The 54,657-nt window shown below is 68.8% G+C and carries 57 protein-coding genes and 1 tRNA gene (2 of these 58 only partly in view); 29 read left to right on the top strand and 29 right to left on the bottom strand.

The window, feature by feature from the left end; all coding sequences use genetic code 11:
• From GGQ91_RS07055 to GGQ91_RS07045, 3 genes are all read left to right on the top strand, one after another.
• Positions 1-142 carry the 3' portion of a ribosome hibernation promotion factor gene (locus tag GGQ91_RS07055; protein ID WP_043380150.1) on the top strand. 455 nt of this gene lie to the left of the window's left edge, so the window shows 142 of its 597 coding nt (coding positions 456-597); the start codon falls outside the window, past its left edge; the stop codon is at positions 140-142.
• 143 nt (positions 143-285) lie between these two features.
• Positions 286-753 (top strand): PTS IIA-like nitrogen regulatory protein PtsN, encoded by a 468-nt coding sequence (gene ptsN, locus GGQ91_RS07050; RefSeq protein ID WP_043351295.1) that lies wholly within the window; start codon positions 286-288, stop codon positions 751-753.
• A 2-nt stretch (positions 754-755) separates the two neighbouring features.
• Positions 756-1,082 (top strand): hypothetical protein, encoded by a 327-nt coding sequence (locus GGQ91_RS07045; RefSeq protein ID WP_043351297.1) that lies wholly within the window; start codon positions 756-758, stop codon positions 1,080-1,082.
• A 103-nt stretch (positions 1,083-1,185) separates the two neighbouring features.
• On the opposite strand, the gene GGQ91_RS07040 is transcribed toward GGQ91_RS07045, so the two are convergent.
• The 3 genes from GGQ91_RS07040 to ftsE form a co-directional block, all read right to left on the bottom strand.
• Positions 1,186-1,962 carry a YdcF family protein gene (locus GGQ91_RS07040; RefSeq protein WP_043758193.1) on the bottom strand — a complete coding sequence of 259 codons (777 nt, stop codon included), beginning with the start codon at positions 1,960-1,962 and terminating at the stop codon, positions 1,186-1,188.
• A 152-nt stretch (positions 1,963-2,114) separates the two neighbouring features.
• Positions 2,115-3,083: a cell division protein FtsX gene (locus tag GGQ91_RS07035; protein ID WP_043351301.1), complete on the bottom strand. Its 969-nt coding sequence runs from the start codon at positions 3,081-3,083 to the stop codon at positions 2,115-2,117.
• Positions 3,080-3,772 carry a cell division ATP-binding protein FtsE gene (gene ftsE, locus GGQ91_RS07030; protein WP_043380143.1) on the bottom strand — a complete coding sequence of 231 codons (693 nt, stop codon included), beginning with the start codon at positions 3,770-3,772 and terminating at the stop codon, positions 3,080-3,082. Before ftsE ends, GGQ91_RS07035 begins: the two co-directional genes overlap by 4 nt.
• Before the next feature lie 182 nt (positions 3,773-3,954).
• On the opposite strand from ftsE, the gene GGQ91_RS07025 reads away from it, so the two are divergent.
• Together GGQ91_RS07025 and GGQ91_RS07020 are read left to right on the top strand one after the other, a co-directional pair.
• Entirely contained in the window at positions 3,955-4,722 is a 768-nt protein-coding gene (locus tag GGQ91_RS07025) for a zinc-ribbon domain-containing protein (protein ID WP_182591657.1), read from the top strand.
• Between the two features lie 153 nt (positions 4,723-4,875).
• Positions 4,876-5,826, top strand: coding sequence for a helix-turn-helix domain-containing protein (locus GGQ91_RS07020; protein WP_043380137.1), 951 nt, complete (start codon positions 4,876-4,878; stop codon positions 5,824-5,826).
• Positions 5,827-5,831: 5 nt separating this feature from the next.
• Here GGQ91_RS07020 and GGQ91_RS07015 read toward each other — a convergent pair whose 3' ends face one another.
• From GGQ91_RS07015 to GGQ91_RS07005, 3 genes are all read right to left on the bottom strand, one after another.
• Positions 5,832-7,004: a glycosyltransferase gene (locus GGQ91_RS07015; protein ID WP_182591656.1), complete on the bottom strand. Its 1,173-nt coding sequence runs from the start codon at positions 7,002-7,004 to the stop codon at positions 5,832-5,834.
• Between the two features lie 102 nt (positions 7,005-7,106).
• The gene (locus tag GGQ91_RS07010; protein ID WP_179696835.1) at positions 7,107-7,514 is read right to left on the bottom strand and encodes a thioredoxin family protein; all 408 of its coding nucleotides are present in this window, start codon (positions 7,512-7,514) and stop codon (positions 7,107-7,109) included.
• Positions 7,515-7,636: 122 nt separating this feature from the next.
• Positions 7,637-7,951 (bottom strand): hypothetical protein, encoded by a 315-nt coding sequence (locus GGQ91_RS07005; protein ID WP_043351311.1) that lies wholly within the window; start codon positions 7,949-7,951, stop codon positions 7,637-7,639.
• Positions 7,952-8,214: 263 nt separating this feature from the next.
• On the opposite strand from GGQ91_RS07005, the gene GGQ91_RS07000 reads away from it, so the two are divergent.
• Complete coding sequence (locus tag GGQ91_RS07000; RefSeq protein WP_043351313.1) at positions 8,215-8,889, top strand: TetR/AcrR family transcriptional regulator; 675 nt, start codon at positions 8,215-8,217, stop codon at positions 8,887-8,889.
• A gap of 57 nt (positions 8,890-8,946) precedes the next feature.
• On the top strand, positions 8,947-9,408 hold the full coding sequence (locus GGQ91_RS06995) for a DUF2852 domain-containing protein (RefSeq protein ID WP_043351315.1): 462 nt from the start codon (positions 8,947-8,949) through the stop codon (positions 9,406-9,408).
• An 85-nt stretch (positions 9,409-9,493) separates the two neighbouring features.
• Here the strand turns inward: GGQ91_RS06995 and GGQ91_RS06990 are convergent, their stop codons facing one another.
• A complete protein-coding gene (locus tag GGQ91_RS06990) occupies positions 9,494-11,185 on the bottom strand; it encodes a methyl-accepting chemotaxis protein (RefSeq protein WP_182591655.1) in 1,692 nt (563 codons plus the stop codon).
• A 514-nt stretch (positions 11,186-11,699) separates the two neighbouring features.
• Here GGQ91_RS06990 and upp point away from each other — a divergent pair.
• From upp to GGQ91_RS06970, 4 genes are all read left to right on the top strand, one after another.
• On the top strand, positions 11,700-12,335 hold the full coding sequence (gene upp, locus GGQ91_RS06985) for a uracil phosphoribosyltransferase (RefSeq protein ID WP_043351319.1): 636 nt from the start codon (positions 11,700-11,702) through the stop codon (positions 12,333-12,335).
• A gap of 177 nt (positions 12,336-12,512) precedes the next feature.
• Positions 12,513-13,754, top strand: a complete 1,242-nt coding sequence (locus GGQ91_RS06980) for an ABC transporter substrate-binding protein (protein ID WP_182591654.1) — start codon at positions 12,513-12,515, stop codon at positions 13,752-13,754.
• Positions 13,755-13,886: 132 nt separating this feature from the next.
• On the top strand, positions 13,887-14,900 hold the full coding sequence (locus tag GGQ91_RS06975) for an NAD(P)H-quinone oxidoreductase (protein ID WP_182591653.1): 1,014 nt from the start codon (positions 13,887-13,889) through the stop codon (positions 14,898-14,900).
• Between the two features lie 115 nt (positions 14,901-15,015).
• Positions 15,016-15,321 carry a hypothetical protein gene (locus GGQ91_RS06970; protein ID WP_182591652.1) on the top strand — a complete coding sequence of 102 codons (306 nt, stop codon included), beginning with the start codon at positions 15,016-15,018 and terminating at the stop codon, positions 15,319-15,321.
• Positions 15,322-15,366: 45 nt separating this feature from the next.
• Here the strand turns inward: GGQ91_RS06970 and GGQ91_RS06965 are convergent, their stop codons facing one another.
• The 10 genes from GGQ91_RS06965 to GGQ91_RS06920 form a co-directional block, all read right to left on the bottom strand.
• Positions 15,367-16,248 carry a 3-hydroxybutyryl-CoA dehydrogenase gene (locus tag GGQ91_RS06965; RefSeq protein ID WP_043758171.1) on the bottom strand — a complete coding sequence of 294 codons (882 nt, stop codon included), beginning with the start codon at positions 16,246-16,248 and terminating at the stop codon, positions 15,367-15,369.
• 183 nt (positions 16,249-16,431) lie between these two features.
• The gene (locus GGQ91_RS06960) at positions 16,432-17,385 is read right to left on the bottom strand and encodes an electron transfer flavoprotein subunit alpha/FixB family protein (protein ID WP_182591651.1); all 954 of its coding nucleotides are present in this window, start codon (positions 17,383-17,385) and stop codon (positions 16,432-16,434) included.
• Positions 17,386-17,452: 67 nt separating this feature from the next.
• Positions 17,453-18,202, bottom strand: coding sequence for an electron transfer flavoprotein subunit beta/FixA family protein (locus GGQ91_RS06955; RefSeq protein ID WP_043351331.1), 750 nt, complete (start codon positions 18,200-18,202; stop codon positions 17,453-17,455).
• 169 nt (positions 18,203-18,371) lie between these two features.
• Positions 18,372-18,944 carry a cob(I)yrinic acid a,c-diamide adenosyltransferase gene (locus tag GGQ91_RS06950; protein ID WP_043380117.1) on the bottom strand — a complete coding sequence of 191 codons (573 nt, stop codon included), beginning with the start codon at positions 18,942-18,944 and terminating at the stop codon, positions 18,372-18,374.
• Positions 18,945-18,957: 13 nt separating this feature from the next.
• Positions 18,958-19,587 carry an acyloxyacyl hydrolase gene (locus tag GGQ91_RS06945; RefSeq protein WP_043380114.1) on the bottom strand — a complete coding sequence of 210 codons (630 nt, stop codon included), beginning with the start codon at positions 19,585-19,587 and terminating at the stop codon, positions 18,958-18,960.
• Positions 19,588-19,726: 139 nt separating this feature from the next.
• On the bottom strand, positions 19,727-19,912 hold the full coding sequence (locus GGQ91_RS06940) for a twin transmembrane helix small protein (RefSeq protein WP_053609901.1): 186 nt from the start codon (positions 19,910-19,912) through the stop codon (positions 19,727-19,729).
• A gap of 66 nt (positions 19,913-19,978) precedes the next feature.
• Positions 19,979-22,612: a TIGR02302 family protein gene (locus GGQ91_RS06935; protein WP_182591650.1), complete on the bottom strand. Its 2,634-nt coding sequence runs from the start codon at positions 22,610-22,612 to the stop codon at positions 19,979-19,981.
• Between the two features lie 134 nt (positions 22,613-22,746).
• Positions 22,747-23,955: a polyhydroxyalkanoate depolymerase gene (locus tag GGQ91_RS06930; protein ID WP_043380107.1), complete on the bottom strand. Its 1,209-nt coding sequence runs from the start codon at positions 23,953-23,955 to the stop codon at positions 22,747-22,749.
• 236 nt (positions 23,956-24,191) lie between these two features.
• The gene (locus tag GGQ91_RS06925; RefSeq protein ID WP_043347682.1) at positions 24,192-24,437 is read right to left on the bottom strand and encodes a hypothetical protein; all 246 of its coding nucleotides are present in this window, start codon (positions 24,435-24,437) and stop codon (positions 24,192-24,194) included.
• 158 nt (positions 24,438-24,595) lie between these two features.
• Positions 24,596-24,805 (bottom strand): hypothetical protein, encoded by a 210-nt coding sequence (locus GGQ91_RS06920; RefSeq protein ID WP_043758164.1) that lies wholly within the window; start codon positions 24,803-24,805, stop codon positions 24,596-24,598.
• A gap of 366 nt (positions 24,806-25,171) precedes the next feature.
• Between GGQ91_RS06920 and GGQ91_RS06915 the strand changes: the two genes are divergently transcribed.
• The 3 genes from GGQ91_RS06915 (at position 25,172) to GGQ91_RS06905 (ending at position 26,185) form a co-directional block, all read left to right on the top strand.
• The gene (locus GGQ91_RS06915) at positions 25,172-25,825 is read left to right on the top strand and encodes a Maf-like protein (protein WP_043380104.1); all 654 of its coding nucleotides are present in this window, start codon (positions 25,172-25,174) and stop codon (positions 25,823-25,825) included.
• A complete protein-coding gene (locus GGQ91_RS06910) occupies positions 25,822-26,004 on the top strand; it encodes a DNA gyrase inhibitor YacG (protein ID WP_075380462.1) in 183 nt (60 codons plus the stop codon). Before GGQ91_RS06915 ends, GGQ91_RS06910 begins: the two co-directional genes overlap by 4 nt.
• Before the next feature lie 105 nt (positions 26,005-26,109).
• A tRNA-Phe gene (locus tag GGQ91_RS06905) sits at positions 26,110-26,185 on the top strand.
• Positions 26,186-26,368: 183 nt separating this feature from the next.
• On the opposite strand, the gene GGQ91_RS06900 is transcribed toward GGQ91_RS06905, so the two are convergent.
• Complete coding sequence (locus GGQ91_RS06900; protein WP_043347678.1) at positions 26,369-27,121, bottom strand: Crp/Fnr family transcriptional regulator; 753 nt, start codon at positions 27,119-27,121, stop codon at positions 26,369-26,371.
• A 254-nt stretch (positions 27,122-27,375) separates the two neighbouring features.
• On the opposite strand from GGQ91_RS06900, the gene GGQ91_RS06895 reads away from it, so the two are divergent.
• Positions 27,376-28,365, top strand: a complete 990-nt coding sequence (locus GGQ91_RS06895; RefSeq protein ID WP_182591649.1) for a phosphoribosylaminoimidazolesuccinocarboxamide synthase — start codon at positions 27,376-27,378, stop codon at positions 28,363-28,365.
• Between the two features lie 39 nt (positions 28,366-28,404).
• On the opposite strand, the gene GGQ91_RS06890 is transcribed toward GGQ91_RS06895, so the two are convergent.
• The 4 genes from GGQ91_RS06890 to GGQ91_RS28500 all read right to left on the bottom strand — a co-directional run bounded on the left by GGQ91_RS06890 (position 28,405) and on the right by GGQ91_RS28500 (position 32,283).
• Entirely contained in the window at positions 28,405-28,686 is a 282-nt protein-coding gene (locus GGQ91_RS06890; protein ID WP_020091862.1) for a DUF2312 domain-containing protein, read from the bottom strand.
• Positions 28,687-28,741: 55 nt separating this feature from the next.
• Positions 28,742-29,923: an alpha/beta hydrolase gene (locus GGQ91_RS06885; protein WP_182591648.1), complete on the bottom strand. Its 1,182-nt coding sequence runs from the start codon at positions 29,921-29,923 to the stop codon at positions 28,742-28,744.
• A gap of 86 nt (positions 29,924-30,009) precedes the next feature.
• Complete coding sequence (locus GGQ91_RS06880) at positions 30,010-31,374, bottom strand: MFS family transporter (RefSeq protein ID WP_043758154.1); 1,365 nt, start codon at positions 31,372-31,374, stop codon at positions 30,010-30,012.
• 102 nt (positions 31,375-31,476) lie between these two features.
• Positions 31,477-32,283, bottom strand: coding sequence for a hypothetical protein (locus GGQ91_RS28500; protein WP_343066765.1), 807 nt, complete (start codon positions 32,281-32,283; stop codon positions 31,477-31,479).
• On the opposite strand from GGQ91_RS28500, the gene GGQ91_RS28495 reads away from it, so the two are divergent.
• Both GGQ91_RS28495 and GGQ91_RS06870 read left to right on the top strand, forming a co-directional pair.
• On the top strand, positions 32,272-32,409 hold the full coding sequence (locus tag GGQ91_RS28495; protein ID WP_335633083.1) for a DUF1236 domain-containing protein: 138 nt from the start codon (positions 32,272-32,274) through the stop codon (positions 32,407-32,409). The two genes, GGQ91_RS28500 and GGQ91_RS28495, sit on opposite strands and share 12 nt — an antisense overlap.
• Before the next feature lie 258 nt (positions 32,410-32,667).
• A complete protein-coding gene (locus GGQ91_RS06870; RefSeq protein WP_182591646.1) occupies positions 32,668-34,665 on the top strand; it encodes a methyl-accepting chemotaxis protein in 1,998 nt (665 codons plus the stop codon).
• Positions 34,666-34,678: 13 nt separating this feature from the next.
• On the opposite strand, the gene hrcA is transcribed toward GGQ91_RS06870, so the two are convergent.
• Positions 34,679-35,734: a heat-inducible transcriptional repressor HrcA gene (hrcA, locus tag GGQ91_RS06865; RefSeq protein ID WP_085987606.1), complete on the bottom strand. Its 1,056-nt coding sequence runs from the start codon at positions 35,732-35,734 to the stop codon at positions 34,679-34,681.
• Positions 35,735-35,901: 167 nt separating this feature from the next.
• Here hrcA and rph point away from each other — a divergent pair, with 167 nt between their 5' ends.
• Genes rph through hemW form a run of 3 tightly spaced genes read left to right on the top strand, consistent with a single transcriptional unit; the run spans position 35,902 to position 38,455 of the window.
• Positions 35,902-36,615 (top strand): ribonuclease PH, encoded by a 714-nt coding sequence (gene rph, locus GGQ91_RS06860; protein WP_043380092.1) that lies wholly within the window; start codon positions 35,902-35,904, stop codon positions 36,613-36,615.
• On the top strand, positions 36,612-37,241 hold the full coding sequence (rdgB, locus tag GGQ91_RS06855; RefSeq protein WP_182591645.1) for an RdgB/HAM1 family non-canonical purine NTP pyrophosphatase: 630 nt from the start codon (positions 36,612-36,614) through the stop codon (positions 37,239-37,241). Before rph ends, rdgB begins: the two co-directional genes overlap by 4 nt.
• 38 nt (positions 37,242-37,279) lie before the next feature.
• Positions 37,280-38,455, top strand: coding sequence for a radical SAM family heme chaperone HemW (gene hemW / locus GGQ91_RS06850; RefSeq protein ID WP_182591644.1), 1,176 nt, complete (start codon positions 37,280-37,282; stop codon positions 38,453-38,455).
• On the opposite strand, the gene GGQ91_RS06845 is transcribed toward hemW, so the two are convergent.
• Positions 38,456-39,721: a penicillin-binding protein activator gene (locus GGQ91_RS06845; protein WP_179696824.1), complete on the bottom strand. Its 1,266-nt coding sequence runs from the start codon at positions 39,719-39,721 to the stop codon at positions 38,456-38,458.
• Positions 39,722-39,855: 134 nt separating this feature from the next.
• On the opposite strand from GGQ91_RS06845, the gene rsmI reads away from it, so the two are divergent.
• A complete protein-coding gene (rsmI, locus tag GGQ91_RS06840) occupies positions 39,856-40,827 on the top strand; it encodes a 16S rRNA (cytidine(1402)-2'-O)-methyltransferase (RefSeq protein ID WP_043345837.1) in 972 nt (323 codons plus the stop codon).
• Positions 40,824-41,213 carry a YraN family protein gene (locus tag GGQ91_RS06835; RefSeq protein WP_182591643.1) on the top strand — a complete coding sequence of 130 codons (390 nt, stop codon included), beginning with the start codon at positions 40,824-40,826 and terminating at the stop codon, positions 41,211-41,213. The genes rsmI and GGQ91_RS06835 overlap by 4 nt, the downstream gene beginning before the upstream one ends.
• A 78-nt stretch (positions 41,214-41,291) precedes the next feature.
• On the opposite strand, the gene GGQ91_RS06830 is transcribed toward GGQ91_RS06835, so the two are convergent.
• The 3 genes from GGQ91_RS06830 to GGQ91_RS06820 form a co-directional block, all read right to left on the bottom strand.
• Complete coding sequence (locus tag GGQ91_RS06830; protein WP_043345829.1) at positions 41,292-41,681, bottom strand: response regulator; 390 nt, start codon at positions 41,679-41,681, stop codon at positions 41,292-41,294.
• A gap of 257 nt (positions 41,682-41,938) precedes the next feature.
• Complete coding sequence (locus GGQ91_RS06825) at positions 41,939-43,051, bottom strand: L,D-transpeptidase family protein (RefSeq protein ID WP_182591642.1); 1,113 nt, start codon at positions 43,049-43,051, stop codon at positions 41,939-41,941.
• A 76-nt stretch (positions 43,052-43,127) separates the two neighbouring features.
• Positions 43,128-44,102: an extensin family protein gene (locus tag GGQ91_RS06820; RefSeq protein WP_182591641.1), complete on the bottom strand. Its 975-nt coding sequence runs from the start codon at positions 44,100-44,102 to the stop codon at positions 43,128-43,130.
• 182 nt (positions 44,103-44,284) lie between these two features.
• Here GGQ91_RS06820 and GGQ91_RS06815 point away from each other — a divergent pair, with 182 nt between their 5' ends.
• Together GGQ91_RS06815 and GGQ91_RS06810 are read left to right on the top strand one after the other, a co-directional pair.
• Positions 44,285-46,354, top strand: coding sequence for a M3 family metallopeptidase (locus tag GGQ91_RS06815; protein ID WP_182591640.1), 2,070 nt, complete (start codon positions 44,285-44,287; stop codon positions 46,352-46,354).
• A gap of 84 nt (positions 46,355-46,438) precedes the next feature.
• Positions 46,439-47,377 (top strand): hypothetical protein, encoded by a 939-nt coding sequence (locus GGQ91_RS06810; RefSeq protein WP_043380078.1) that lies wholly within the window; start codon positions 46,439-46,441, stop codon positions 47,375-47,377.
• A 21-nt stretch (positions 47,378-47,398) separates the two neighbouring features.
• Here the strand turns inward: GGQ91_RS06810 and GGQ91_RS06805 are convergent, their stop codons facing one another.
• Both GGQ91_RS06805 and GGQ91_RS06800 read right to left on the bottom strand, forming a co-directional pair.
• On the bottom strand, positions 47,399-47,617 hold the full coding sequence (locus tag GGQ91_RS06805; protein ID WP_043345819.1) for a hypothetical protein: 219 nt from the start codon (positions 47,615-47,617) through the stop codon (positions 47,399-47,401).
• Between the two features lie 173 nt (positions 47,618-47,790).
• Complete coding sequence (locus tag GGQ91_RS06800; protein ID WP_043345824.1) at positions 47,791-48,183, bottom strand: DUF2267 domain-containing protein; 393 nt, start codon at positions 48,181-48,183, stop codon at positions 47,791-47,793.
• Positions 48,184-48,537: 354 nt separating this feature from the next.
• Here GGQ91_RS06800 and GGQ91_RS06795 point away from each other — a divergent pair, with 354 nt between their 5' ends.
• From GGQ91_RS06795 to ilvD, 5 genes are all read left to right on the top strand, one after another.
• Positions 48,538-49,281, top strand: a complete 744-nt coding sequence (locus tag GGQ91_RS06795; RefSeq protein WP_043380077.1) for a (Fe-S)-binding protein — start codon at positions 48,538-48,540, stop codon at positions 49,279-49,281.
• A complete protein-coding gene (locus GGQ91_RS06790) occupies positions 49,278-50,849 on the top strand; it encodes a lactate utilization protein B (RefSeq protein WP_043380074.1) in 1,572 nt (523 codons plus the stop codon). Before GGQ91_RS06795 ends, GGQ91_RS06790 begins: the two co-directional genes overlap by 4 nt.
• Positions 50,846-51,439 (top strand): LutC/YkgG family protein, encoded by a 594-nt coding sequence (locus tag GGQ91_RS06785; RefSeq protein ID WP_043380072.1) that lies wholly within the window; start codon positions 50,846-50,848, stop codon positions 51,437-51,439. Before GGQ91_RS06790 ends, GGQ91_RS06785 begins: the two co-directional genes overlap by 4 nt.
• 70 nt (positions 51,440-51,509) lie before the next feature.
• The gene (locus tag GGQ91_RS06780; protein ID WP_182591639.1) at positions 51,510-52,370 is read left to right on the top strand and encodes a transglutaminase-like domain-containing protein; all 861 of its coding nucleotides are present in this window, start codon (positions 51,510-51,512) and stop codon (positions 52,368-52,370) included.
• A gap of 677 nt (positions 52,371-53,047) precedes the next feature.
• A protein-coding gene (ilvD, locus tag GGQ91_RS06775; RefSeq protein WP_043380071.1) for a dihydroxy-acid dehydratase crosses the window boundary here: on the top strand, positions 53,048-54,657 show its 5' portion. 121 nt of this gene lie beyond the right edge of the window; only the first 1,610 of its 1,731 coding nucleotides appear in the window; its start codon is at positions 53,048-53,050; the stop codon falls past the right edge of the window.

The raw sequence follows: 54,657 nt of genomic DNA, 5'->3' as shown, positions 1-54,657 counted from the left end.
CGGCGAGGCCGTGACGGCCCTGGACATGACGGGATCCCCGGTGGTCGTGTTCGTCCACGCTGGCACCGGACGCGTCAACGTCGTATATCGGCGCAGCGACGGAGCGATCGGCTGGGTGGACCCACCGAGCGCCGCCGAGTGACGCGATAGGTCGGGAGAAGCGGAGCCGGAACCGGCTGGTTTCCCCACCTATTGATCCAGCAGGGGCGCGGCCGGAACGGTCGACGACGCCCCTGCGACGAGGCCCGCTTCCTCGCGAACGGGTGACGGGGCAACGGTCGTTCGATGCCAGTTCTGGAATTTCTCGACCCCGAGTCGGTCGTGCCGGCCCTGCGCGCCCGCGCCAAGAAGCAGGTGCTGCAGGATCTCGCCGCGCAGGCGGCGCGGCGCCTGCCGGCGCTCGGCGAGCGGCCCGTCTTCGACACCCTTCTCCAGCGCGAGCGGCTCGGATCGACCGGCATCGGTGATGGGGTGGCGATTCCCCACGGCAAGCTGCCCGGACTCGATCGGCTCTTCGGGCTGTTCGCCCGATTCGACCGCCCGGTGGATTTCGACGCCCTCGACGGCCAGCCGGTGGATATCGCCTTCCTGCTCCTCGCGCCCGAAGGGGCGGGGGCCGATCACCTGAAGGCGCTCGCGCAGGTTGCCCGCATTCTCCGCGAGCCGGGCATGCTCACGCATATCCGCGCCGCTCGGGATGCCGGTGCCCTCTACGCCCTTCTGACGCGCTCGACGGCACCGCAGGCGGCCTGATGATGCCGATCTTTCGGACCACCGCCGCTCTGGCCTTCGCGGCCATCGCCTCGACCGCCGCCGCGGCGCAGGGGGAGACGACCTGCGCCCGCGATGTCCTCGTGGCGCAATCGATGCAGCGCCAAGCCCTCGACCAGCTCGAGCAGGCGGACGGTGACGACGCCAAGAACTGCCGCATCTGGCGCCGTCACGTGGAGACGATGCGCCGCGTGGCGAGCGTGTACGGGCGCTGCCTGTCGGGCACCGAGCGCAGCGAGCGCCTCGCCCAGGTTCAGGGATCGGACCGGGAATTCTCGGCGGCCATCAAGGCACGCTGCAAGGGTCCGTAGACCGCTGCCGAGCGCCCCTGATTCGGACGGTCACGCGCGGTGATCCACGATGGCCTGGGGCCGAACTGTCGGCTCCGACGGGACGGCGCACCCGGGGGCGAGGTCAGTCCACGCCGCGCATCATCAGCGGCTCGGCCACCATCTTCACCGGCTTGCCCCGCCCGATAAGGATCGCGGCGCGCGAGCGCTCGGGGTCCGCCTCGAAGCGCGTACGGACCCAGCTGACCAGGAATTTCATATATTCGGAGGCCAGAAGGCGCGCGGCAGGCGGGTCGTGCCACCAGCGGTCGGCGTCGAATGCCTCCGTCACGACGGGATGCGGCAGGACGCGGTCGCTGTCCTGCAGAGCATGATCGAGTTCGATCAGCGTCCGCGGCATGTGATAATTCGAGGTGACGACCGCGACGGTGCTGAAGCGGTGCGCCCGCATCCAGCGCCGGGTTTCGATCGCGTTCCCGATCGTGTTGCGCGCCCGGTAGTCGAGATCGACACAGCAGGCGATGAGCGCGCGCTGGGTCGGGTTCAGGCGGGCGATCTCGTCGCGGCTGGTCCGCTCGTTGACGCCGGTGATGAGAAGCCGCCGGCCGTAGCCTCCGGCCAGCAGGTCGATCGCATCGCCGATCCGCTGCGCACCGCCGGTCAGCGCCACGATTCCGTCGGCCCGATCAGACGGCGCACGCTCGTGTCGCGCCAGCGCGCCGACGAAGATCAGGAATCCGGCAAACAATGCCAGCGCGCCCAAACCCGCGCCGAGGCTGCAGGTCCACAGCGCGATCCGCCGCCGGCGGCGCGGGCGCACGACGGCGCGGGGCGGGTGATCCCACACGTGCCAAGCCCAGCCGACGGGGTCGGTCATGAGCGGATCCGATGCGCGCAGCATACGCGTGATCATCCTCCGGAAGATCGGAGCCGATTGCGGCAACCCGGAGGCCGGCGCCCTCAGCCGTATCAACACCGCGATGATAAAGTTTCCAGATGGTAAACGTGCTATCGAGACTCCCTATTTCCACCTGAACGCGACGTCGCACGCCCTCACGCCAAGAACCGCCGGACGGTCACGCGCGAGACGATGCCGGTGACCAGAGACGCGATCACGCCGATCAGGAGCACGCTGGCATAGCCGCGCACGCCGATATGGAATGCGCCGAACAGAGCCTCGACCTCCTGGCCGGCCGGTCCAGACCGGGCGGCCCTGGCCAGGAGGCCGGCGATGACGAAGGCGACGAGAGCCAGTCCGGCCCCGATCGCGCCACCCCGCAGGCCCAGGCCGAAGAAGCGCCGCTGAAATGCCCGGGCGATGTAGTCGTCGTCGGCACCGACGAAGTGGAGAACCTCCACGACCTCGCGGTTGCTCGCCATGGCGCCGCGGGTCGCGAAGGTCACGGCGAGCCCGGTGGCGATCAGAACGAGCAGCACGAGTCCGATCCCGATCCCCACGAAGGCGTTGGCGGCGGTCGAGAGCCGCTGCAGCCAGAGGGCGTGGTCATCCAGGCTGGCCACACCCGGCAGAGCCTCGACGAGCCGAGTTCGCAGGCGCTTCAGATCCGCAACCTGGCCGCTCGCGAGCTTGAGGGCGATGAGCCGCGGGACCGGGAGGTCCGAGAGGTCGAGCCCGGTCCCGAGCCACGGCTCGAGGAGGCGCTCGGCCTCGGCCTTGCTGAAGACCCGCGTCTCCGCGATCCCCGGTTCGGCCTTGGCGATGCCGTCGGCGCGGGACACGTCGGCATCGACGTCGCGGCCGGGACCCGGCCGGACCTGGATGGTGACCTCCCGGGCCACATCGCCCTGCCATTGGGCGGCATTCGTCGCGACCATCTCGGCGGCCCCAGCGCAGAGCCCCGCCAGGAAGGTCAGGATCGCGATGACCGCCGCCAACGAGCGGCCGGCCGCCGTGTCAGTGGGGACCAGCGGCGCGTTGCGACGCAGGTTGGCCGGCATCGACGGGTCGGGCGGCACGGCCGATCCGCCGGGCTTCGTCCGCGGGATCGCCTGCGTGCTCATTCCTCGATCCGCAGCCGGCCTTCGCCCAGGACCATCCGGCGGGCGTCGACGGCGTCCATGATGCCGAAATCGTGGGTGGCGATGATGACCGAGGTCCCGAGCTTGTTCAATTCGAGGAAGAGTCGAAGCAGCCGTCGCCCGAGGCCCGGATCGACGTTGCCGGTGGGCTCGTCGGCGAGCAGCAGGTCGGGCCGCGCGATCAGCGCCCGAGCGATCGCGGCGCGCTGCTTCTCGCCGCCCGAGAGCAGCGGGGGAAGGGCGTGCATGCGCTCGCCGAGGCCGACCCAGCGCAGCAGCTCCACCACCTCGGCCCGGTAGCTGGCCTCGGCCCGGCCCTGGACGCGCAGGGGCAGGGCCACGTTCTCGTAGGTGGTGAGGTGGTCGAGGAGCCGGAAATCCTGGAACACCACGCCCATGCGCCGCCGGAGTCCGGTCAACGCCTTGGCTGAGATCCCGCTGACCTCCTCGCCGAAGATCGAGACGAGGCCGCGGGTCGGCCGCACCGAAAGCAGGATGAGGCGCAGCAGCGTCGTCTTCCCGGCTCCGGAGGGACCGGTGAGAAACTGGAAGGAGCGCGGCGCGATGCGGAAGCTCACGTCGGACAGCACTTCCGGCCCGAGCCCGTAGCGCATGCCGACATTCTCGAACTGCACCACCGGCCGCTCAGCGCCGGGCAGCAGGCTTTTCATGCTCGCCTGTAGGTTCAAGGCCGTGCCGTGTCTCGTCTGTCCATGCCTCGGGAATCGCCGGACGGGCGGGCGTTTTCAAGGCCTCCTGAGTTTCACCGCCGCTTAACCCTGTTCAGCGACACTTCCTCAAGCACTTTTAATTTCCGCCCCGGCTGCGGCCGATCGATGCGAGTATGCGGCGTATGCTGATCGCCTGCCCGAGCTGCGCGAGCGAATATCGCATCGATGCCAGCAAGGTCGGCATGGAGGGCCGTTCGGTCCGCTGTGCCGCCTGTCGCGAGACGTGGTTCATCACGCCGGCCGATGTTCTCGCCGGCCATGAGGCGGAACTCGCCGCGCGTGCCGAGGCCGATCCGCTCGCCGACGCCGCGTGGGAGGAGGCGACGGCCTCGGTTCGAACGGCGGCCGACGTCCCAACTCCCACCGTCCCGCGAAAGGCCCGGCGTTCGAAATCCGCCGGGAAGGGCCGTCGCGCGATTCCAGGCCTGTCGCCGTCCCTGGCCTTCGGTCTGGTGCTCCTCGCTTCACTGCCGCTCGCCTGCCTTGCCCGGACGAGCGTGGTCAAAGCCGCGCCGCAGACCGCCTCCTTGTTCGCACGCGTCGGCCTGCCCGTGAACATCCGAGGCATCGAGATCCGCGACGTGGTGGCCTTCACCAACCCTGCCGAGGACGGCCATCCTGCGGAATTGGTGGTGGAAGGCGACCTCGTCGGCGTTGCCCGTAAGGACGCTGCGGTCGCGCCGCTGAGCGTTGAAATTCGCGACGCCGGTGGCCGGACGATCCGCACCTTCTCGGTTGCGCCGCCACGGGCGGTCCTCGCCGCAACCGAGACCGCCCGATTCCGTGCGAGCCTGTCGGCACCACCGTCCGATGGCCGCGCGATCCTGGTGCGTTTCGCCGATGCGTCGGGCGCCCGGCCGGACGCGCGGGTGGCAGCGTCCGAGCGTTGATCGCTCCCGGAGTCGCTCCGCGGCGAGACCATTCGGCTTATCGGCGTCATCTATTTAAGGTTGCGCCGCGACCTCAGATCTGCAATTTGCTTCGTTGAGGTTCCAACGCGCGAAGGCGCGCAGGCTGTTGTTGGCGCCCGGGGCAGACCCGCTTTGAGTGTCCGCGAGACGGTTCCCATCGTCATCCAGACGACCGACACGGTCGAGCAGAAGCGCGCCTTCGATTACTGGCGCAGCACAGCTTTGGCCCGGGTGGACGCGACGATGCTCGCGCCCGATGTGCCGTTCACGGCGGGCCGCAGGCTCGCGGTCTCCACGCACGGCGTGGTCCTGCACACCCTCAGCGGTCCGATCGGGGTCGAGCGCACGGCGCACCATGTGCGCCAGGACGGGCGCGACGACATCGCGATCGCGTTTCTCGTTCAGGGGGGCGGCTTCGTCGAGCAGGGTAACAGCGGCGCCCTGCTGAGCGCCGGCGACATCACGGTCCATGCCATGGATCAACCGTTCGCGATCGGCAGCCGCGACGCCTACGAGGAGATCCGCCTACAGGTGCCCCGTGCCGCCTTCCTGGCGCAAGTGGGCAACGTGCCGGCCTTTGTCGGGCGCAAGCTCCGGGCCACGCCGCTCAGCGGCCTGTTCGCGACCTATCTTCGGTCGTTCTCGGAGACGGTCGGCGGCATGACGGAGGCGGAGGCCGGCATCGCGCTGGAGGGCGTGTTGCATCTTCTGCGCGCGCTCGCCGACGGTCAGGGCGACCAGGGGGACAACGATCTCTCCGGCGAAGCCGTCCGGTCTCTGGCCCTCGCCCATATCGAGCGCCGGCTGCACGATCCCGCCTTCGGGCCCGAATCGCTTCCGGCCGCCCTGCGGGTCTCGCGCAGCCGGCTCTACGCGGCCTTCACGGGCGACGAGGGCGTGGCGGCAAAGATCCGCGACGCGCGTCTCGACCGCGCCTACCGGCGGCTGCGGTCGCGCACGAGCGGAACCCGGATCGGATCCGTGATGGCCAATTGCGGCTTCACCGATGCGGCCGCCTTCAGCCGCGCCTTCCGCCGCCGGTTCGGCATGGCCCCACGGGACGTCTTGGAAGGCCGTTTCTGAGGATATCAGATCCGGCTGCCCCGCGGATCCGCGACCGGCCGGCCGGAGGCCGCTGAACCCGCGATCCGCCGCGCGAAGCCCAGGAGGCCGAAACCGAGGCGGAGTGCGGCGACGCCGAGCCGCGCGATCCGGATCTGGCCGGGCAGCTGCCGCGGACCGATGGGACGATAGGCCAGATCCGGGCTGAGCCGCTCAGCCTCGGCGATGGCCTGGCCAAGGGGGAGGGCAGCGATCCGCCGCGCCTCCACCGGGGCGATCCCGATGGCCCGCGCCCAGGCCTCGTTCCGGGCGAGCAGCCCGCGATCGTGCATCCGACGGAACCGCCGGCGCCAGGCGTAGCGCCGCACGGCGCGCGGGAAGGTCTCCATCCGGGCGTCGCAGAGCGCGTCGGGCTCCTCGCAACGGGAGCGGATCGTGTCGGCGACACCGCCCGGAGCCCGCCCGGCGAGTCGCGCCGAGATGGTCACGCACACATCGGTGGCGTGACGGACCCGCAAGCCGTGTTCGAGCAGGCGCGCGATGAAGGCACCGTCCTCCCCGAGGGGGATCTCGGGCATGCCGCCGACCGCAAGGTAGGCGCTTCGGGTCACCGCCAGGGTCGCCCCGATCGCTGTCCGATGACACGGCCAGGGATCGTGCGGGTCGGGGTCGATCCGCGCCTCGGCCTCGGTGATGAGGGCGTCGTAGAGATCCTCCAGGCGCCCGCGGGCAGGAAGCGAGGGCGGCAGCAGCGCCGCCTCCGCCGCATCGAGCTCGACCCGGCCGGCCACCGCATCGGCCCCCGCCCGGATCGCCGCGCGATTGCGGGCGACCCAATTGGGCGGGACCCGGCTGTCGGCGTCGGTGGACAGGATGATCCCCGCATTCCCCGCATCACCCAGCCAGGCGGCGGCGGCATCCATGGCCCTGCGCCGGGCCCAGCCGGCATGGGCGCCGGAAAAATTCTCGCTCAGCACCCGGACCGGGATCGACAGCGTCGGCACCAGGGCCGACACGAGGGCCTCCGTACCGTCCGTGCAGTTGTTCAGGAACAGCACCAGCCCGAGGCGGCCGGGTTCCAGACCCTCCTGGGCGTCGATCGCCTTCAGGCAGGCGGCGATCCGCTCCTCCTCGTTTCGCACGGGTACGGCCACGATCGCATCGGGACACGGATCGTCTGACAGGAGGGCGCTCGACACCGGTGAAGTTCTCCGCCGGACCCGTCGCGCGGGCCCGCATCGGGCTTATGTCGGAGCTTCCCTGAACGGGACCGGACAGGCCGGCCTCGCAGGAGCGGCCGATCAGAGGGTCTTCTCCACGAGGCCCTCGATCCATTCCGGCTGCGTCTCGCCGACCGAGCGTCCGACCTCGGTCGCTCCCTTGTAGGCGATCAGCGTGCTCTGCATCCGGACGTTCAGGCGCCTCAGCAGATCCTTCTGGCTGTCGAAGTCGATGTCGAAGATCTGGAGGTCCTTGAAGCGCGGCTCGGCCGCGAGCTTCGCGAGGATCGGCTTCTGCGTGCGGCAGATCGGGCACCAGGGGGCGCTGACCGCGACCAGGACCGGCTTTCCGGCTTTCTGCGCAGCCTCGAAGGCCGCATCCGAGAACGGGAGCGCCTCGGCCGCCCTGGCCGGGGCCGGCGTTCCGAGGAGGATGGGGCAGGTGAGGGCGAGGCCGGCCAGCGCGAGGACGTGACGGCGGTTCTTCATGGCGTGCTTTCCTCCCGGCCTGCTGATGGACCGGATTGCGGTGTTTGAGGAATGCTACGCCGCGCGCCCGGGCGCGTCGCGAGATCCCGGGCGGCCCGAAGATCGAAAGCGCCCGCGCACGATCACATTGTCGAGACGCCGGTCGACGGCGCTCCGGACGACCGGTCTTCCTCGGCCAGCGCCGCGATGTCGTCGGCATCCACCGCGTCGATGGGGCGCCGGATCCGCAACGCCCGCGTGGGCGCGCCGGCGCGCATCACCAGCACGATGGTCTCCATGTCGGGACAGCCTGGATCGGTGCAGGCGATCTCGTTCACCGCCAGGGTATCGTCCTCCCCGAGGCGCAGGGCCAACCGCAGGTCCTGCTTCAGGCGCGACGCGATCTCGGCACGCTCCGCCGAGCGGGCGCGCCACGCCTTGAGGCTCACAAAGGCCATGCGCGATGCTCGTCGTCCTGCACTGGAAGCCCCAGCATTCGCCGCCGTCCGGGGGGATCGTCGATCCCTCTGGATTTTCCGATGTAATAGTGTTGCATGCTCGGGAGGTGGTCAAGCGTGGTGCGGGGCGGCCCGAAACAACCGTCGCGTTCGGCCGTCATACCGAAGGGCGGTCCTGGAGACACAGTCTCTGGCGGCCTTGGACTCGACAGCGGCGCTGGGGTCCTGTGAGGTGCAACAGGCGCGCGAAGGATGATGAGATCTTGCGACCCTGGCGGGACGGGCCGGACGACCGGCGCAGCTACCATCACGGAAATCTGAAGGAGGCCCTCCTGGAGGCCGCGCGCCGGTTCATCGCCGAGCGCGGAATCGGCGGCTTCACCCTGGTGGAAGCCGCGCGCCTCGTCGGCGTCACCCCGGCCGCGCTGTACCGCCATTTCCGGGGCCGGGAGGCGCTTCTGGAGGAGCTGGCCGGGCGCGGTTTCGCGGAACTCGCCGCCCGTCTGGCGCGGGCCCTGACGTCGCGCGGGACGCCGTTGGAGCGGTTCACGCGGATGGGTGAGACCTATCTCGCCTTCGCGGAAGAAGAGCCGGCCTACTATGCGGCGATCTTCGAGACGCGCGGCTTCCCCACCGGCGGCGCCGACCTCGACACGGCGGCCAGCGATGCGGTGGCGTCGCGGCCGAGCCCGTTCGATCTCTTGGTCGAGGCGCTGCAGGCGACGTTCTCGGACGGATTCGGGGGCGTGGCACCCCGCTTCATCGCCCTGGAGGTGTGGGCCTTGGCCCACGGCCTCGCGACCCTGTCGGCCGCCGGACATCTGCCGCGCGGACCGGGATTTCCGGACAAGTACGAGTTGCTGCGGGGCGGGGTCCTGGCGCTCGTCCACGGAGCCTCCCGACAGACCGAGCGCGAGGGCGGTCTCGGACGACCTTGAAAGGCACCTCCGGGACCCGCATGTTAACCGCGTTCACATGAACAGCGGAGCACAGCCGTGACCTCTCAAACCTCTTCACCCTGGGCGACCGGCAAGCTCTGCCGGACTGGCCCGTTCCCGCGCCGGTCGCTGGAGATTGGCGCAATCGTCGTCGGTTTCATCTACTGGTGGCCGGTCGGCCTCGCGCTGGTGGCCTGGAAGCTTGCGGGTTATCCGGCCTTCGCGGAAATGCGCGACGCGGCGCGGCGCGCGGCTTCCGAGTTCGAGGGGGGACGCCCCGCCTCGCGCTTCGCCCGGGCGTTCGAGGCCGCCAACCGACGCGACAGCAGCGGCAATGCCGCCTTCGACGCGTACCGTCGCACCGAGCTCGACCGTCTTGAGGCGCAGCGGCGTGCCCTCGAGGAAGAGAGCCGCGCCTTCTCCGAGTTCGTGGAGGAGCTGAAGCGCGCCCGGGATCGTGAGCAGTTCGATGCCTTCATGGCCAAGCGCCGGGCCGAGGGCGGGGATCGCTCCGTCTGATCCTGCATCTGTGGGCGTCCGGGCTCAGGGGCCCGGACGCGCCGTCCCGGTGGTTCAAGCGCCGGCGTGACGCCTATCCGACGGTTCAGGCCGCGCGGACGGTTTCCAGGAACCGTGCCACTTCGGCGTTCAGGTGCTCGGATCGCTCCGAGAGCCGCGACGCTTCGACCAGAACCTGACCGGCCGCCGTGCCGGTCTTTTCGGCTGCATCGGCGACGCTGACGATGTTGCTGGTCACCTCGCTCGTGCCGGCCGCGGCTTGGCCGACGTTGCGAACGATCTCGTGGGTGGCGGCGCCCTGCTGCTCCACGGCGGCGGCGATCGAGGTCGCGACCCCGTTGATCTCGCGGATCCGCGCCGTGATGGCGCCGATAGCCGATACGGCCTCCCCCGTCGAAGCCTGCACCCGCGTGATCTGACTCGAGATCTCCTCCGTGGCGCGGGCGGTCTGCTCGGCCAGCGCCTTGACCTCCGTGGCGACGACAGCAAAGCCGCGTCCGGCGACACCCGCCCGGGCCGCCTCGATCGTGGCGTTCAAGGCCAGAAGGTTCGTTTGGCCGGCGATGGTCGAGATCAAACCGACGATGTCGCCGATCCGCGACACGGCCTCGCTCAACTTCTGGACAAGCGCACCGGTCTGATCCGCCTCGTCCACGGCACCCCGCGCCAAGTTGGCCGAGCCATCGACCTGCCGGCCGATCTCCTGCACGGAGGTGCCGAGTTCCTCGGCGGCCGCCGCGACGGTGCTGACGTTGCTCGCCGCCTGCTCGGCCGCCGCAGCGACCGTCGTGGATTGCTCGGCGGTCACCGCCGCAGTGGCCGTCATCGACCGGGCCGTGGTCTGCAGCCCGATGGCCGAGGCCGAGACCTCCGCGATGATTCCGCCGACGGTCTCCGCGAAGCGATCGGCAAGCTGGCGCATCCCGAGCCTGCGCTGGGCCTCCGCATGCCGTCGCGCCACCTCCGCTTCGGCCTCGAGCTGATGGGTGCGGAGCAGATTGTCCTTGAACACCTGGACCGCCGCCGCCATGGCGCCGATCTCGTCGCGCCGGTGCTTGAACGGGATGTCCGCGCGAGCGTCGCCCTCGGCCAATTTGGTCATCGCACCCGTCATCGCGGCGATCGGGCGCGAGACATGACGCAGGCCGAAGATCGCCGCGCCCAAAGCCGACACGAGGGCGAGGGCGATTCCTCCATATGCGGCCACCGACGCAGTGTTGACCCTGGCTATCGCGGTATCGGCGTTCCGGGCCGCGGCCTCCTCGTCATGAGCCACCAGACGCGCGAGGGCCGCACGGGCGGTATCGTACATTCCGACGACGTCGGGGTTCACCAGGAGGGCGCGGGCCTCCCGTTCCTGGCCCGATTCGAGCAGGCGAAGCGCCTCGTGATCCGCTTGCTCGAATCGGCTCCATGAGGCCGTGAAGGCATCGTAGAGCTTCCGTTCCTCAGCCGTGCTGATCAGGGGCTCGTAGGCGCGACGGGCTCGCAACAACTGGGCGTGCGTCTCCGCGAGGTTGGCCGCGTTGCTCATCCGATGCTGAGGCGTGTCCGACAGCAGGATGAGGCGGTATTGCTTGATGCGCACCTCGGATGCCGCCATCTCGATGGCGCCCACTTTCTCCAGCGAGGGGATCCAGTTTTTAGCAAGGGTCGTCGCCGCATCACCGATGTCGCTGAGCTGATGCAGGGACAGGCTACCCTGAGCCGCCGATATCAGTGCGAGCCCTCCAAAGAGGATTCCAAGCATTGCTGTGATTGACGTGGTCAGACGCATAAACGGGGCCGATCGGATCGAAGGGTCGCATCGGAAGCAAGGATGCTCGTGATCCGATTTAGAGCTTTAATGAATCTGAGCAAGTCACCTGGATGGCGCGCAATCTAAAGCAAAGCTCTGCAATATGACACAAGATTTTATTTAAATCTCGTCTCATATATTGTGAATTTGTCGATTTTAATTTTCAATAGTGGATTGCAACCCGCTAGAGTATTGATACAAAAATGAATGACCATGATAAAAGATCTGTTATGGGGGCCGGCGGCCGCGATTTTTAAGCCCCATGATCCGCGGCTTTCAACCCGGCACTCGTTGGATAGGCATTCCGCGGCTCGCCTGAGTGTTCCGATCGCCGCGGCGACCGGTCGCCCGCGCCGAACTTGTCTTTGCGCCGCGCGCTCCGCAGTGCCTCCGCGCGCCCTCGACACATGGGCCGTCGCCGGGCCGCAGCGTCGAGTTGCGCCTCGGCGCGGGCTCCGGCATTGATCCTCCCTTACTGATGGAGGGGGGGCGAATGCCGACGGGTCGGGTCACCGTGGTCGATCACCCGCTTGTGCAACACAAGCTGACGCATCTTCGTGACAAGAACCGCTCGACCAAGGGCTTCCGTCAGATCCTGAACGAAATCGGCATGCTCCTCGCCTACGAGGTGACGCGCGACCTGCCGCTGGAACCGGTGACGATCGAGACGCCGCTCCAGCCGATGGAGGGACGCCAGATCCAGGGCAAGAAGCTGGTCCTGGCGCCGATCCTGCGGGCCGGGGTCGGCTTCCTCGATGGTATGCTGTCGCTGGTTCCGTCGGCCCGCGTCGCCCATATCGGGCTGTACCGGGATCCCGAGACGCTGGAGGCGGTCGAATACTACTTCAAGGCGCCGTCCGATCTCGCCGACAGGACCGTTCTGGTCCTCGATCCGATGTTGGCGACGGCCAATTCGGCCATCGCCGCCCTCGACCGGCTCAAGGCGCGTGGTGCCTCCGATCTGCGCTTCGTCTGCCTGCTGGCGGCTCCGGAGGGCCTCGCCAAGTTCCAGGCCGCCCATCCCGACGTGCCGGTCTGGACCGCGGCGATCGACAGCCATCTGAACGACCATGGCTATATCGTCCCCGGCCTCGGCGATGCCGGCGACCGGATGTACGGCACCCGGTAGGATCCAAACTCAGCCGTCGTCGCGGTCGGATCGCGATTTCAGATGTGCGCGCGGCAGACGGATCATCTGTCACCGCTTTCCGTATCTGCACATTGTATTCACGCGCCTGAATAGAGCACAATCCTGCCTCGGATCCGATGCGGCGCCAAAAGCCGCACGGGCCGCAGGAGGAAGCCCATGCCGATGGAACGCAGCGTTTCGAGTCGTGTCCTGGCCCTGCTCGCAGTGGCCGGATTGCTGGGGTCGACGCAGGCACGCGCCGCCGACCCGATCCGGATCGGGGTCATCGCCGAGGCGCAGTCGGTCGTCGGCGCCTCGATCCCGCAGGCCGTCCAGCTCGCCGCCGACGAGATCAACGCCAAGGGCGGGATCGACGGGCGCCAGATCCAGATCGTCAGTTACGACGACAAGTCGTCCGCCTCCGACGCGGTCCGGGCCTTCCAGCGGGCGGTCTCCGAGGACAAGGTCAACCTCGTCATCGCCAGCTACATCTCCGAGGTGGTGCTGGCACTGATGCCCTGGGCGGCGCGGCTAAAGACGCCGATGATCACGCCCGGTGCCGCCTCCAACGAGATCAGCCTCGCGATCCACAAGGACTACGCGCGCAACAAGTACACCTTCCACGGCTACCTCACCTCGGCGGCCCTGGCGCAGTCGATCTGCGATTCCACGAAGGACATGCTGATCTATCTGATGAAGGTGAAGACGGCCGCGATCATGAGCGAGGACGCGGCTTGGACCCGTCCCCTCGATGTCGGTTACGAGAAGTGCCTGCCCGAGATCGGTGTGAAGGTCGTCGACCACATCCGCTTCTCGCCGGACACGGCGGACTTCACGCCGATCTACAACAAGATCGAGGCGGCCAAGCCCGACCTGATCGTCACCGGCATCTCGCATGTCGGCGTGCAGCCGACCGTGCAGTGGCAGAACCAGCAGGTTCCGCTCGCCATGACGGGGATGAACTCGCAGGCGACCTCCTCGACGTTCTGGGCGAACACCAACGGCGCCACGCAGGGCGTGATCTTCCAGAGCATCGCGGTGCCGGGCGCGGCGATCACCGACAAGTCGCTCGCCTTCAGCGACGCGTTCAAGAAGCGCTTCGGCAGCGATCCGTCCTACGCAGGCTACATGGCCTACGATCAGGTCTACTACGCGGCGGATGCGGTGAAGCGCGCCGGCTCGACCGAGGCTGACAAGCTCGTCGAGGCCCTGGAGAAGACCGACTGGGTCGGCACCGTGGGGCGGACGCAGTTCTACGGCAAGGACGACCCGTTCACGCACTCGATCAAATACGGTCCCGGCTTCGTCACCGGACTGATGGCGCAGTGGCAGGACGGCAAGCAGGTCGCGGTCTGGCCGAAGAGCCTGGCGCAGGGCGCGATCGTCTTGCCGGCGGCCGTCAAGGCGGCCGCCCGCTAGCTTGCCGTTCGGATCGGCAATGGACGCGTGCGGCGCCTTCGGCTTGCCAAGCGCGCCCGTTGCCGCAAGTAGAGCCGTACCGCGTCAGCGTGAACGCGGCTCAGATCACGTGCGCGCAAAGGATTATCGTTGATGGCCAGCACCGACCTGCCCGGGACCATGCGTCAGATCCGCTTCGCGGGTTCCGGGGGCCCGGAGGTGATCAGCGTCGAGACCGCCCCTGTGCCGCATGCGGGACCCGGACAGGTCCTGATCGAGGTGGTGGCGGCCGGCGTGAACCGCCCCGATGTCGCGCAGCGCGCGGGGGTCTATCCGCCGCCGCCCGGCGCCACCGAGATCCCCGGCCTCGAAGTCGCCGGTCGTGTGGTCGCGATCGGGAGCGAGGTCACGGGCCTGTCGCTCGGCGATGAGGTCTGCGCCCTGGTGATCAGCGGCGGCTATGCGGAGTATGCGGTGGCCGAGGCGGCCCATTGTCTGCCGCGTCCGAAGGCGGTCTCGCTCGTCGATGCCGGCGGCTTGCCGGAGACGTTCTTCACGGTCTATTCGAACGTCGTCCAGCGCGGACGGCTCGCGCCCGGCGAGAGCTTCCTCGTGCATGGCGGATCGAGCGGCATCGGTGCCACGGCGATCCAGATCGCCAAGCATGTCGGCGCGCGGGTCTTCGCCACGGCGGGCTCGGCCGAGAAGTGCCGGTTTTGCGAAGATCTGGGGTCGGATGCCGCGATCAACTACAAGGAGGCGGACTTCGCCGAGGAGGTGAAGCGCCTCACCGACGGACGTGGCGTCGACGTGATCCTCGATATGATCGGTGCGAGCTATCTCGCCCGGAATCTAAAGTCGCTGGCTCCGGACGGCCGGCTCGTGATGATCGCCCTGATGGGCGGCTACAAGGTCGATGGCCTGAACATCACGCCGATCATGCGCAACCGCCTGACCTTTACCGGCTCGACGCTCCGGCCGCGCGGGAAGGCCGACAAGGCAGCGATCGCCGAGGGGCTGCGCCGGGATATCTGGCCCGAGCTCGATGCCGGGCGCATCCGGTCCGTCACCCATGCCACGTTCCCGCTGGAGCAGGCTCGGGAGGCGCACGAACTCATGGAGTCGAGCGCGCATCTCGGCAAGATCCTTCTGACGACCGGGCGGTGACACCGCGATCCGGCAGGAACCTGCCTCGGCGGCCCCGCGTTGGCGGCCGGTAACGAGATCGTGTCGCACAGCGCCCGTTTCGGCGTGTGGCGTCCCGCCGAGGAAGGTCCTGCAGATGGTCGAGAGATTGAATCCCAACGAGAGCCGTCAGGGCGAGCGCGGCAAACCGATGCTCTGGGTCCTGGTGGGGAGCCTCGTTCTGCTGGCTATCGCCACCGTGGGTCTCCTCACGTGGAACGGCGCCAATTCGCCGAAGGATTACGTCAGCCAGAGCCAGGACGCGTCCCGCAAGGAAGTGACGGGTTCGGTGAACGGGCAGTCGGGCGCCGCGTCGCCGACCAACAGCACGGGCGTGCCGGGCGGTAACCCGTCCTATCCGCAGCCCGCGCAGCCGGGGGCTAACGGCAACGCGCCGAAATAACACCGACCCGGGACGGCTTCTCCAGCCGTCCCGCGGCCTGACGGCTCAGCGGGTCGGGATCGGCGTCGGCCCGCGGTAATCGTAGAATCCGCGTTTGGCCTTACGGCCGAGCCAGCCGGCCTCGACATACTTCACGAGCAGAGGGCACGGGCGGTATTTCGAATCCGCCAAGCCTTCGTAGAGCACCTGCATGACCGACAGGCAGGTGTCGAGACCGATGAAGTCCGCGAGCTGAAGCGGGCCCATCGGATGGTTCGCGCCCAGCCTCATGGCCGTGTCGATCGATTCGACCGATCCGACACCCTCGTAGAGCGTGTAGATCGCCTCGTTGATCATCGGCAGCAGGATGCGGTTGACGATGAAGGCCGGAAAATCCTCCGACATCGTCGAAGTCTTGCCGAGCTTGGCGATGAACGCCTTGGCGGATTCGTAGGTCGTATCCTCGGTGGCGATGCCCCGGATCAGCTCGACGAGCTGCATCACCGGCACCGGATTCATGAAGTGGATGCCGATGAACTTCTCCGGCCGGTCCGTCGCCGCCGCCAGCCGCGTTATGGAGATCGACGACGTGTTCGTCGCTACGAACGTCTCCGGACGCAGCGATCCGCACAGGCTGCTGAAGATCTCGCGCTTCGTGGCCTCGTTCTCGGTCGCGGCTTCGATCACGAGGTCGCACGGCTCGAGGGCAGCGAAGTCCCGGGCGGCTACGATCCGCGACCGAACCTGAGCGCTGTCCTCCTCCGACAGCGTGCCTTTCGAAACGAGGCGGCCCAGGCTGCCCTCGATGACCGTCAGACCATTCTCGAGCCGGGCGGGATCGCGATCGTTCAGCAGGACGTCGAGGCCGGCGGTGGCGCAGACCTGCGCGATGCCGCTTCCCATCTGGCCTGCGCCGATGATGCCGACCCGCTTGATCTCCATATGCATGTGCCGACCTGTGCCCCCAATACGGATGCCGATACACGGCCGCCCGGTTCGACCGAGGGCACGAGCGCGACGGCACCGCGCGAAGTCTCGCCGTCGCAGCGTTCTAGACCAATCTTCGATCCGGAAGGAACCCGCGAATCCGCCTTCGGCGACAATACTCGCGGGTTGCGAGATTCCGTTCCGTTATTGACCCTTGGCTTTGCCGATCTCGGATTGCAGCTCCGGCACGACCTGAAAGAGATCGCCCACGAGCCCGTAATCGGCCACCTGGAAGATCGGTGCGTCTTCATCCTTGTTGATGGCGACGATGACCTTCGAGTCCTTCATGCCGGCGAGGTGCTGGATCGCCCCCGAAATGCCCACCGCGACGTAGAGGTCCGGCGCCACGACCTTGCCGGTCTGCCCCACCTGCCAGTCGTTCGGCGCGTAGCCCGCATCGACGGCGGCCCGAGAGGCGCCGACGGCGGCTCCGAGCGAGTCGGCCAGCGGCTCGATCAGCTCGTGGAACTTCTCGGACGAGCCGAGCGAGCGGCCGCCGGACACGATGATCCGCGCCGAGGCCAGCTCCGGGCGATCCGACTTGGCGATCTCCTCGCCCTTGAAGGTCGAGCCGCCGGCCTCGGGCGCACCTGCCGACACGGCCTCGACCGGGGCGGCCGCGCCACCCTCCGCCGCAGCCTTGAAGGCGGCCGTCCGCACGGTGATCACCTTCTTGCCCGCCGGCGCCTGAACGGTCTGGATCGCGTTGCCGGCATAGATCGGCCGATCGAACGTGTCGGGCGCAACCACCTTGATGATGTCGGAGACCTGCGCGACGTCGAGCAGGGCCGCCACCCGGGGCAGCATGTTCTTGCCGGTCGTCGAAGCCGAGGCGATGATCGTTTCGTAGGGCTCGGCAATCGACGCGATCAGCGCCGCGACCGGCTCGGCGAGATCGTGGTCGTAGACGCCGTCCTCGGCGTTCAGGACTTTCTCGACGCCGTCGAACTTGGCCGCCGCCGCGGCCACGGCCTGCGATCCCGAACCCAGGACCAGAGCGTGGATCGGGGCGCCGATCTCCTTGGCGGCCGAGAGCGCCTTCAGCGTCCCGTCCTTGATCTGACCGTTGCCGTGCTCGACGAAAAGGAGTGTCGTCATGGTCTGCTGGTGCCCTTGAGGGTTGTGGCGCGGGGCTCGACCGTGGCTCGGGAGCCCCGCCTGCGGATCAGATGACGCCGGCTTCGACCTTGAGCTTCTGCACCAGCTCGGCCGCGGAGCCGACCTTGACGCCGGCCGAGCGGCCCGGCGGCTCGGCGGTCTTCAGCACCGTGAGCCGCGGCGTCACGTCGACGCCGAGCGCGTCGGGCGTCAGCTCCTCCAGCGGCTTTTTTTTCGCCTTCATGATGTTCGGCAGCGATGCATAGCGCGGCTCGTTGAGGCGCAGATCCGTCGTCACGATGGCCGGCAGCCTGAGGCTGACGGTCTGCAGGCCGCCGTCGACCTCGCGGGTCACGTCGAGGCTGCCCTCGCCCGGCTCGATCTTGTACGCGAAGGTGCCCTGCGGCCAGCCGAGCAGCGCACCGAGCATCTGCCCGGTCTGGTTCGAGTCGTCGTCGATCGCCTGCTTGCCGAGGATGACGAGCTGCGGGCTCTCCTTCTCGACGACGGCCTTCAGAAGCTTCGCCACCGCCAGCGGTTCGCAGGTCACGTCCGTCTTGACCAGGATCGCACGGTCGGCGCCCATGGCCAGCGCGGTGCGCAGCGTCTCCTGCGCCTGCTGCGGGCCGATCGACACCGCCACGATCTCGGTGACCGTGCCCTTCTCCTTGAGCCGGATCGCCTCCTCGACGGCGATCTCGTCGAAGGGATTCATCGACATCTTCACGTTGGCGAGCTCGACCCCGGAGCCGTCGGCCTTCACGCGTATCTTGACGTTGTAGTCAACAACCCGCTTGACGGGCACCAGCACCTTCATGGCGGTCACGATCCTTCCCCGGAGGATTCTTGTCGTCGTGCAGGCCACTTCCACGGCGCGCAAGGCGCAGCGTGGCGGGGGCACGCAAGGCGCGCGGACCGTAACGGCCACATTTCCGCCTTGTCAACGCGGCGCCGTGGCGGCCCGGCGAAAACCCCTCGGCCCGGGCTCAACGATTGGCGCCGGGCACCCAGAGCACGTCGTCGGCGCCGTCGGAATTGGCGGCCCGGCTCGCCACGAACAGGAAATCGGAGAGGCGGTTGAGGTAGCGCAGCGCCTCCGGCGACACCGTCTCGTCCTCCCGGGCGGCGAGGCTGACCGCCAGGCGCTCGGCGCGGCGGCAGACGGTTCGGGCGAGGTGCAGGGCCGCCGCGGCCGGCGATCCACCGGGGAGCACGAAGGATTTCAGTGGTGGGATCGCCTCGTTCAGGCCGTCGATGTCGCGCTCCAGCCGCTCGACCTGGCTCGCGACGATCCGCAGCGGCTCGTAGGGGAGGGGCTCCGGGCTCGGCGGCGTCGCGAGGTCGGCCCCGAGGTCGAACAGGTCGTTCTGGATCGCCCCGAGCATCTGGTCGAGCGGCCCCTGCGTGTGCAGGCGCGCCAGTCCGATGCAGGCATTGGTCTCGTCGACGGTCCCGTAGGTCTCGACCCGCAGATCCGCCTTCGAGCGACGCTGTCCGTCCGCCAGGGCGGTCGTGCCCTTGTCGCCGGTCCTCGTGTAGATGCGGTTGAGCTTGACCAAAGGGTTTGATGCCTCAGAACGTGTAGCCGATCTTGCCGCCGTAATTCGTCAGGCCGCGATTATTCGCGCAGAGCCCGGCATTCGACATGTGCTCGATCGTCGCCATGATGCTCCAATGTTCCGTGATACGGAAGCCGAGAGCCGCCGCCTCGCGGAACATGGGTGAGCACCCGAGCGTGTTGAAGCCGTAGGGCGTCTCCGCCTTCGGGCCGGTCCAGCCGTTATGGGCCACGCCGCCGAAGAACCCGTCGAGGAAGACGCGGCGATTGAAGGTCTCAGGAAAGACTTCGAGGGTCCAGGTCGCGCCGAGATAGGCGTAGCTGGTCCGGCCGCCGGTGTTGTAGCTGCCGCCGACGGTCGGCCGCGGCACGAAAGCCTGCCAGAACGGATCGGCGCTGAGGATCGGCTTGGCGAAGAGGATCTCGCCGTTGACGTTCGCCTTGCTGAACCCGGGGAGCTTGCCCTCTGCGCTGCCCGGATCCTGCACCGCGCCGCCAATCCGGATCTCGGACACGATGCTGAGCGGCTGGACGGGGGCCAGGTAGGCGGCAGGCGGCGGCGGTGGCGCGTCCGCGGCCGAAGCCGGCATGATCGCCGCCCCGGTCAGGATGCCGAACAGACAGAGGCGGGAAGGGGCAGTCATGCGGGCTCGGCCGGTTAGGCGCAGCGATTTGCTTCTACCGAGCGTAGCAGAGGCCCGCGATATGCGGCGGCCAATTCATCCGTTACCGGGCGGAAAGGTGTTCGGTGCGGCGGCGCGGTCACACCCGTCCCGGCGGAATTCAGGCCGAGCGCCACCAGACGACGCCCATGATGATCACGATCGCCACGAATTGCAGGAGCACGCGCAGGCGCATCAGCCTCTGCGAGAGACTGGCGCTGCCGCCGCGCATCATGTTGGCCAAGCCCAGGAGCAGGACGGCGGCGACGGCAAGGCAGGCGATCAGGACGAGGGTATTCGACGACATGCGGGTGGGGATCCGGGTGGGGCCGGAGCCGTGATCCGGCTCGGCGCGTCGTGAGGGTGCGGACGCTCAGTTGCGGCGGAGCAGGCGCTCGAAATAATCGAGTTCCTCGCGGGGGCGGGTCGGGTCGCCGAGCTTGCGCCGCAGCTCTTCCATGATGCGCCGAGCGCGCTGGACCGCTGATTCATCGGCTGTCGGCACGCGGACACGTCCGTCGCTCATATCGCGGCCGCGCGTCGGACGTCCGAGGGGATCGTCGTCCCGTGCCCCGGCCTGGCCCTGCTGCCCCGGCTGCTGACCGCCGTCCTGCTGGCCTTCGCCCTGGCCCTCGGCCATGTCCTGCATCTGCTGCGCCATGCCGTCGGCGCCGCGCTTCAGGCCGTCGAGGGCGCGCCCCTGCGCGTCGACCGCCCCGCTCGAATCGCCGTCCTTCAGGGCGTTCTCGGCCTCGCGCATGGCTTCCTCGGCATCGGCGAGACCTTGCTCGCCACGCATGCCGTTCTCCTTCATGCGCTGCTGGAGATCCTCCAGCCGCTGCCGAAGCGCCTGCTGCCGCTCTCCGACATCGCCCTTCTGGCCCTGCTGCTGCCCCTGGCCCTGCTGCCCCTGGCCCTGCTGTCCTTGACCCTGCTGTCCCTGGCCCTGTTGTCCTTGGCCTTGCTGACCCGGCTGTCTCTGGCCCTGCTGTCCGCGCTGGCCTTGCTGCGGCTGCCCGCGATTCTGCTGGCGCTGGCCGCCGCGCGGCTCTTCGCCGTCCTTGAAGGTCTCGTCGCGCAGGCCCTGCTGCTCGCGGGACATGGCGTCGAGATCGCGCATCTGCTTCTGCATCTCGCGGGACGCCTGATCCGACCGGCTTCCGCGTTCGGCCGTCTGCAGGTTCTCCAGGATGTTGCGCAGCTGTTCCATCAGGCGCTGTGCCTCGGCGGTGTCGCCGCGCTTCATCGCCTCCGCCATGTCCTGGATCATCTTATCGAGATCCTCGGGCGTGACGGTCTTCGACTGAGCATTGTTCTGCCCGCGATCGCTCTGCTCGCGAGGCTCGCGGCCCTGCTTCTGCGCCATCTCCGACAGGAACTTGTCGAGCGCCTGCTTCAGATCCTGGGTCAGGCGCTTGATTTCGTCGTCGGGCGCGTTGCGCTCCATCGCCTCCTTCAAGCGATCCTGGGCTTGGCGGAGCTGCTTCTCGGCATCCGAAAGGTCACCGTCCTCGATCTTCAGGGCCATCTCCCACAGGAGATCGGCCACCGCGATGAGATCGGCGTCCGTCCGGGCGCGGCGCAGCCGCTCGGTGGCCGTCCGCAGGCCCAGGAAGATGGCAGGCTGCGGCGTGTACGTGTCGGGCGCGACCAGGAGGGCGTCCAGGGCCCCCTGAACCCACCTGCGGTCCGTATCGGGTGCCGTCACGAGGCGGCGACGTTCCTCGGCGAGCGCCCGCGCCAGCGGCTCGCGGAACGGGCGCGCCGGCAGGACGATCTCGGCATCCGGCGTCCGGCCTTCCTGACCGGCCTCGTCCTTGACGACGATGTGATAGCGGACCCGCGCCCCGGACCATGGGCTGTCGGTGAGGTCGACCAGGGTCTTGGTGTCGGACTCGCCGTTGGCGTCCCCGGGCAATGCCAGATTGATGTGGGGAACTGGGACCAGAGCACGGGCCGATTTCAGCGGCTCGATCACGGCCTCCGCCGAACTGAGCCCGTAATCGTCCTTCGCGCGGTAGGTCAGGTTGAAGGTACCGCGGCCGTTCACTTCGGGGCCGCCGACGGCCGTCACCTCCGGCGGCCGGTCGGGGATCGCGTCCACGGTGAGGCGTTGCCGGCCTGCGAGAGTCACGATCGTCAGTTCGGCGCCGCCAACGATGCGATAGCGCTCCTCGCGCAGGTCGGGCCGCGCCTCCTGGCCCGGGACGGGGACCAGGCCGGCATTGGGTGTCAGCGTCGTCTCGGACGCGGCCTTACCCTGACCGGCGATCCGCACGATCAGCTGCGCGTTGACGGGGGCGCGCAGGCGCTGATCGCTTCCGTCCATGGCGATCAGGAGGGGCGGAAGCCGCGTGTAGAGCGGCGGGTCGATCCAGCCGTCCACGCGGAAATTGGGGCTTTGCGCCGCAGGCTCCTGCCAGTCGAACGCCGCGCCAAGGCGCTGACGCCACTCGGGCCCGGCGACGAACAGGCTGGCGATGGCGGCGATCACGAGGCCGGCGCGAAGGGCGAACGGATCGTGCCGAACCATGCCGGGCCTCGGCAAACCGACCCGCAGGGCCGAGACCGCCTGCGCGGCCCGCCGTTGATGGAGCTCCCAGAGCGTCCGGCTTCCCGGATCGGCGGCACCCACGGCGAGGCTGTCCTGCGCCGCGGAGGCCGGTCCGTGACGCAGGGCCGGATCGCGGGCTGCCGCCTCGCGATCGAGCCGTGCCAGGGCGACGCGCCGATCGGGCCGGGCGATATGGATCAGCGGTACGAGCGCGGCGACGAGGAGGAGGCCCAGGATGCCCAGGCCGATCTGGCGCCAGATCGGCGTGAGATCGAGCCACAGCCCCGACCAGGACAGCATGAGAAAGATCAGTCCGACCCCGATCCCCCGCCAGAGGACAGGCCAGGCTTGCTCCCAGAGGGCTGCCGCCCGGGCGCGAGCCACCAGCCGGTCGAGCCGTGCGGAGACCGTTGTCGGGCCGTCCGCGCTGGTCTTGTTCTCGGTGCCGATCACGCCGACCGTTCCGCCTCACGCCGCAGGAGTGGCCCCAGGAACCACGCGAACCGGGCTCCCATCAGAAGACGGTAGCATGGTGGGCCGCGCGGGTCGGCGGGTCAAATCGGCGCGACGCTTCCCCGGTCTCGCGGTCAGTTGTGCGCCTGGATGAAGTTGCGCACCTGCGGGTAGATCTGCGACTCCCAGCGCCGCCCGGCGAAGACCCCGTAATGGCCGACGCCCGCCTGGAGGTGATGGGTCCGCATGTAGGGGGCGAGGTCCGAGCAGAGATCATGGGCCGCCATGGTCTGGCCGACCGCGCAGATGTCGTCGCGCTCGCCCTCGACGGTCATCAGGGCGGTGCGTCGGATCGCCCGCAGGTCGATCGGCTCCCCCCGATAGCTCACCGCATTCCGAGCCAGGGCGTGATCCTGGAACACGGTCTTGACCGTTTCCAGGTAGAATTCGGCCGCGAGATCGAGCACGGCGAAATACTCGTCGTAGAAGGTCTCGATCGCCTCGGCTTTCTCGCGCTCGCCGTTGGCCATGTGCCAGAAGAGATCGGCGTGACCCTGGATATGGCGCTTGGCGTTCATCGCCATGAAGGCCGAGACCTGCATGAAGCCCGGATACACCTTGCGGCCGGCGCCCTTGTGGCGCGTCGGGACCGTCGCGATCAGGTTCTTCTCGAACCAGTCGATGGGCTTGGAGGTCGCGAGTGCGTTCACGCCCGTCGGGTTGATGCGGCAATCCACCGGGCCGGCCATCAGGGTCATGCTGCGCGGGGCGGCGGGATCCTTCGCCTGCGCCATCGCGGCTGCCGCCACGAGGGCCTGAACGGCGGGCTGGCAGACCGCCACCATGTGGGCGCCTTCACCCATCGTCTGCAGGAAGTGGATCAGGTGGCCCACGTAGTCGTCGAAACCGAACTGGCCTTCCGACAGCGGCACGTCGCGGGCATTGTGCCAGTCGGTGATGTAGACGTCGTGGTCGGGCAGCATGGTGCGCACGGTGGCGCGGAGCAGCGTGGCGAAATGGCCCGACATCGGCGCGACCATCAGCACCTTGGGCTGCTCGGTGTGAATGTCCTTCTTGAAGTGCAGCAGCGTCCCGAACGGCGTGACCTCGACCGGCTCCTCTGAGACCGGGACGCTCCGGTTCCCGACGTTGACCGTCTCGATGCCGTAGGGCGGCCGCGCGAAGGTCAGACCGGCGCGCATCATCATCCGGGCGCCGGCGGACATCCAGGTGACCGGCTCGCCCAACCCGATCCAGGGCGACCAGATGTCGTTCAGCAGCCGGCCCCATGCCCGGGTCTGGGCAGCGATGTCGGTCTGCAGGTCGAACGCGTCGTACAGCATCGGGCAGGCACTCGCTGGAGCCCTGCCCGGCACGCGGGCCATCGGGGCGGCAAAGGTGGCGGATGCCGGGGTTTGAATTGCATCAGCGTGGCCGTGCAGGATGGGTCCCGTTCCCGGAGGCGGCAACTGTCCGAACGGCGGATGCGAACAAGAAAAATCGTGACGTGGCTTTGATGCACCAGACCAAATCGCGGCCGGGCGCGACGGCACGGACACCGCCGACGCGCCCGGCCGCGTCAGGACGCGCGCCGGACGACCGTGCGGGGTTCGCCTTCGGTCCGGCGATGCTCGCAGGCGATCTTGAGATACCGGTCGCTGCCCCCCGGCAACCCGGCCTGGGCTGCCATCGTCTGGGCGTGCATCAGGCACTCCATCGGCGTGTGCGCCGGGGCGATGATGACGTCCAGCGCGGTGTCGCGGGAGCAATCCTGAGCCAGGAGCGTACCGGCACAGACCAAGGCAACAGAGAGCAGTTCCGACATGACGGACCTCAGCTTCGAGCGATCGAAAGGTCCGCGGGGTGCTCTGGCGTGCGAGCCGCCGCGTTGTCGTTGCCTGAGTGCTTCCTCCCGGTTGCCGGACCCTTCAAGCACGTCGTGTGCCAGTTGGGTGGACGGCGGAATACTTGATCTGCGCGCCCTCAGTCGCGGGACGACAGCCAGTGCGTTTCCGGTTCGTCGGCGGGCAGGAGGGCCGCGACGGCGTCGAGATCGACGACGTAGTGCTCGGTGAGACGCTGCCACATCTCGACCGGCGACGTGACCTGCGGCCGGAGCCCGTCGAGGGCACGGGCGAGCAGGGCCGTGGTTACCAGCGTCGGGCGCTGCAGGAGCGGATCAGCGTTCAGCATCGATGTCGATCCCCTTCGGAGGACAACACTCTCAGCCTCACGTAGTTAACGGTCGGTTACGATCGCGGACGACGTCTTGCTCTAAGCTTACCAGATCGCCGGGCAGCACCTATAGTCTGGCTTGCCGCGCCGCGATCACAGTGCCGGCCGCGGCGCTCGGTCGGCCTACTCTTGCCGGCGGGCGGGCGGGGGTATCCCGGATCATGACCCGGGCCGGCCGGGGTCTGGGAGATCTGCAGAAGCCCCTCCGAGTTCACAAGCCCGACCCCATCCCTTATCAGGCGGGTGGATCGAGCCTGTCCCGGCCGACGAAGGGCCGCCGCGCAGGGCGCGCACGGCTCCGGTCGATTGTGCGAACGGAACATCATGGACGCCAAACCTGAAGCGATCGGCGCGACGCAGGGGCCGACGGCGCGACTTGTGCTCGCCTCCGCTTCGCCGCGCCGCCTCGCGCTGCTGCAGCAGATCGGCATCGAACCGGCGGCTCTCCTGCCGGCCGAGATCGACGAGACGCCCCGCAAGGCCGAGCCGCCCCGCGAACTGGCACGCCGCCTCGCCCGGACGAAGCTCGCGACGGCCGAGGCAGCGCTGCACCTCCAGGACACCACCACGCCCACCTGGCTCCTGTCGGCCGATACGGTTGTGGCGGTCGGGCGGCGGGTCCTGCCGAAGGCCGAGATCCCCGACGAGGCCGCGGATTGCCTGCGCCTGCTCTCCGGACGTCAGCATCGCGTCTACACGGCGGTGTGCGTCCTCTCGCCCCGCGGGCGCAGGGAGCGGATCGTGGAGACCCGCGTCCGATTCAAGCGGCTCTCGGGCCGCGATATCCAGGGCTACGTGGCGTCGGGCGAATGGCGCGGGAAAGCCGGCGGCTACGCGATCCAGGGCCTGGCGGGGGCGTTCGTCGTCAAACTGGTCGGCTCCTACAGCGCCGTGGTCGGGCTGCCCCTCTACGAGACCCTGAGCCTCCTCGACGGGGAGGGGTATCCCGTGCGGGCCGGCTGGGGCGCCCTGGCATGAGAAGCGAGCGCCGGCCGCCCTGTCCGATCTGTCGGCAACCGTCCACACCGGAATTCCAGCCGTTCTGTTCGCAGCGGTGTGCCGACGTCGATCTCGGACGGTGGCTCAACGAGCGCTACGCGATCCCCGAGGACCTCGATTCCGACGAGGTTCCGCCCGAGCCCGATCCGGAGCGATGAATTTTTCCGGCATTTCCGTCGTGTCGACGTCACGGCAAGGCTGGACAGGCCGCGAAGCACTGACTATACCCCGCGGCGTCCGAGGCCGACACCGGCGCGGACGATGCCCAGGTAGCTCAGTTGGTAGAGCATGCGACTGAAAATCGCAGTGTCGGTGGTTCGATTCCGCCCCTGGGCACCATCTTCCCGCTGAGTGCCCGCTCCGGCAACGGTTAGCGAAAACGGCGCCGCGTTATCTTCATACCGATGGATCCAGACTGCGGCCCCGCGTCGGCTTGGCTTTGGCTTTCAACGGCGGTAGATAGGTCGGGCAGGGTGACAGCGCGCCCTCGTCGGCTCGAACGCCGGCGCTCTCCCGCCCGGTTCAGCGAGTCTCCGCATCCCGCAGATGCAGATAGGCCGGATCGAACCCGGCCGCGGCCTGCAGCCCCGGCCAGTCGTGGACGGTCAGGCGGCGGTCGCGCAGCGTGATCAGCCCGGCCGATTTGAGATCCCGAATCGTGCGGTTGACGTGAACGGACGTGATGCCGAGGGCGTCTGCGAGTTCGGGCTGCGTCATGGGCAGCTCGCAGGTCCGATCCGGTGCAAGCCCGACCGCGCCGAGGCGGGTCACGAGTTCGCAGAACAGGTGGGCCATCCGCGCGTAGGCGTCGCGGCGACCGGTGTTGAGCATCCACTCGCGGACCAGAGCGGCGTCGATGAGGGTGGCGCGCCAGAAGACCTCAGTGAGACGCGGATGCGCACGCATCAGCCCACGGACCGCCTCATGCGAAACGAAGCCGAGCCTGCAGGCGCTGACCGTGGCGATGTTGATGTCGAGGACCTCCAGATACAGGCTCTGGAAGTCGGGCACATCGCCCGGCACGTGGTAGGTCATCACCTGCCGCTTGCCGGCCAGCGTCGACTTGTAAGTGCAGGCGATCCCGCTGAGCAGGGTGAAGCTTCGAGTCGGGCGGTCGCCCTCCCGAACGATGTCCTGATTGGGCTCGAACTGCGCCACCTGCATCGGCAGCGCGACGAGGGCGGCCCGCTCCGCATCGCTGAGCGTGAACAGGGCGACGGTCTCGATCCGGCGCAGGAAAGGTTGTCGGCTTGCTTGGTGCGGTGTCTCGAACATTGCGCCTCGGCCGTCCGGCAGCACCGGCCGGCATTTCGCAGTCGGCAATTCACCGTCTGCCATCCGCGGCAAGGATAGGGCCGACAGCCGGGCCCGGCCAGAGCGGCAGGGCCGCTCGCCCGCAGCCGCGGGGGTCGGGGTGGCGGCCGGGGCTGCGCGCCGGGCCTCGGTGAAACCCGGGACTGGAATTCTCCGCCCCATCCGCGCACAGAGATCAGGCGGCGCGGTCGCCGCACAGCCTGACGGAAAGCCCGATGAAGACGGCAGATCTCGCCCCGCACGCGCACCAGGTCCTGCGCGACGCGACCCTGCCCGAGCTGCCGAACCATTATCGCGGCAAGGTCCGGGACAATTACGACCTGCCCGACGGCCGGCGCATCCTCATCACCTCGGACCGGATCAGCGCCTTCGACCGGGCGCTCGCGGCGATCCCCTTCAAGGGCCAGGTCCTGACCCAGACCGCGCGCTACTGGTTCGAGCAGACCGCCGACATCTGCCCGAACCACGTCATCGCCTATCCCGACCCGAACGTGGTCGTGGGCCGGCGTCTGGAGATCCTGCCGGTGGAGGTGGTGGTTCGTGGCTACCTCGCCGGCACCACCTCCACGTCGGTCCTGACGCGCTACCGCGCCGGGGAGCGGGATATGTACGGCCACCGTTTCCCGGATGGCATGCGGCCGAACGAGCGTCTGCCGGAGGCGATCATCACGCCGACCACCAAGGCGTTCGACGGTGGCCACGACGAACCGCTGACCGAGACCGAGATTCTGGAACGCGGGCTGCTCACATCCGAGCAGTGGCGCACCGTGTCCGACGCGGCGCTGGCGCTGTTCGCCCGCGGCACGGCGCTGGCGGCCGAGCGCGGTCTCATCCTGGCCGACACGAAATACGAGTTCGGCACCGATCCCGAAGGCCGGATCGTCCTCGCCGACGAGATCCATACGCCCGACAGCAGCCGGTACTGGTTCGCGCAGAGCTATCCGGAGCGCTTCGCCGCGGGTTCCGCGCCGGAGAGCTTCGACAAGGATTTCGTGCGCAATTGGGTCGTCGCCCGCTGCGATCCGTACAAGGACCCGATTCCGGAGATTCCCGCGGAGGTCGTCCTGGAGACGGCCGCGGTCTACATCCGCGCCTACGAGACGATCACGGGGGCGCGCTTCGTCCTGCCGGATCCGAGCGAGGAGCCCTTGGAGCGCATTCGGCGCAACATCGCCGCCTATCTCGCGGGCTCCTCGCAGTCCTGAGGGGAGGGCGGCGCGCGGCGCCGCACTCCGTCGAGAGGATCAGGCCGCGGCCGCGATCGGGGCCGGCGAGGGCGCATCCATGGCGCGCAGGTAGACGTCGAGGAGCGTCTCCTGCTCGTCGCGCTCATCCTTGTCCTGCTTGCGGATCTTCAGGATCTCCTTGAGCACCTTGACGTCGAGACCCTCGCCCTTGGCCTCGGCGAAGACCTCCTTCTTGGCCTCCATCAGGTCCTTGATCTCCTCCTCCAGCCGTTCCACGCGCTCGATGATCGAGCGGATGCGGTCGCCCGCGACGCCCACGGTGTCGGTCATGTCGGTCATGCATTCCCTCGTCGGATGACGGCGGCACCCTCGCCGGGACAGGGTAAGCGACCGGTTAAGGACGGCCCGGCGCGTGGACCCGGTCCTCGATCCAGCCGACGATCGCATCCGCCACCGCATCGCTGTTCGATTCCAGCATCATCATGTGGCCGTTGCCGTGAATGCCGTGCTCGGCGAGCGCCAGCCGGTCCGGTTTCGCGCCCGCCTGGGCCAGGAATGCAGCCGTGCAATCATCCATGGTGGCGCGGAACGAGGCTTCGGCGGTGACGAGCACGGCGGGCACGCGGGCGAGGTTCGGCAGCGTTCGAGCAGGCTCAGCCTGAAGCCAGCAGCGGATCTTGTCGGGTGCGGCGGCGCGGTCGTCCTGAACGACCGTCAAATCGGCCGGGCTGCTGACGGGGGGCTCGAAATGCAGCGGCACCCGGGTGATGCCGTAGGGCCGGGCCCGCGCCTCCCCGACGCGCTCGTACCAATCGGCGCCGCCCTTGAAGCGGATGTCGAAGAAGGTCGGCCCGTTGGGCTCGACGGCGACATGCGCCTTCACGAGGTCGGGGCGCTGATCGGAAACCGCCCAGCCGAAGACGCCGGCCTGCGAATGCGTCAGCAGGATCGCGGGGCCGATCTTCTCCAGAAGGGCGATCAGGGCCGGATCGACCAGTTCCTCGCTCTTCAGCGCGCTGGCGATGTAGGGCACCTGGGACAGGTAGAACTGGTCGAAGGCGGCGTTGCCGCGCACCCCCGGGCCGCCCGGCCACTGGCTGTGCAGCTTCGCCTGCGGGTAGAGCGGGACGCGTTCCTGCCCGGTGAACACCGTCTCCAGATCCTCGACGGGCAGGCGGGCATAGGTCCCGTAGGTCTCCGGATCGCCGCCCGAGCGGCCACGCCCGACCTGATCCACGACGTAGACCGTGAAACCCTTGGCGGCGAAGCGGTCAGCCCAGCCAGGCCGTCCGTCCGGCGTGCCGAGGAAGTTGGTCCCGGTCTGGGCGGTGCCGTGCACCAGGACGATCGGATAGGGCTGCGTCACCCGCGCCGGTGCGCGATACTCCACGAACATCTGCCCGGAGGCCGTGGTCTTGCCTGCCGCCGTCGCGGAGCGGCCGCCGACGAAGAAATAGCCCGCGGGCTGTTTCGGCTTGAACGGCGTGTCGCCGGAGCCCCCCTCGGTGGCCTCGGATGCCGAAGCGGTTGCGAGGCAGAGCAGGGTCAGTGCCCCGGCGGCGGTCTTCCTGAGCATGGCGTCCTCCCGCAGACGTCTGGCGCGTCCGGCGGGAGGCATATCAGCGTGAAAGTCGGGCCCGGTCCAGCCGGACGGCCCACCGGTCAGGCGTGTGCGAGGCCGCGCTTCTTCCCCAGCGCCTCCTCGACGGTGCCGGCGCCGTCGAGATAGCCGTGGACCTTGGGGTTCGGCATGATCAGCGAGGCCACGAAGGCGATCGCCATCAGGACGGTGACGTACCAGAAGAACGTGCTCTCCATCCCGTTGTCCTTGAACCACAGGGCGACGAACTCGGCGGTGCCGCCGAAGGTGGCGTTGGCCACCGCGTAGGAGAGGCCGACCCCGAGGGCGCGGATGTTGGTCGGGAACAGCTCCGCTTTCACGATGCCGCTGATGCCCGTGTAGAACGAGACGACCGCGAGCCCGAGGGTGATCAGCGCGAAAGCCAGATAGGGATCCTTGTTGGTGCCGAGCGCCGTCATCAGCGGCACCACCATGAGTGTGCCGAGGCCGCTGTAGAGCAGCATGTTCGCCTTGCGGCCGATCTTGTCGGACAGCGCGCCGAAGATCGGCTGGATGATCATGTAGACGAACAGCACCACCGTCATCGTCTGCGACGCCGAGGTCTTCGGCATGCCGGCAGTGTTGACGAGATACTTCTGCATATACGTCGTGAAGGTATAGAAGCTCAGGGAGCCGCCCGCCGTGTAGGCCACGACGACCAGGAACGCCCGCCAGTGCTTCGACAGCTCGGCGAAGGTGCCGGCGGTCTCCTTGTCACTGCTGTCCTTCGTCTCGGCCAGGGAGCGTCGCAGATAGAGTGCGACGACCGCCAGCCCGGCGCCGATGAAGAACGGGATGCGCCAGCCCCAGGCGGTCAGTTCCGGGCCGGTCATCACCGCCTGGAGCAGGACCAGGACCAGCGAGGCCAGGAGCTGGCCACCGATCAGCGTGACGTACTGGAAGGAGGCGAAGAAGCCGCGTCGGCCCTTGATCGCGACTTCGCTCATGTAGGTTGCAGAGGTGCCGTATTCGCCGCCGACGGACAGGCCTTGGAGCATGCGGGCGAGGAGCAGCAGCACCGGGGCCAGGGTACCGACATGCTCGTAGGTCGGCAGGATGCCGATCAGAAGCGAGCCGAAGCACATCAGCAGCACCGAGACGACCATCGAGGTCCGGCGTCCGACACGATCGGCGATGCGCCCGAACAGCCAGCCGCCGACCGGTCGCATGAAGAATCCGACCGCGAAGATGCCCGCGGTCTGGAGGAGCTGGCTGGTGGAATCGCCCTTCGGAAAGAAGGCCGGCGCGAAGTAGAGGGCGAAGAACGCGTAACAGTAGAAATCGTACCATTCGACGAGATTGCCCGAGGACGATCCGACGATGGCCCAGATGCGGCGCTTGCGGTCTGCGGCGTCATCGTGGGCGCTCGGTGCGATACCGATCGTATCGTCGCGCGAGGCGGACATGGCGTCTCCGTCGATCAATCTTGATGCCGGCCTGGGCCGGTCTCTACTTGGTGCGGCGCGACGTTACAGGTGACGGGCCTGATCGCAAGACCGTGAGCGGACTTAGCCGAGGACAGCCCGCGCGGGTGTCACCGGCCGCATGGCCACGACGCCGCGGGACGGAACGGTTCGCCCCGAGGCCCGTTGCGGGCCGGCATGGGCGTCGGGGATGGTCCGACGGCCGCAGGAGGAGAGGCCATGAAGCGCATTCTGAGAGACACGGTTGCGGCGGCCATCGTCGTGGCCGGAGCGGCAACGGCATTCGCGCAGGGCGGCCCAGGCGGCGGGGGCGGCCCCGGCGGCGGCGGACCCGGCGGTCCCGGTGGAGCTGCCGGCGCGGGCGCCGGTCCGGCCGGTGGCGGCGGTGCTGGCGGCGGGATGCGGAGCGGTGCCGGCGGCGCGGACGGCGGCGCGATGCGCGGGCCTGGCGGTGCCGAGGGCGGTCCGCGCGGCGCCGAGCCGGGTGGACCGGCGGGTCGTGGTGCCGAGGGACCGGGCCGCCCGGATGGCGCCGCCGAGCGCGACGGATCGTCCGGTCGGGCCGGCCCGGCCGCGAAGCCCGATGCCGGTGATCGCGGTGATCGCGGTGACCGGGGCGAGCGCGGTGCCCGTGAACCCGGTGCCGGCGGCGAGCGCGGCAATCGCGACGCAGCCGGCCCCGATCGGGGCGGCCGCGGTCCGGCTGGCGAGCGGGGCGGACGTGCCGGCGCCCGCGAGGGCGGCGCCGTTCGCGGTGCGGTCGGCCGCCTCGATACCCGGCAGCGGACCGAGTTCCGCAGCTCGATCACCCGCCTGGGCGTGTCGCCGCTCCGGGACGTGGCCTTCGGTCTCGCGGTCGGCACCGCGATCCCGCGGTCGGTGACCCTGCACCGGCTGCCGCCGGCGATCATCTCGATCGTGCCGGAATACGAGGGCTACGAGTTCATCCTCGTGCGCGACGACATCGTGATCATCGACCCCGACACCTACGAGATCGTGGACGTGATCCCGGCCTAATGCCTGGCCGCGCGTCGGTCGAAACGGCTTTTCCGGCCGCCGACACACCGGCGCAAGCAAAGCACACGATCATCACCGTTGATCCGGTCCGCGCCCGACAAGGCGCGGACCGGCTTTGCGCGGGAAATGGTGTCGCGCCCGATCGACGTCCTGATCCATGCCATCCACGATCTGATAAAAAGAACACAGACGCCACAGGTCGCGGTTTAGGTTTGAATTAGGCCTCGTCAGGCGCGACTCCTGAAGATCGGGGTGTGCATGTCGATCGAAATCGGTGGCTTTTCTGGAGCGGCACGCCGGGTACGCGTCGGGATATCGGGTCGCGCGACACTCCTGATTCTCGCGATCGTATCGGCGGCCCTCGTCGCCTGTTCGTCCTATCTGTACCTGTCCCAGTCCAGCACCCTGCAGGGCGACGTCGACGCCAGCATGTCGAGCCTGAGCGGATCTGCCGCCCGTAGTGTCGGCAACTGGCTGCGCGGCAAGCTCGATCTGACGCAGATGATGGCTCAGCAGATCACCGCTAGCGGCCGTGAGTCGGACACGGATCGTGTGCTCGACGCGCCCATCATCCGCGACTCGTTTTACGTCAGCTTCTTCGGGCGTCCGGACGGGTTCTACACCAAGATGCCCAAGGCCGAGATTCCGCCGGGTTACGATCCGCGTCAGCGTCCGTGGTACAAGGAGGCCGCCGCGACGGACGGCCCGATCCTGACCGAGCCGTACATCTCCGCCAGTCGCGGCACCTTCATCATCACGGCGGCGGCGCCGGTTAAGGATGCGGCGCACGGTCTCGGCGGCGTGGTCGGAAGCGATTTCGACGTCTCGGCTCTTGCCCGGATGATCACCGAGGTCGCGCCGGGTAACGGCGGTTATGCCTATCTGGTGTCGGGCGCTGGCACGATCCTGATCCACCCGCGGGCCGCGTTCATCGGCAAGCCCCTGTCGGAGCTGATCGACGGTCCGGTTCCCGGCATCGCCGCCGGTCGGGCGGTGGACACGCGCGAGGCGGGACGGTCCGTCCGCACGGTCTTCGCGCGCGTCCCAAACCTGCCGCCGGCGCTCGACTGGTACGTCGCGCTTTCGGTCGACCACGCCACCGCGTTCGCACCCATCACGCACCTCGCGCAGAACTTGGCCATCGCAACCGCGATCACGCTGCTTCTGCTGGCCGTCACCGTCAGCCGGATGATGGCCGCGACCGTCGCACATCCCCTAGACCGACTTGTGGAAGTCCTTCAGCGCATGAGCCTCGGCGACCTCGATACCGAGATCGCCGAGGCCAGGCGCCGGGACGAGATCGGGATGGTCGGGCGGGCGGTCGAGGGTATCAAGGCCGTTGTGGCGCAGAAGGCACGTGAGCAGGAACAGGCTCGGCGCTCGGCCGAGGCGGCGGCCGCAGCGGAGCGCAAGCGGGCCATGACGGCGCTCGCCGATGGTTTCGAAGAGGCCGTGGGCACGATCGTCGGTTCGGTGTCGTCCGCGGCGTCCGAGCTTCACGCCACCGCCCAAGCCCTGACAAACACCGCCACGCAGGCCGCGGCACGATCCAGCAGCGTCGCTGCGGCCGCCGACCAAGCCTCGACCAGCGTCCGCACCGTCGCGGTTGCGGCCGATGAACTCGGCGCGAGCGTGCGCGAGATCGCCGGGCAGGTCGCAGGCTCGTCACGCCTCGCCCGAACTGCCGTGGACGAGGCCGACGAGACGGGACACCGCGTGCAGGCGCTGTCGGAGGCGGTATCCCGGATCAGCGACGCAGCCGGGCTGATCGCCTCGATCGCCGCGCAGACCAACCTGCTGGCCCTCAACGCCACCATCGAGGCCGCGCGGGCCGGCGAGGCCGGGCTCGGCTTCGCCGTGGTGGCGGCCGAAGTGAAGGATTTGGCTGCGCAGACCGCCCGCGCCACCGAGGAAATCAACGATCATATCGCGCGCGTCCAGGGCTCCACCGGCGAAGCCACCCGGGCACTCGACGGTATCGTCAGGCGGATCCGGGACATCAACGCGGTCGCCGCGGCCGTCGCCGCCTCAGTCGAGGAGCAGGGGGCGGCCACGCAGGAGATCGTCCGCAACGTGACCCAGGCGTCAGACGGGACCGCGGACGTGACGGTGAATATCGCCGGGGTGGCCGGAGCCGCCGCGCATACGGGCGAGGCCGCGCGACAGGTCCTGGGCTCCGCATCGGATCTGTCGCAACACTCCGCGCGCCTCGGTGTCGAGGTCGCACGATTCCTGGATTCGGTTCGGGCAGCCTGAGGCCCGACAGGACCTACCGGCCGCCGTCCAGAAGCTTCGACACCACCCGCGCCGTGTAATCCACCATCGGCACGATGCGCGCGTAGTTGAGGCGGGTCGGACCGATGACCCCGACCACGCCGACGATCTTCTGCGATCCGTCGCGGAACGGCGCCGCGATCAGCGATGACCCCGAGAGGGAGAACAGCTTGTTCTCGGAGCCGATGAAGATACGCACGCCCTCGCCGCCCTCGGCACGGGCCAGCAGGTCGATGACGTCCTTCTGGGTCTCAAGGTCATTGAACAGCAGGCGGATCCGCTCGAGATCCTCGACCGCCCGCAGGTCGTCGAGCAGGTTAGCCTGACCGCGAACGATCAGTTGGCGCGCTTCCGTCGGCCCCACCGGCGTTGCGAGCCCCGCATCGACGAGGCGTTCGGTGATCGCGTCGAGCTCGCGCTTCATGGCCTTGCGGCCGGCCTCGATCTCGGCGCGCAGCGACCCCAGGGTGCGGCCCTGCAGGCGCGCGTTGAGGAAGTTCGTGGCCTCCTGAAGCGCACCCGCCGGAAGTCCGGGCGGCAGATCGACGATGCGGTTCTCGACGGAGCCGTCATCCGAGACGAGGATGACGAGGGCGCGGGCCGGATCGAGCCGCACGAACTCGATGTGCTTCAGATTGACGTTGGCCTTGGTGGTCAGCACCACGCCGGCCCCCCGCGAGACGCCCGACAGCATGGTCGAGGCCTCGGCCAGGGCGGAATCGAACGTGTGGCCCGAGGCTGCGGCCCGCATCTGTGCCTCGATGCGCGCCTGCTCGTCCTGGCTGACGTCGCCGAGTTCCAGCATCGCGTCGACGAAGAACCGCAGCCCGAGTTCGGTCGGGAGGCGTCCGGCCGAGGTATGCGGCGCGAAGATCAGGCCGGAATGCTCCAGATCCGCCATCACGTTCCGGATCGAGGCCGGCGACAGCGCCATCGGGAGGATCCGAGCGAGATTCCGGGAGCCCACCGGCTCGCCGGTCGTGAGATAGCTCTCGACGATCTGCCGGAAGATCTCGCGGGCGCGCTCATTGAGGGCGGCGAGGGCCTGCATGGATTGGCCGTTGGCAAAGTTGGGACTGGGGTGTGTCACGCGGTCATCCTGTAGTCCGATCATGCGCAACCGATCCGCGCGGATCAATCCGTACGGCGATGCTTGCCCGTGATGTCGCGGCGGCCTAAGAGCCCGGCCCTCGACACTCTCGACAGAAGGGGCCCGCGATGCGGCCTTCCAAGCGTGCCGCCGACGAGTTGCGGCCCGTGAGCCTGGAGCGCGCGGTTTCGCGCTACGCAGAAGGCTCGTGCCTCGTCAGCTTCGGAAATACCCGGGTGCTCTGCACCGCGTCGCTCGAAGAGCGTTCGCCCCCGTGGCTGCGCGGCTCGGGCAAGGGCTGGGTCACGGCGGAGTACGCTATGCTCCCGCGTGCGACGCACGAACGCACCCGCCGCGAGGTTGGTTCCGGGAAGCCGTCGGGTCGAACGCAGGAAATCCAGCGGCTGATCGGCCGGTCCCTCCGGGCCGTCACGAACCTGCCGGCCATGGGCGAGCGTCAGGTGACGATCGATTGCGACGTCATCCAGGCCGATGGCGGCACCCGGACGGCCGCCATCACCGGCGCCTGGGTGGCGCTGCACGATTGCTTCGCCTGGATGCGGACGCGCTCGATCATCTCGGTCGATCCCCTGCGCGACCATGTCGCTGCCGTCTCGTGCGGCCTGTACAAGGGCATGCCGGTCCTCGATCTCGATTACGCCGAGGATTCCGCGGCCGAGACCGACGCCAATTTCGTGCTGACCGGGCGCGGCGGCATCGTGGAGGTGCAGGGCACCGCCGAGATGGAGCCCTTCACCCAGGAGCAGCTTCTCGAACTTCTCGGCCTCGCCCGCGCCGGCACCGAGCGGCTGGTCGCCCTGCAGAAGGAGGCCATCGCGTGAGCCGCCGCCTGACCGGGAAGGTGGTCATCGCCACGCACAATGCCGGCAAGCTCACCGAGATGCGCGAGCTGCTCGCGCCGTTCGGGGTCGAGGCGGTGTCGGCCGGCGAAATCGGGCTGCCCGAGCCCGAGGAAACCGGCACGATGTTCGCCGAGAATGCCGCCATCAAGGCGAAGGCGGCGGCCGACGCCACCGGACTGCCCGCCTTCGCGGACGATTCCGGCCTGTGCGTCGACGCCCTCGACGGAGCGCCGGGCATCTTCTCGGCCCGCTGGGCCGGCCCGAACAAGGATTTCGCGGCCGCGATGGCGCGGATCTTCGCCGAGCTCGACGACCGTGGCGCGGCCGACCGCCGGGCCCATTTCGTTTCGGCCCTGGTCCTGGCTTGGCCGGACGGCCACACCGAGCTGTTCGAAGGGCGGGTGTTCGGCGACCTCGTGGCGGCGCGGGGGACCGCCGGCTTCGGTTACGACCCGATCTTCCGGCCGGACGGGCACGCGCGCACCTTCGGCGAGATGAGCGCCGAGGAGAAGCACGGCGTCGACTGGCAGAAGGGTCAGGGGCTCTCGCACCGGGCCCGGGCCTTCGTGGCGTTGAGCCGGGCCTGTCTGGCCTCCGGTTCCTGATTGCCAAACGGCGCGGCCGCGCTCACATCCCGGTCATCATGGTATCGACCGGCCCGGACCATCCGACCCGCGACGTGGGTTTCGGAATCTACCTGCACTGGCCCTTCTGCGCGGCGAAGTGCCCGTATTGCGACTTCAACAGCCACGTCCGCCACGCGGGCGTGGACGAGCCGCGCTTCCTCGCGGCATTCCGGGCCGAGATCGCCCACACGGCCGCCCGCACCCCGGGGCGGACCGTCACCAGCATCTTCCTCGGCGGCGGGACACCCTCGCTGATGCAGCCCGCGACCGTGGCGGGCCTGCTCGACGCCGTCGCGGAACACTGGCCGGTGGCTCAAGGCGCCGAGGTCACCCTCGAGGCCAATCCGTCGAGTGTCGAGGCCGGGCGCTTCCGGGGTTACCGCGCCGCCGGGGTCAACCGGGTTTCCCTCGGCATCCAGGCCCTCGACGACGCGTCGCTTCGGACCCTCGGGCGCCTGCACGACGCCGCACAGGCCCTGGAGGCGATCACGCTGGCGCAGTCGGCCTTCGAGCGGACCTCCTTCGACCTGATCTATGCCCGGCCCGGACAGACTCCGGCGCTGTGGCGGGCGGAGCTGAAAGCGGCGCTGGCGCGGGCCGCAGAGCATCTCTCGCTCTACCAGCTCACCATCGAGCCGGGGACGCCGTTCTACGGCTTCGCCGCCGCCGGCAAACTGGTGACGCCGGACGACGAGGTCGGACGCGCCCTCTACGACGTCACCCAGGAACTTTGTGCAGAGGCCGGCCTGCCGGCTTATGAAATCTCGAACCACGCCCGGCCCGGGGCGGAGTCGCGGCACAACCTGCTCTATTGGCGCTACGGCGAGTATGCCGGCATCGGTCCCGGCGCGCACGGGCGGCTCGTGACGGCGGGGGGACGGATCGGGACCGTCACCGAGCGGTCGCCGGAAGCCTGGCTGGCCCGGGTCGAGCGCGAAGGACATGCCGTCGTCGAGACCGAAACGCTCACGGCCGCCGACCAGGCCGACGAGTTCTTGGTGATGGGGCTTCGCCTTCGCGAGGGCATCGATCCGGATCGCTACGCTGCCCTCAAGGGCCGGCCGCTGAACGGCAACCGCATCGGCATGCTGATCGGCGATGGCGTGCTGGAGCGGCTTCCCGGCGGCCGCATCGCCGCGACCGCCAAGGGGGCGCCGGTGCTCAATGCCCTGGTTGCCGAACTTGCGGCCTGATCAGATCCCGGGCTTTGCCAGCACCCGCGGCGCGGGGCTGACGGGTATCGCGGCATTGTTGCGGATCTCATAGACCGCCAGGGACCGCTCGCTCTGCCCATCCGGCCGGAAGCGGAAGGTCCCGTCGATGCCGGCGAAGCCGGAGCCATTCGTGAGGGTGGTCTCCGCGAAGCGCTGCGAGCCGTAGCGTCGGGACAGGGCGGCCGCGAGCATCACCGCATCATAGGCCAGGGATGCGACGCGCGGCGGAACGGCGCCGAACCGGGCTTGGTAGCGGCCGCTGAAATTCGAGAACCCGGTGCGGTCCGGCGAGGCGAAGCGGCCGCCCTGCAAGGCGGGAAGGGCGAAGAGCGACGGCTCGTTCCAGAGGGCGGTGCCGATGGGGCGTATCCGGGCGGGCGAGAACCCCGCCTTGGTCAGCGCCGCGGCCACGCCCGGCAGCGCATCGGCGGTTTCGGGGATGAACAGCGCGTCGGCGGTGGCGCCCGGCCCTGCGATGACCCGGGTCAGCCGTTCCACCGCCGGACCCGGCGCGCCGGCCGGGTAGCGTTCGACGGCGGCGACCCGCGCGCCCTTCCGGGCAACGGCCTCCCGGAACTCCGCCTCCACGGCATTGCCGTAGGCCGTCTCGGGGATCAGAGCCGCGAAGGAGCGTTTTCCGCCGGCGACGGAATCCTCGACCACGCGGTCCACCTCTGGTTGCGGCAGGAAGCTCAGGAGGTAGACGCCCCGGCTGGCCACGGTCACGTCGGTCGAGAAGCCGACCACCGGCTTGCCCGCCGCTCTGGCCGCGGCCGCAGCCGTCTGAACATTGCCGGCGAAGAGCGGACCGAGCACGATCTCGGCCCCCTGGCGCAGCGCCTCCTGCGTCGCGTCCCGGGCGCCGTCCGGGCTGCCTCGGTCATCTTCCACCAGGAGCGTCAGGTCGGGTTGCTCTGCCTCGTCGTAGGCGAGTTGTGCCGCGTTGCGCATGGCGGCACCCACCGTTGCCCCCTGGCCGGTCAGCGGCAGCACGAGGGCGACCTTGACGGCTCCGGAGCCGATGCGCCCGGTGCCACCCGCCGCCGGCATCGGCGGCCCTGCGGGTGCGGGTGGCAGTGCCCCGGGAACGGCCGCTGGCGGCGTCAGCTCGGCCTGTGGCGCCGTCGCGCGCCGAGCGATGTCGGTGCCGAGGCAGCCGCCCAGTGACAGCAGGACGGCGCACAGCGCAGCGGTCGGGGCGGTGACGCGCACGAGACGGTCCCGCATGCTCGTCGGGCGCGCCATCGCGCGGACTCCTCTCGGCAGGCACCGCAGCCTGACGATCGGAATCCGAATTGTAAACGCGGAGCGGCAGAGTTGCCCCCGGTCGGACGCCTTCACCGCGACGGGAGACGGCCGGTGTGGCAAGATCACCGATGATGACACGCCGATTCGATGCCCCGGGGCCCGCCGCCCCGACCCGAGCTCCGTCCCCGAAGCTCGCCCCCGATCGGCCGCGCAACACCACCTTCACGGCCTTCGGTCTGGCGAGCGAGACCGAGCCCCTGTCGCCGGGCCTGCACATTGTGGCGACTCCCATCGGGAACCTGCGCGACATCACCATCCGGGCCCTGTCCACCCTGGCGGCCGCGGATGCGGTCCTGGCCGAGGACACCCGCGTCACCCGGAACCTGCTGGCGCATTACGGGATCACGACACCGCTGCTCGCCTATCACGAGCATTCCAACGATGCCGTGCGGGAGCGGATGATCGCGCGGCTGCGCGCCGGCGAAGCCCTGGCTCTCGTCTCGGATGCCGGGACGCCGCTGGTCTCGGATCCCGGCTACAAGTTGGTCCAGGCCGCGATCGAGGCGGGGATCGCCATCACGCCGGTTCCGGGCCCGTCGGCGGTGATGACGGCCTTGGTCGCGGCGGGTCTGCCGACCGATCGTTTCTTCTTCGAGGGCTTCCTCCCGCAGAAGGCCGGCGCCCGGCGCAACCGCCTGGAGGCACTGGTTCAGGTTCCCGGCACGCTGGTCTTGTTCGAATCGCCGCATCGCCTGCCCGACATGCTGGCCGATGCCGCCGCGGTGCTCGGCCCGGAGCGCCCGGCCGCCGTGACACGGGAATTGACCAAGCTCTACGAAACCATCCGACGCGATACTTTGGGCAGCCTGAGCGAGCGCTTCGCCCAGGAAGGACCGCCCAAGGGTGAGATCGTGGTGATCATCGGCGCGGCGACGACGCCGGAGCGAACGATTGATGCGGATGCCGCCCTCGACGCGCTGATCCTGTCGGCGCTGGAGCGGCACTCGATCAAGGATGCCGCCAGCCTCGTCGCTGACGAGACCGGACAGCCGCGGCGTCAGGTCTATTCGCGGGCGCTGGCTTTGGCGCGGGGCCAGGGATGAACGGGGCTGTGCCGGACCGGACCGGCCGGCGCCGCGCCGCCTATCGGCGCGGCCACCACGCCGAATGGCTGGCGCTGGCCGCACTGATGCTCAAGGGCTACTGGCCGATCGGCCGGCGCGTGAGCATGGCCGGGGGCGAGATCGACCTCGTCGTCCAGCGCTGGAACACCATCGTGTTCGTGGAGGTGAAGGCGCGTGCCAAGCGTGACGACGCGCGGGAAGCGATCGATGCCGCCAAGCGGCGGCGCTTCTCCCGCGCGGTCAGGGCGTGGATCGGGCGCAACGCGTGGTGTGCCGGTGTGACGTTCCGTGCCGACGCCGTTTTCGTCGGGGCCCGCGGGTGGCCAGCCCATGTCGAGCAGGTCTTCACGATCGAAGGGCTCTGAAGCCGCGGTCAGGAACCGCGGCGTCTCGCCTCACCCGACAGCCGCCGTGCTGGGGACGCGCCGGTTACCCGGCGTGCGTCAGGCGCGGGCGGCCCGGATCGCGCCGATCAGCGTGCGCTTGAGATCGGCTTGGCTGAAGGGCTTCTGAACGACGGGCCGGTCGCGGAACGGCTCGCGGATGCCCGCGCCGCCGTACCCGGTGGAGAAGACCAGCGGCAGGTCGCGCTTGGCGATGGCCTCGGCCACGGGATAGATCGGCTCGCCCGCCACGTTCACGTCGAGGATGGCGACCTCGAACGCTTCCTGCGACGCCATTTCCAGCGCGGAGGAGAGCCGTGCGGCCGGCCCGACTACGGCACAGCCGAAATCGAGGAGCATGTCCTCCAGAAGCATGGAGATCGCGGCCTCGTCCTCGACGACGAGAACGCGGACACCGTTGAGAACGTCGTCGTTGGAGTCAGCAATCACGCCGGGCCGTCTTCCCTTCGAACGCCCCGTTTCCGGGGATTATGCCGTGCGGTCGGTCGAGCCCCGCGCACCGCGACAGCAGCGCTCGTATGAACGAGCGCGGCCCGAAGGATGGCCCGCGAGACAACCTGTGGCGTCGCCCGTATTCCGCAACGTGTCAAGCGTTCCCGGCCCGTTCCGATGGCACGACCGCGCGCTATGTTAACGCCTGATACATTTTTGTCCGCCCGGCAACCGGGCGGATCGAAGCCGGGTGATCAGTCTTCCTTGAAGACGACCTCAGCACCGCGCGTGACATGCGCGGCAAGGTCGCGGGCATTCCAATTGGTCAGCCGGATGCACCCATGGGATTCGGTCTTGCCGACCTTCTCGGGCTCAGGCGTTCCGTGGATGCCGTAGCTCGGGATCGCCAGATCGATCCAGACCAGACCGACCGGGTTGTTGGGACCGGATTGGATGGTGAACTTGTGCTGCGCTTTCACGCCCTTGAATGCGTATTTCGGATTGTACGTGTAGTCGGGATCGAACGCGACGCCCTTCACCTTGGTGTCGCCGCTCGGCGCTGGCTTCTCGGAGCTGCCGATCGAGGCGGGGTAGTAGGCCAGCAGCTTTCCGTCGGCGCCGAAGGCCCGGACGTCGCGGCTCGCCTTGCCGACCTCGATGCGCTCGACCTTCGGACTTTCGGGGAGGTCCTTGGCCTTCGGCTTGTCGGTCCCCATCGGCTCGACGGCCGCCACGGCGATGACCGTGCCGGCCTTGTCCAGGGACTTGCCGGGATTGAGCGCGCTGACGAGGTCACGGCTCATGTGGAAGCGCTCTGCGAGCATCTCCCGGGCATTGGTGTACCCCAACGTCTTGAGATCGGCCTGCTGCTCCATCTTGGGCGGGATCCGCTCGACATAGGGCCCCGAGGCGTCGGATTCGGTGATCGTATAGTCCGTGACGACGGGCTTATCGCTCGTCGCCTGGAGCTTGTCCCAAACCTCAGGATTCAGGCTCTGCGTCGCCGGAAGCCCCTGCGCCACAGCGAAGGCGGAGAGCGCGCGTTTATAATTTTCGCCGGTCCGGCCGTCGATCGCGCCGGGATAGAAATGCGCCCGGTCGAGCAGCACCTGCGCCTTGACGACCAGCGGGTCGGGCTTCTCCGCGGACGCAGCGGCCCGGCGCGCCTTCGTGTTCGGCTTGGCATCCCGATCCTTGCCCGCTTCCGGGGGCGCCAGGGCGGCGGCGTTCACGGTGTCGGCGGTGAGCGCCGGCGGCTGCGCCGCTTCGGTCTTCCGGTCTTTCTCGGGCTTGGCCGCCGCGCCTTGCACGACGAGACAGCTCGCCACGAGAGCCGCGCCAACGGGCCGCCAGGATTTTGGGATCATCGACGTCGCAATTCCGGAGAGCGGAGGCGCTCCCGTGCCAAAAAGCGCCGAGCCGGCCGGAACGTTCCACGCGAGGCTACTCGCACAGCCGGTGGCCCGCATTGCGCTCCCGCTGGTCCACATGAAGATGGTTGGCGTGGGCGGCGTTCGAACCCGGCCCCAGGACCGTGCGGAAGAAGCCGCAGGCCTTGGTGCGCACCGCGCCCAGAAACTGCGCCTCCTCGGAGCCGTCCGGCATCGCCTTCACGGGGATGCTTGCGCGTCCGGCGAAGGCGAAGCCCATGATGTCGGCGGCATTGGCGAAGGCATGTTCGCTCAGCTTGGCATCGATGTCGTGATTCTGGCCTCGGCAGACATAGGAGCCGCCCAGTTCAAGGGCGGTCAGGGGATGCTTCAACGTCCGCTCGGCCTCGACCTGCACCTCGGTGACCCAGCGCGCCAGGGCTTCGGCGGCCCGGCAGGTCAATGTCGCGCCCTGCGGCAGCGCCACGCCGTCGGCGAATTTCGTCACCTTGAGCGGCAGCGGAGCGGTGCATTGCCCTTCCGCGATGGGCGCCAGCGGCTCGAAATCGACGCCGAGTCGCTTCAGGCGCGTCCGGCAGGCCGTATCGTCCGGCGGCGAGACCTTCAGGGCCAGGGCCGCCCCGCCGGACAGTTCCGGCGGGCGCTCGGGCGGCGCGGGTGGCGGCGTCGGGATCTCGGGTTTGGACGCCTCCTTCGCGAAGTCCTTCGAGCCTTCCTTCGGGCCTTCCTTCGCGGATTCAAAGGCCTTTTCCCGGCCGGGATCCTTGACCGGCTCCTTCGCCGGCTCCGCGACGGCAGGCTTCAGTTCCGGAGGCCGGGCCGGCGGGGTCGGCGGCGCCGGCTCCGCAATGGGTGGCTTCAGCGTCTCAGGGCGTTCGGGCGGCAGGGGCGGGGGCGTCGGCACCGAGGCGGCGGGCGTTTCGGCGGCCCCGACCGGATCGGCGGCGAGCAGGCCGAGCGCCAATGCAAGGGCCACCCCGGCGCGCATGACGGACGGAGGGCGGATCGACAGAGTGCGTCCCGGCATGGGGCCTCGAAGCGTGGGCGTTGGCCTCTACAACGGACGAGACGCCATTCGGATCGCGCCCATGTGGTTGACGGACCCGTCGAACGGGCCACTGTCTTTCCGATCGCGCCGGCAGACCCCATGTCGGCGCACCGGCGGCGCGGACAGACGCGGCGTCGCGTGGACGTATCGTTGAGGACCGCATGTCGGACGCAGCTGATGCCGGGCTCCCGAGCCTGCCGCAGGACAATCCCTTCCGCGAGGCGCATTGGAGCACCCCGCACGGCCTTCCGCCGTTCGAGCGGATCCGACCGGAGCACTACGGGCCGGCCTTCGCAGCGGCGCTAGAGGCCCACGCTTCCGAGATCCGCGTGATCGCGAGCCAGGACGCTCCGGCCACCTTCGGCAACACCGTGGAGGCCATGGAGCGGGCCGGCCTCGCCCTCGAGCGCGTCGCCGGCGTCTTCTACAATCTGACCGGCAGCCATACGAACCCGGAGCTTCAGGCCATCGAGCGCGAGATCGGCCCCAAGCTCGCCCGGCATGGAAGCGCCATCTACCTGAATCCCGAGCTCTGGGCCCGGATCTCGGCGATCGCGCCCGAGGGCCTGGAGCCGGAGGAGCGCCGGGTCCTCGACCGATACCGGATCCGCTTCCGTCGGTCGGGGGCCGATCTCGGGCCCCAGGACAAGGCCCGCATGGCGGAGATCGCGGCACGCCTGTCGGAACTCGGCACGCGGTTCAGCCAGAATCTTCTGGCCGACGAGAGCAGCTTCATCCTGCCGCTTCGGGGCGAGGAGGATCTGGCCGGCCTGCCGCCGTTCCTGCGGGCCGCCGCCGAGAGCGCCGCCAAGGAGCGCGGCCTCGACGGGCACGTCATCACTCTGTCGCGCTCGCTGATCGAGCCTTTCCTGGTCTTCTCGACCCGGCGCGACCTGCGCGAGCGCGCCTATGCGGCCTGGACCCGGCGCGGCGAGAACGGCGGCGAGACCGACAACCGTGCGATCCTCGCCGAGATCATCCGGTTGCGCGCGGAGCGGGCGCGGCTTCTCGGGTTCGCGAGCTTCGCCCATTTCGCCCTCGACGACACGATGGCGGCGAGTCCCGAAGCGGCGACCGGGCTTTTGCGCGACGTCTGGACGCCCGCCCGGGCGCGGGCGGCCGAAGAGCGGGACCGCCTCCAGGCGACGATCCAGGCCGAAGGCCACAACTTCGCGCTCCAGGCGCACGATTGGCGGCACTACGCCGAGAAGGTGCGTCGCGCCGAGCACGACCTCGACGAAAGTGAGATCAAGGCCTACCTGCCGTTGGAGCGGATGATCGAGGCGGCGTTCGACACGGCCTCCCGGCTGTTCGGCCTGACCTTCACTGAACTCTCCGACGTCCCCCGGTATCATCCCGATGTCCGGGTCTGGCGGTTCGGCAATCCCGACGGGTCCGAGGTGGGCCTCTTCCTCGGCGATTATTTCGCCCGGGCCTCGAAGCGGTCCGGCGCCTGGATGAGCGCATTCCGCTCGCAGGAGCGCCTGAACGGCCCGATCACGCCGATCATCGTCAACGTGATGAATTTCGCCAAGGCGCCGGACGGCGAGAGCACGCTGCTGTCCTTCGACGACGCACGCACCCTGTTCCACGAATTCGGCCACGCCCTGCATGGTCTGCTATCGGACGTGACCTACCCGCTCCTGTCCGGGACGGCCGTGTCGCGGGACTTCGTCGAACTGCCCTCGCAGCTCTACGAACATTGGCTGGAGCAGCCGGAGGTCCTACGCGCCCACGCGCGGCATCATCGGACCGGCGAGCCCATGCCCGACGCCCTGCTGCAGAAGCTGCTGGCGGCACGGACCTTCAACCAGGGTTTCGCCACGGTGGAGTACACCGCCTCGGCCATCGTCGACATGACGCTGCACCTCTCGGCGGAGGGCGAGGCCGGGCTCGACGTCCCCGTCTTCGAGTCCGAAGCGTTGCGGCGGATCAGCATGCCAGCCGAGATCAGCATGCGGCACCGGACACCGCACTTCGCCCACATCTTCTCGGGGGATGGCTACGCGGCCGGGTACTACAGCTATCTCTGGTCGGAGGTGCTCGATGCGGACGCGTTCGACGCGTTCCGCGAAGCGGGCGACATCTTCGATCCGGAGACGGCCAAGCGGCTGCGGACCTTCGTGTACGGTGCCGGCAACCTGCGCGATCCGCGCGAGGCCTACACGGCCTTCCGCGGGCGGATGCCCAGCATCGAGCCGCTGTTGAAGAAGCGCGGGCTGGCGGCCTGAGCCGCGCGCCCACGGTAAGGGTTTCGTAAACAAACGTCCTTAACGAACGCTTGCAGCGCGAGGCCGCGTGCGGAGTTCGGGGCGATGACGAAGATCCAAGCCAAGCAGGCCGTTTCCGAGGGCATCTCGCCGGCGGATCTGCTCAAAGCTGTGGTGACCGGAAAGGCGGAAGTTGCCCCGGCGGCGACCGCGTCCGTGGAGCCTGCCGCGGGCAAGGGCTTCGCTCGTCCGTTCCTGTCGCGCCTCGATCATAAGCGGCTCGCATTCCCGGGCGCGGCTTTGGCCGTCGGCGCAATTCTGGGCGGGAGCGTGATGGTGCTCTCCCGCCCGGCAGCCGTGCGGCCCGATGCGATTGCGGCTCTCGAAACCACGCTCGATGCCGGTCGGACCGAAACCGTTCGGCTGGCCGGCGACATCGCGCAGCTCCACACCGTCCTCGCCGACCTTCGCGCCTCAACGGACGCCGCGCGGAAGGAGGCCGCGACCCGCAGCAGCGCCCTCGGCGAGCGTCTGGCGCAGGTCGACAAGAGTCTCAATGCCAAGGTCGCGGCTCTCGGCGAGCGCCTCGAGCAGGTCGAGCGCGAGCACACCGCCCGGCTCACCGGCCTTGCCGCGCAGCTGGAGCGCCGGACAGCCGCGACACCGGTCGCCGCGAAGGCAGAGCCGACCCAGACGGGAAGCATCGGCGAGCCCGCCCGCGCCAGCGAGGGGAAGCCCGAGGTCAAGGTGGCGGACGCCAAGGCAGGCGAGGCCAAGGCAGGCGAGGCTAAGACTGGCGAGGCCAAGATTGGCGAGACCAAGCCGAAACCGGCGGCCTTCGACAGGCCCCCGGTGATCGAAGGTTGGGCTCTGCGGGACGTCTACGAGGGCACGGCGGTTTTGGAGAATCGCCGTCGCCGCCTGGTCGAGGTCTCGCCCGGCGACATCCTTCCGGGCGTCGGTCGCGTGGAAGGCGTCGAGCGACATGGACGGGAATGGGTGGTCGTGACGCGCCAGGGTCTCGTCACGTCGCAGCCCTGGTAGGCTGACCGAATCCGAACAACCTCAGCGGCTGGGACAGCCGGTCGGGGCCAGTTCGCCGGGCGCAATCGGGAAACGCGGCTCGATCGTCATCGGATCGGCCAAGGCCGCCGCGCGCTCCGCCCGTTGGCGCCCGTGCCTCAGAGCGCGGGTCTGCGCCGCGCGGGTCGGATGCAGGATGGCAGCGAGCAGGGTCTGCCCTTCAAACTCGCTGTCCAGGTTTTTGGCTTCGAAGACGGGCATGGCCGGCCTGCTTGAGAGCGGAACTGGACACTGCCAAAGGCGTCGATCCAGCCCGCATCCCTAATAACGGGGATCGCGTGGACAGGTTCCGTCAAGCTTTCGCCTCGAAACCACTTTTTTACCTTCGTCCAGGCGGCACCCGAATGCAGTGCGACCGCGCACATCGATGGGCGTCAGACGAATTGGTTCAAGCCGGGGATCGAGCCGATGATCGGGCCCATCGCGTCCTCGCCCACCTTCTCGCGACCGAAAGCGAACAGCTCCTGGCCGAGGGGCTGCATCTGACCCATCGGGACACCGGCGGCCATCAGCTTCTGACCCAAAGCCATGACGCCGCCGCCGCCCATCATGCCGCCGAGCATGCCCATCAGACCGCCGCCGCCGCTCTCGCCGGCATTCGACTCGGCGATCAGGGACTCGGAGCCCGGCAGGGCAGCCAGGAGTTGACCGACCTCGGTCGCCGGCCCTTCCTTCTGCAGGAAGGCCAGGATGTGCCCGATGGCGGTCTGAGCGGTCGCGGCGTCGAGCCCGGTGCGGGTGGTGACGCGGGCGAGCAGTTCTTCCATGGTGATGATCTCTTCGGAACGCTTCCAGACGTCATTCGACTCTGAGGCGTCGGAAATCAAGCGCGCGGCCCAGCATCCTCGGGAAACTCTCCGGCTGCGCACGGAGGAGCGTCACCCCTCGACCGGATCGAGGACGCCGACCGCCAAGCCCCGGGAACGACGTCCCCTGACCGCGGATCCACGGCCTGGAAGACGGAGGGGCGGCGGACCCCGCATCAACGGCGCGCTGCGTTACATCGGGCCCGGTGACGCAGTGTCCGATCTCGCCAAGATCAGCGACATCCGGTAGACCCACCACCAATCTTGAACCGTTCCAGATCGCCGCGCGGCCGATCTTCAGGGAGTTGTCGCACCATGCGGGTCGGCCTGTTCGTGCCGTGCTACGTCGACGCCTTCGAGCCCGAGGTGGGGATCGCCACCCTCGAGCTGCTGGAGCGGCTCGGCTGCACGGTGGAATACCCTTACGACCAGACGTGCTGTGGTCAGCCGATGGCCAATACCGGTTGCCACGCCGAAGCCGCCGCCACCGAAGCGCTGTTCGTGAAGAACTTTTCCGGCTTCGACTATGTCGTCGCGCCGTCGGGATCCTGCGTCCACCAAGTCCGCGAGCATCTCACCGCGATCCCCCAGACCGACGCGGTGCGCCACGTCCGTGCCAGCACCTACGAGCTGGTGGAATTCCTGCACGACGTGCTGAAGGTCGAGGACCTGCCCTGGACGAACTTCCCCCACAAGGTCGCCTATCACACCAACTGCAACGCCTTGCGCGGCATCCATCACGCGCGACCATCCGAGTTGGTGAAGCCCTACTATTCGAAGCCCCTCGACCTGCTGCGCCTCGTCAAGGGTGTCGAGCTCGTCGATCTCGCCCGGCCGGACGAGTGCTGCGGCTTCGGCGGGACCTTTTCGGTGTTCGAGCCCGCCGTCTCGGCCAAGATGGGCTACGACAAGGTGGCCGACCAGAACCGCGCCGGCGCCCAATATGTCGTCTCGGCGGATTCCTCCTGTCTCATGCATCAGAAGGGCTGCGCCGAGCGCCTGGGCCTGCCCCTCAAGTACATCCACATCGCCCAGGTGCTGAACGGAGCCACCGCATGAGCGCCGAGGATCTGAATCCCCGCGAGCGCGACGGCGTCATCCACCCGGAGGTGCGCGCCAGCCACGACGAGAGTGAACGCGCGCAGGACGGACGGCGCCTCCAGCACGCCGAGGCGGCCTCGAAGCCGATCCGCGCGCCCCAGGTCCGTGAGCCGCAGCCCCGCGGCGCGAAGATCCGGGGTGACCGTCCGATCAATCAGTCCGAGGCCGCCGAGCGCTTCCTCGCCGCGCCGCTGCACCAGGCCGCCCACGACGAGCGGCTGTGGGACCTGCGCAAGAAGCGCGACGTCTCGGCCCACGGCATTCCCGAATGGGAGGAGCTCCGCGAGCTCGCCTCGCAGATCAAGACGCACACGCTGAGCCATCTCGACCGCTATCTCGAGCAGTTCGAGGCAGCCGCGAAAGCCAACGGCGTCCATGTCCACTGGGCCAAGGACGGGGCCGACCACAACCGGATCGTCCTGGAGATCCTGCGGAGCCACGGCGCCAAGACGCTGGTGAAGTCGAAGTCGATGCTCACCGAGGAGTGCGGCTTCCGCCACCACATGGCGGCGAACGGGATCGAGGTGATCGAGACCGACCTCGGCGAGCGGATCCAGCAGCTCGACAACGAGGAGCCGAGCCACGTCGTCGCGCCGGCGGTCCACAAGACCCGGATGGACGTGGCCGAGGTCTTCGCCAAGACGCTCGGGACGGACCCGGACAACGACGACGCCCACTATCTCGCCGAGAGCCAGCGGGAGACGACCCGCCCCTATATCCTGAAGGCCGATGCCGGCATGACCGGCTGCAACTTCGCGATCGCGGAGACCGGCTCGGTCGTCACCTGCACCAACGAGGGCAATGCCGACCTCTCCGGCAACGTGCCGCCGCTGCAGATCCACTCCATCGGCATCGAGAAGATCATCCCGAAGGTCGAGCATCTCGGCGTCTTCATCCGCCTGCTGTCGCGCTCGGCGCTCGGCTCGCCGATCACCCAGTACACCTCGCATTTCCGCGCACCGCGGGCGGGCACCGAGATGCACATGGTGCTGGTCGACAACGGCCGCTCCGAGCGCCTCGGCATGGAGGAGTTCTGGACCTCCCTGAAATGCATCCGCTGCGGCGCCTGCATGAACACCTGCCCGGTCTACCGGCGCTCGGGCGGCCTCTCCTACGGGGCGACCTATTCGGGGCCGATCGGGCTGATCATCGATCCGACCTTCAACAAGCGCAAATACTCGACGCTGCCGTTCTCCTCGACGATGAACGGCTCGTGCACCAACGTCTGCCCGGTGAAGATCAACATCCACGAGCAGATCTTCGCGTGGCGCAAGGTGCTGGTCGAGGAGCACCAGATCCCGGCGCTCAAGCAGGGCATGATGAAGGCCGCCGGCGCGGTCCTGTCGCGCCCGGCCGCCTACCGGGCCGCGATCGGCGCGGCGGACTCCGCCCTGAAGGTCCTGCCGCGTTTCGCCGTCTACAATCCGCTCAACACCTGGGGGAAGAAGCGCGAGATGCCCGACGCACCGCGCCAGACCTTCCACGCCTGGTACAAGCAGAACCGCATGAAGGACACGCGTCGATGAGCGCCCGCGACGCGATCCTGGACGGCATCCGCAGGAACCGGCCAGCCGGCGATTTCCCGCTGCCGGAGGTGCCGCTGTTCACGCCCCTCGTCGGCGACGACCATGTGGCCGAGTTCGGCGAGCGGCTGAAGCGGATGGGCGGCCGGGTGGCGGAGCCCGGCGCCAGTGATGTCTTCGCGGGGGTCCGCGAGCGACTCGATGCGGCCAAGGTGATTGCCTCCGCGGTACCGGAACTGACCGGCAACCGGGACCTTCGGAGCGTCCGCGCCCCGCAGGAGGTCGAGGACGTGGACGTGGCGGTGGTGCGCGCTGTGTTCGGCATCGCCGAGACGGGATCGGTGCTGTTCACGGAGGATCAGCTGATCGTCAACGCGGTCGCCTATCTCGCGCAGCACCTCGTCGTTCTGCTCGATCCCGCCGATATCGTGCCCAACGTGCAGGCCGCCTATCGCCGGCCGGAATTCGGCCGCTCGGCCTACGCGGTTCTGCACACCGGACCGTCGGCGACCGCCGACATCGAGGGCGTGCTGATCCACGGCGCGCAGGGCGTGCGCTCGCTCACGGTGCTGATGCTGCCGCGGCGCGCCTGATCCGGAACCCACGATCGGGCGCGCCCCTTGCTTGGGCGGCGGATAGGCCGTCATCCGGCAAGGAGATCCGATGCGCTACATCCTCGGTTGCAGCCTGTCCTACAATATCCTGTCGGACACCACCTTCATCTTCAATCTGGAGGTGGCGAAGCTGAAGAGCGTCGAGATCCTGACCGAGAGCTTGGTCCTGACGCCGAACCTCAAGCGCGACCTCTACACCACGCCCGACCACGAGAACCGCTATCTCGCGGTCAACGTGCCGACCGGCCAGTTCGCGCTGGAGTACAATGCCGAGGTCGATCTCACGGTGCATCGGGCCGATCCCGCGACGATCAACGAGACGCCGATCGGGCAATTGCCCCTCGACATCCTGCCCTTCCTGCTGCCGAGCCGGTTCGTGTCCTCGGACCGGCTGACGCCGTTCGCTCTGGCCGAATTCGGCGCGCTGCCCAAGGGCTATGCCCGCGTGAACCAGATCTGCAACTGGATCCACGACCACATCGCCTATCAGCCGGGCTCCAGCGACGGCGAGACCACCGCGCATGAGTCGCTGCTCAAGCGCGCCGGCGTATGCCGCGATTTCGCGCATCTCGGCGCCGCCTTCTGCCGGGCTCTCGGCATCCCGGCCCGGTTCGTGAGCTGCTACGCCCACGGGCTCGTTCCGAGCGACTTCCACGCCGTGTTCGAAGCCTATCTCGACGGCCGCTGGTGGCTGTTCGACGCCACACGGCAAGCCGACCTCGACGGGCTGGTGCGGATCGGCGTCGGACGCGATGCCGCCGAGATCGCCTTCTCGACGCCCTTCGGCAACATGCAGCCGGTCAACCAGCAGGTGCGGATTCAGCGCGCAGACGGGCAGGGCAGCCCGATGCCGCGCACGGTCGACGCCATCTCCACCGAGATCCCGGCGCCGCAGAGCGGGGCGGCCTGAGCCGCGACCCGCCTGGGATCAGGCCATCCCGTGATCCTGTGATCCCGTCCGGCCGGCCGCCCGCGGACGCCGTCACGGGATCGTCTTCCCGCATCGGAAAGCGTGCCCACCGGGGGGGGGGCGCCTGGACATACGCCCTGTCCCGGGCGGGCTATAGTGCGGTCCTGCAGGGCCCGCGCCCGAGCGAGCCGCGGATCCGGTCCCACGGGTTATTTCCCGATCCGCTCAGGTCTTTCCGGCGCAGACCGCGCACGGCGATAATGCTGCGCCGACGATCTCCGGCCGGTTTTGCCGCGGCGCGGGTGGATTCCTCTGCGGAGATCCGCGCTGATCCTGAAGACTAGACGGATCGAGGCGGATCACCGGGCGGTGCCGTCGCGATTGTCCTTTCTTTGGTCCTGGCGAGCGAAATGGCTGCAAGCGTGGCTGTGGCGGGGTCGCAACACCGTAAAACGATCCCGGCTCCGCCCCGAGACCTGCCTGTAAACGCCGCGATCCCGCCATAGTCCGGGCCCACCTCAAGATCCGCGGTAAACGGCAATCTCGACAACGATTTACCGATCGGAAACGAGGACTTCCCGAGCACGCGGATGAATATCCCGGCGCTTCGCGAACGGCGACGCGCCGCGGTTCAGCGCACCCTCGGGATCGGCTGTGCGAAGGCTTGGTCTGAAGTCATGGTGACGCGTTTGAACGACAAGTCGAAGCTGCCGAGCCGCCACGTCACAGAGGGGCCCGACCGCGCCCCGCACCGCTCCTATCTCTATGCCATGGGTCTGACGCGCGAGCAGATCCACCAGCCGCTGGTCGGCGTCGCCTCCTGCTGGAACGAGGCCGCGCCCTGCAACATCTCGCTGATGCGCCAAGCGCAGGCGGTGAAGAAGGGCGTCGCCGCCGCCAACGGCACGCCGCGCGAATTCTGCACCATCACGGTGACCGACGGGATCGCCATGGGCCATGGCGGCATGCGCGCGTCGCTGCCGTCCCGCGAGGTCATCGCCGATTCGGTCGAGCTGACCATGCGGGGCCATGCCTACGATGCCCTGGTGGGACTTGCCGGCTGCGACAAGTCCCTGCCGGGGATGATGATGGCCATGGTGCGCCTCAACGTCCCCTCGATCTTCATCTACGGCGGCTCGATCCTGCCGGGCTCGTTCCGCGGCAAGCCCGTGACCGTCCAGGATCTGTTCGAGGCTGTCGGCAAGGTCGCCGTCGGCGACATGAGCCTGGAGGATCTGGACGAGCTGGAGCAGGTCGCCTGTCCGTCGGCCGGCGCCTGCGGCGCGCAGTTCACCGCCAACACGATGGCAACCGTCTCCGAGGCGATCGGCCTCGCGCTGCCTTACTCGGCCGGCGCCCCGGCCCCCTACGAGATCCGCGACAAGTTCTGCGCCACCGCCGGCGAGAAGGTGATGGAGCTTCTCGCGAATCGGATCCGCCCGCGGGACATCGTCACCCGCAAGGCGCTGGAGAACGCCGCCACCGTGGTGGCCGCCTCCGGCGGCTCCACGAACGCCGCCCTGCACCTGCCGGCCATCGCGCATGAATGCGGCATCGAATTCACGCTGTTCGACGTGGCGGAGATCTTCCGCCGCACGCCCTACATCGCCGACCTGAAGCCCGGTGGCCGATACGTCGCGAAGGACATGTTCGAGGTCGGCGGCATCCCGCTGCTGATGAAGACGCTCCTCGACCACGGCTTCATGCACGGCGACTGCATGACGGTCACCGGCCGCACCATCGCCGAGAACATGGACCGGGTGACCTGGAACCCGGACCAGGACGTCGTCTACCCGGCCAACCGGCCGATCACCCCGACCGGGGGCGTCGTGGGCCTCAAGGGCAACCTCGCCCCCGAGGGCGCGATCGTGAAGGTCGCGGGCATCCCGGCCGAGAAGCAGGTCTTCACCGGCCCGGCCCGGGTGTTCGACGGCGAGGAGGCCTGCTTCGCCGCCGTGCAGTCGCGCGGCTACAAGGAGGGTGAGGTTCTCGTCATCCGCTACGAGGGGCCCCGGGGCGGTCCCGGCATGCGCGAGATGCTGTCGACCACCGCGGCGCTCTACGGGCAGGGCATGGGCGACAAGGTGGCGCTGATCACCGACGGGCGTTTCTCGGGCGCGACACGCGGCTTCTGCGTCGGCCATGTGGGACCCGAAGCCGCCGTGGGCGGTCCGATCGGCCTGATCCGCGACGGCGACGTCATCACCCTCGATGCCATCCAGGGCACGCTCAGCGTCGCTCTCTCGGACGAGGAACTCGCCGAGCGGCGGAAGGCCTGGACGCCGCG

The sequence above is a fragment of the Methylobacterium fujisawaense genome (genome assembly GCF_014138435.1).
In the GTDB taxonomy this organism is placed as follows: Bacteria; Pseudomonadota; Alphaproteobacteria; order Rhizobiales; family Beijerinckiaceae; genus Methylobacterium; species Methylobacterium fujisawaense.
The sequence above is the reverse complement of the archived record's forward strand: the minus strand, read 5'-3'. Positions and strand labels throughout refer to the sequence as shown.

Bases quoted from the DNA above. Each gene is read 5' to 3' on its own strand.
- ptsN (WP_043351295.1), top strand. From the start codon at position 286: ATGCCAGTTCTGGAATTTCTCGACCCCGAGTCGGTCGTGCCGGCCCTG.
- GGQ91_RS07045 (WP_043351297.1), top strand. From the start codon at position 756: ATGCCGATCTTTCGGACCACCGCCGCTCTGGCCTTCGCGGCCATCGCC.
- GGQ91_RS07040 (WP_043758193.1), bottom strand. From the start codon at position 1,962: ATGCTGCGCGCATCGGATCCGCTCATGACCGACCCCGTCGGCTGGGCT.
- GGQ91_RS07035 (WP_043351301.1), bottom strand. From the start codon at position 3,083: ATGAGCACGCAGGCGATCCCGCGGACGAAGCCCGGCGGATCGGCCGTG.
- ftsE (WP_043380143.1), bottom strand. From the start codon at position 3,772: ATGAAAAGCCTGCTGCCCGGCGCTGAGCGGCCGGTGGTGCAGTTCGAG.
- GGQ91_RS07025 (WP_182591657.1), top strand. From the start codon at position 3,955: ATGCTGATCGCCTGCCCGAGCTGCGCGAGCGAATATCGCATCGATGCC.
- GGQ91_RS07010 (WP_179696835.1), bottom strand. From the start codon at position 7,514: ATGAAGAACCGCCGTCACGTCCTCGCGCTGGCCGGCCTCGCCCTCACC.
- GGQ91_RS07005 (WP_043351311.1), bottom strand. From the start codon at position 7,951: ATGGCCTTTGTGAGCCTCAAGGCGTGGCGCGCCCGCTCGGCGGAGCGT.
- GGQ91_RS06990 (WP_182591655.1), bottom strand. From the start codon at position 11,185: ATGCGTCTGACCACGTCAATCACAGCAATGCTTGGAATCCTCTTTGGA.
- upp (WP_043351319.1), top strand. From the start codon at position 11,700: ATGCCGACGGGTCGGGTCACCGTGGTCGATCACCCGCTTGTGCAACAC.
- GGQ91_RS06980 (WP_182591654.1), top strand. From the start codon at position 12,513: ATGCCGATGGAACGCAGCGTTTCGAGTCGTGTCCTGGCCCTGCTCGCA.
- GGQ91_RS06975 (WP_182591653.1), top strand. From the start codon at position 13,887: ATGGCCAGCACCGACCTGCCCGGGACCATGCGTCAGATCCGCTTCGCG.
- GGQ91_RS06970 (WP_182591652.1), top strand. From the start codon at position 15,016: ATGGTCGAGAGATTGAATCCCAACGAGAGCCGTCAGGGCGAGCGCGGC.
- GGQ91_RS06965 (WP_043758171.1), bottom strand. From the start codon at position 16,248: ATGCATATGGAGATCAAGCGGGTCGGCATCATCGGCGCAGGCCAGATG.
- GGQ91_RS06960 (WP_182591651.1), bottom strand. From the start codon at position 17,385: ATGACGACACTCCTTTTCGTCGAGCACGGCAACGGTCAGATCAAGGAC.
- GGQ91_RS06955 (WP_043351331.1), bottom strand. From the start codon at position 18,202: ATGAAGGTGCTGGTGCCCGTCAAGCGGGTTGTTGACTACAACGTCAAG.
- GGQ91_RS06945 (WP_043380114.1), bottom strand. From the start codon at position 19,587: ATGACTGCCCCTTCCCGCCTCTGTCTGTTCGGCATCCTGACCGGGGCG.
- GGQ91_RS06940 (WP_053609901.1), bottom strand. From the start codon at position 19,912: ATGTCGTCGAATACCCTCGTCCTGATCGCCTGCCTTGCCGTCGCCGCC.
- GGQ91_RS06930 (WP_043380107.1), bottom strand. From the start codon at position 23,955: ATGCTGTACGACGCGTTCGACCTGCAGACCGACATCGCTGCCCAGACC.
- GGQ91_RS06925 (WP_043347682.1), bottom strand. From the start codon at position 24,437: ATGTCGGAACTGCTCTCTGTTGCCTTGGTCTGTGCCGGTACGCTCCTG.
- GGQ91_RS06920 (WP_043758164.1), bottom strand. From the start codon at position 24,805: ATGCTGAACGCTGATCCGCTCCTGCAGCGCCCGACGCTGGTAACCACG.
- GGQ91_RS06915 (WP_043380104.1), top strand. From the start codon at position 25,172: ATGGACGCCAAACCTGAAGCGATCGGCGCGACGCAGGGGCCGACGGCG.
- GGQ91_RS06910 (WP_075380462.1), top strand. From the start codon at position 25,822: ATGAGAAGCGAGCGCCGGCCGCCCTGTCCGATCTGTCGGCAACCGTCC.
- GGQ91_RS06900 (WP_043347678.1), bottom strand. From the start codon at position 27,121: ATGTTCGAGACACCGCACCAAGCAAGCCGACAACCTTTCCTGCGCCGG.
- GGQ91_RS06895 (WP_182591649.1), top strand. From the start codon at position 27,376: ATGAAGACGGCAGATCTCGCCCCGCACGCGCACCAGGTCCTGCGCGAC.
- GGQ91_RS06890 (WP_020091862.1), bottom strand. From the start codon at position 28,686: ATGACCGACATGACCGACACCGTGGGCGTCGCGGGCGACCGCATCCGC.
- GGQ91_RS06885 (WP_182591648.1), bottom strand. From the start codon at position 29,923: ATGCTCAGGAAGACCGCCGCCGGGGCACTGACCCTGCTCTGCCTCGCA.
- GGQ91_RS06880 (WP_043758154.1), bottom strand. From the start codon at position 31,374: ATGTCCGCCTCGCGCGACGATACGATCGGTATCGCACCGAGCGCCCAC.
- GGQ91_RS06870 (WP_182591646.1), top strand. From the start codon at position 32,668: ATGTCGATCGAAATCGGTGGCTTTTCTGGAGCGGCACGCCGGGTACGC.
- hrcA (WP_085987606.1), bottom strand. From the start codon at position 35,734: ATGCAGGCCCTCGCCGCCCTCAATGAGCGCGCCCGCGAGATCTTCCGG.
- rph (WP_043380092.1), top strand. From the start codon at position 35,902: ATGCGGCCTTCCAAGCGTGCCGCCGACGAGTTGCGGCCCGTGAGCCTG.
- hemW (WP_182591644.1), top strand. From the start codon at position 37,280: ATGGTATCGACCGGCCCGGACCATCCGACCCGCGACGTGGGTTTCGGA.
- GGQ91_RS06845 (WP_179696824.1), bottom strand. From the start codon at position 39,721: ATGGCGCGCCCGACGAGCATGCGGGACCGTCTCGTGCGCGTCACCGCC.
- rsmI (WP_043345837.1), top strand. From the start codon at position 39,856: ATGACACGCCGATTCGATGCCCCGGGGCCCGCCGCCCCGACCCGAGCT.
- GGQ91_RS06835 (WP_182591643.1), top strand. From the start codon at position 40,824: ATGAACGGGGCTGTGCCGGACCGGACCGGCCGGCGCCGCGCCGCCTAT.
- GGQ91_RS06825 (WP_182591642.1), bottom strand. From the start codon at position 43,051: ATGATCCCAAAATCCTGGCGGCCCGTTGGCGCGGCTCTCGTGGCGAGC.
- GGQ91_RS06820 (WP_182591641.1), bottom strand. From the start codon at position 44,102: ATGCCGGGACGCACTCTGTCGATCCGCCCTCCGTCCGTCATGCGCGCC.
- GGQ91_RS06815 (WP_182591640.1), top strand. From the start codon at position 44,285: ATGTCGGACGCAGCTGATGCCGGGCTCCCGAGCCTGCCGCAGGACAAT.
- GGQ91_RS06810 (WP_043380078.1), top strand. From the start codon at position 46,439: ATGACGAAGATCCAAGCCAAGCAGGCCGTTTCCGAGGGCATCTCGCCG.
- GGQ91_RS06805 (WP_043345819.1), bottom strand. From the start codon at position 47,617: ATGCCCGTCTTCGAAGCCAAAAACCTGGACAGCGAGTTTGAAGGGCAG.
- GGQ91_RS06800 (WP_043345824.1), bottom strand. From the start codon at position 48,183: ATGGAAGAACTGCTCGCCCGCGTCACCACCCGCACCGGGCTCGACGCC.
- GGQ91_RS06795 (WP_043380077.1), top strand. From the start codon at position 48,538: ATGCGGGTCGGCCTGTTCGTGCCGTGCTACGTCGACGCCTTCGAGCCC.
- GGQ91_RS06790 (WP_043380074.1), top strand. From the start codon at position 49,278: ATGAGCGCCGAGGATCTGAATCCCCGCGAGCGCGACGGCGTCATCCAC.
- GGQ91_RS06785 (WP_043380072.1), top strand. From the start codon at position 50,846: ATGAGCGCCCGCGACGCGATCCTGGACGGCATCCGCAGGAACCGGCCA.
- GGQ91_RS06780 (WP_182591639.1), top strand. From the start codon at position 51,510: ATGCGCTACATCCTCGGTTGCAGCCTGTCCTACAATATCCTGTCGGAC.